The organism is Ancylobacter rudongensis, assembly GCF_900100155.1.
GTDB classification, from domain to species: domain Bacteria; phylum Pseudomonadota; class Alphaproteobacteria; order Rhizobiales; family Xanthobacteraceae; genus Ancylobacter; species Ancylobacter rudongensis.
The window spans coordinates 621,315-676,781 of sequence record NZ_FMTP01000001.1; the positions used below are offsets into that span (position 1 = coordinate 621,315).

The 55,467-nt window shown below is 68.8% G+C and carries 55 protein-coding genes, 2 tRNA genes and 1 riboswitch (2 of these 58 running past the window's edge); of the genes, 38 read left to right on the top strand and 19 right to left on the bottom strand.

Annotated elements, in window-relative coordinates; all coding sequences use genetic code 11:
* Positions 1-133, top strand: partial view of an LLM class flavin-dependent oxidoreductase gene (locus BLO63_RS02795; RefSeq protein ID WP_091436545.1) — the end only. Its footprint begins 896 nt before the window's first position; the window shows 133 of its 1,029 coding nt (coding positions 897-1,029); the start codon falls outside the window, past its left edge; it ends in the stop codon at positions 131-133.
* 121 nt (positions 134-254) lie between these two features.
* Here BLO63_RS02795 and BLO63_RS02800 read toward each other — a convergent pair whose 3' ends face one another.
* The 3 genes from BLO63_RS02800 to BLO63_RS02810 form a co-directional block, all read right to left on the bottom strand.
* Entirely contained in the window at positions 255-1,208 is a 954-nt protein-coding gene (locus BLO63_RS02800; RefSeq protein WP_244517567.1) for a DMT family transporter, read from the bottom strand.
* 115 nt (positions 1,209-1,323) lie between these two features.
* Positions 1,324-2,502 (bottom strand): FAD-dependent monooxygenase, encoded by a 1,179-nt coding sequence (locus BLO63_RS02805; RefSeq protein WP_091436547.1) that lies wholly within the window; start codon positions 2,500-2,502, stop codon positions 1,324-1,326.
* Between the two features lie 8 nt (positions 2,503-2,510).
* Positions 2,511-2,759, bottom strand: coding sequence for a zinc-finger domain-containing protein (locus BLO63_RS02810; RefSeq protein ID WP_018391307.1), 249 nt, complete (start codon positions 2,757-2,759; stop codon positions 2,511-2,513).
* Positions 2,760-2,925: 166 nt separating this feature from the next.
* Here BLO63_RS02810 and BLO63_RS02815 point away from each other — a divergent pair, with 166 nt between their 5' ends.
* The 7 genes from BLO63_RS02815 to BLO63_RS02845 all read left to right on the top strand — a co-directional run bounded on the left by BLO63_RS02815 (position 2,926) and on the right by BLO63_RS02845 (position 7,766).
* Positions 2,926-3,912: a hypothetical protein gene (locus tag BLO63_RS02815; protein WP_091436548.1), complete on the top strand. Its 987-nt coding sequence runs from the start codon at positions 2,926-2,928 to the stop codon at positions 3,910-3,912.
* 15 nt (positions 3,913-3,927) lie between these two features.
* The gene (locus tag BLO63_RS02820) at positions 3,928-4,299 is read left to right on the top strand and encodes a DUF4087 domain-containing protein (protein ID WP_091436550.1); all 372 of its coding nucleotides are present in this window, start codon (positions 3,928-3,930) and stop codon (positions 4,297-4,299) included.
* A gap of 68 nt (positions 4,300-4,367) precedes the next feature.
* Positions 4,368-5,120 carry an alpha/beta fold hydrolase gene (locus BLO63_RS02825; RefSeq protein WP_091436552.1) on the top strand — a complete coding sequence of 251 codons (753 nt, stop codon included), beginning with the start codon at positions 4,368-4,370 and terminating at the stop codon, positions 5,118-5,120.
* 284 nt (positions 5,121-5,404) lie between these two features.
* Positions 5,405-6,265, top strand: a complete 861-nt coding sequence (gene cysE / locus BLO63_RS02830; RefSeq protein ID WP_018391303.1) for a serine O-acetyltransferase — start codon at positions 5,405-5,407, stop codon at positions 6,263-6,265.
* A gap of 99 nt (positions 6,266-6,364) precedes the next feature.
* Positions 6,365-6,577 (top strand): DUF3126 family protein, encoded by a 213-nt coding sequence (locus tag BLO63_RS02835; protein ID WP_018391302.1) that lies wholly within the window; start codon positions 6,365-6,367, stop codon positions 6,575-6,577.
* 5 nt (positions 6,578-6,582) lie between these two features.
* Complete coding sequence (locus tag BLO63_RS02840; RefSeq protein ID WP_091436554.1) at positions 6,583-7,113, top strand: gamma carbonic anhydrase family protein; 531 nt, start codon at positions 6,583-6,585, stop codon at positions 7,111-7,113.
* An 86-nt stretch (positions 7,114-7,199) separates the two neighbouring features.
* Positions 7,200-7,766, top strand: a complete 567-nt coding sequence (locus BLO63_RS02845; protein ID WP_091436556.1) for a GNAT family N-acetyltransferase — start codon at positions 7,200-7,202, stop codon at positions 7,764-7,766.
* On the opposite strand, the gene BLO63_RS02850 is transcribed toward BLO63_RS02845, so the two are convergent.
* Positions 7,763-8,419, bottom strand: a complete 657-nt coding sequence (locus BLO63_RS02850; protein ID WP_091436557.1) for a transglutaminase-like cysteine peptidase — start codon at positions 8,417-8,419, stop codon at positions 7,763-7,765. The genes BLO63_RS02845 and BLO63_RS02850 overlap by 4 nt on opposite strands.
* Before the next feature lie 252 nt (positions 8,420-8,671).
* Between BLO63_RS02850 and BLO63_RS02855 the strand changes: the two genes are divergently transcribed.
* Both BLO63_RS02855 and BLO63_RS02860 read left to right on the top strand, forming a co-directional pair.
* Complete coding sequence (locus BLO63_RS02855) at positions 8,672-9,445, top strand: rhomboid family intramembrane serine protease (protein WP_244517568.1); 774 nt, start codon at positions 8,672-8,674, stop codon at positions 9,443-9,445.
* A 157-nt stretch (positions 9,446-9,602) separates the two neighbouring features.
* Positions 9,603-10,034 (top strand): CBS domain-containing protein, encoded by a 432-nt coding sequence (locus tag BLO63_RS02860; protein ID WP_091436560.1) that lies wholly within the window; start codon positions 9,603-9,605, stop codon positions 10,032-10,034.
* A 176-nt stretch (positions 10,035-10,210) separates the two neighbouring features.
* Here BLO63_RS02860 and hisI read toward each other — a convergent pair whose 3' ends face one another.
* Positions 10,211-10,711: a phosphoribosyl-AMP cyclohydrolase gene (gene hisI / locus BLO63_RS02865; protein WP_091436562.1), complete on the bottom strand. Its 501-nt coding sequence runs from the start codon at positions 10,709-10,711 to the stop codon at positions 10,211-10,213.
* A gap of 22 nt (positions 10,712-10,733) precedes the next feature.
* Positions 10,734-11,372, bottom strand: a complete 639-nt coding sequence (folE, locus tag BLO63_RS02870; protein ID WP_091436563.1) for a GTP cyclohydrolase I FolE — start codon at positions 11,370-11,372, stop codon at positions 10,734-10,736.
* 254 nt (positions 11,373-11,626) lie between these two features.
* On the opposite strand from folE, the gene BLO63_RS02875 reads away from it, so the two are divergent.
* Complete coding sequence (locus BLO63_RS02875; RefSeq protein ID WP_091436565.1) at positions 11,627-12,079, top strand: iron-sulfur cluster assembly scaffold protein; 453 nt, start codon at positions 11,627-11,629, stop codon at positions 12,077-12,079.
* Between the two features lie 129 nt (positions 12,080-12,208).
* Here BLO63_RS02875 and BLO63_RS02880 read toward each other — a convergent pair whose 3' ends face one another.
* Positions 12,209-12,682 (bottom strand): hypothetical protein, encoded by a 474-nt coding sequence (locus BLO63_RS02880; protein WP_091436566.1) that lies wholly within the window; start codon positions 12,680-12,682, stop codon positions 12,209-12,211.
* Between the two features lie 89 nt (positions 12,683-12,771).
* Here BLO63_RS02880 and yidD point away from each other — a divergent pair, with 89 nt between their 5' ends.
* Positions 12,772-13,113, top strand: coding sequence for a membrane protein insertion efficiency factor YidD (gene yidD / locus BLO63_RS02885; RefSeq protein WP_091436568.1), 342 nt, complete (start codon positions 12,772-12,774; stop codon positions 13,111-13,113).
* Between the two features lie 51 nt (positions 13,114-13,164).
* Positions 13,165-15,126 (top strand): threonine--tRNA ligase, encoded by a 1,962-nt coding sequence (gene thrS / locus BLO63_RS02890; protein WP_091436569.1) that lies wholly within the window; start codon positions 13,165-13,167, stop codon positions 15,124-15,126.
* Positions 15,127-15,398: 272 nt separating this feature from the next.
* On the opposite strand, the gene BLO63_RS02895 is transcribed toward thrS, so the two are convergent.
* Positions 15,399-15,593, bottom strand: coding sequence for a hypothetical protein (locus BLO63_RS02895; RefSeq protein ID WP_244517570.1), 195 nt, complete (start codon positions 15,591-15,593; stop codon positions 15,399-15,401).
* Between the two features lie 337 nt (positions 15,594-15,930).
* On the opposite strand from BLO63_RS02895, the gene BLO63_RS02900 reads away from it, so the two are divergent.
* The 4 genes from BLO63_RS02900 to BLO63_RS02915 all read left to right on the top strand — a co-directional run bounded on the left by BLO63_RS02900 (position 15,931) and on the right by BLO63_RS02915 (position 21,529).
* Positions 15,931-17,109 (top strand): PP2C family protein-serine/threonine phosphatase, encoded by a 1,179-nt coding sequence (locus BLO63_RS02900; RefSeq protein ID WP_091436573.1) that lies wholly within the window; start codon positions 15,931-15,933, stop codon positions 17,107-17,109.
* Between the two features lie 18 nt (positions 17,110-17,127).
* Positions 17,128-19,419 carry a response regulator gene (locus tag BLO63_RS02905; protein WP_091436575.1) on the top strand — a complete coding sequence of 764 codons (2,292 nt, stop codon included), beginning with the start codon at positions 17,128-17,130 and terminating at the stop codon, positions 19,417-19,419.
* A gap of 9 nt (positions 19,420-19,428) precedes the next feature.
* Positions 19,429-19,800 carry a response regulator gene (locus BLO63_RS02910; RefSeq protein WP_091436576.1) on the top strand — a complete coding sequence of 124 codons (372 nt, stop codon included), beginning with the start codon at positions 19,429-19,431 and terminating at the stop codon, positions 19,798-19,800.
* A 133-nt stretch (positions 19,801-19,933) separates the two neighbouring features.
* Positions 19,934-21,529 carry a Na/Pi cotransporter family protein gene (locus BLO63_RS02915; protein ID WP_091436578.1) on the top strand — a complete coding sequence of 532 codons (1,596 nt, stop codon included), beginning with the start codon at positions 19,934-19,936 and terminating at the stop codon, positions 21,527-21,529.
* Between the two features lie 18 nt (positions 21,530-21,547).
* On the opposite strand, the gene BLO63_RS02920 is transcribed toward BLO63_RS02915, so the two are convergent.
* The 3 genes from BLO63_RS02920 to BLO63_RS02930 all read right to left on the bottom strand — a co-directional run bounded on the left by BLO63_RS02920 (position 21,548) and on the right by BLO63_RS02930 (position 24,239).
* Positions 21,548-21,970, bottom strand: coding sequence for an ATP-binding protein (locus tag BLO63_RS02920; protein ID WP_091436579.1), 423 nt, complete (start codon positions 21,968-21,970; stop codon positions 21,548-21,550).
* A gap of 29 nt (positions 21,971-21,999) precedes the next feature.
* Entirely contained in the window at positions 22,000-22,332 is a 333-nt protein-coding gene (locus BLO63_RS02925; RefSeq protein ID WP_091436581.1) for an STAS domain-containing protein, read from the bottom strand.
* A gap of 200 nt (positions 22,333-22,532) precedes the next feature.
* Complete coding sequence (locus tag BLO63_RS02930; protein WP_091437252.1) at positions 22,533-24,239, bottom strand: uracil-xanthine permease family protein; 1,707 nt, start codon at positions 24,237-24,239, stop codon at positions 22,533-22,535.
* Positions 24,240-24,788: 549 nt separating this feature from the next.
* Positions 24,789-25,008: riboswitch (cobalamin riboswitch) on the top strand.
* Positions 25,009-25,114: 106 nt separating this feature from the next.
* Here BLO63_RS02930 and BLO63_RS02935 point away from each other — a divergent pair.
* The 4 genes from BLO63_RS02935 to BLO63_RS02950 all read left to right on the top strand — a co-directional run bounded on the left by BLO63_RS02935 (position 25,115) and on the right by BLO63_RS02950 (position 28,657).
* Complete coding sequence (locus tag BLO63_RS02935; protein WP_091436583.1) at positions 25,115-26,158, top strand: ABC transporter substrate-binding protein; 1,044 nt, start codon at positions 25,115-25,117, stop codon at positions 26,156-26,158.
* Positions 26,155-27,192 (top strand): FecCD family ABC transporter permease, encoded by a 1,038-nt coding sequence (locus BLO63_RS02940; RefSeq protein ID WP_091436585.1) that lies wholly within the window; start codon positions 26,155-26,157, stop codon positions 27,190-27,192. Before BLO63_RS02935 ends, BLO63_RS02940 begins: the two co-directional genes overlap by 4 nt.
* Positions 27,189-27,971 carry an ABC transporter ATP-binding protein gene (locus tag BLO63_RS02945; protein WP_091436587.1) on the top strand — a complete coding sequence of 261 codons (783 nt, stop codon included), beginning with the start codon at positions 27,189-27,191 and terminating at the stop codon, positions 27,969-27,971. The genes BLO63_RS02940 and BLO63_RS02945 overlap by 4 nt, the downstream gene beginning before the upstream one ends.
* A 137-nt stretch (positions 27,972-28,108) precedes the next feature.
* Positions 28,109-28,657 carry a class I SAM-dependent methyltransferase gene (locus BLO63_RS02950; protein WP_244517572.1) on the top strand — a complete coding sequence of 183 codons (549 nt, stop codon included), beginning with the start codon at positions 28,109-28,111 and terminating at the stop codon, positions 28,655-28,657.
* A gap of 34 nt (positions 28,658-28,691) precedes the next feature.
* Here BLO63_RS02950 and BLO63_RS20895 read toward each other — a convergent pair whose 3' ends face one another.
* The 4 genes from BLO63_RS20895 to BLO63_RS02965 form a co-directional block, all read right to left on the bottom strand.
* Positions 28,692-28,970, bottom strand: a complete 279-nt coding sequence (locus BLO63_RS20895) for a hypothetical protein (protein WP_143007048.1) — start codon at positions 28,968-28,970, stop codon at positions 28,692-28,694.
* 59 nt (positions 28,971-29,029) lie between these two features.
* A tRNA-Asn gene (locus BLO63_RS02955) sits at positions 29,030-29,105 on the bottom strand.
* A gap of 87 nt (positions 29,106-29,192) precedes the next feature.
* Positions 29,193-30,992, bottom strand: a complete 1,800-nt coding sequence (locus BLO63_RS02960; RefSeq protein WP_091436588.1) for an ABC transporter ATP-binding protein — start codon at positions 30,990-30,992, stop codon at positions 29,193-29,195.
* Between the two features lie 200 nt (positions 30,993-31,192).
* Positions 31,193-31,266, bottom strand: a tRNA-Cys gene (locus BLO63_RS02965).
* A 481-nt stretch (positions 31,267-31,747) separates the two neighbouring features.
* Here BLO63_RS02965 and BLO63_RS02970 point away from each other — a divergent pair.
* The 5 genes from BLO63_RS02970 to BLO63_RS02990 all read left to right on the top strand — a co-directional run bounded on the left by BLO63_RS02970 (position 31,748) and on the right by BLO63_RS02990 (position 39,660).
* On the top strand, positions 31,748-32,410 hold the full coding sequence (locus BLO63_RS02970) for a protein-L-isoaspartate O-methyltransferase family protein (RefSeq protein WP_091436590.1): 663 nt from the start codon (positions 31,748-31,750) through the stop codon (positions 32,408-32,410).
* A gap of 181 nt (positions 32,411-32,591) precedes the next feature.
* Complete coding sequence (locus tag BLO63_RS02975) at positions 32,592-34,001, top strand: TolC family outer membrane protein (RefSeq protein ID WP_091436591.1); 1,410 nt, start codon at positions 32,592-32,594, stop codon at positions 33,999-34,001.
* Positions 34,002-34,270: 269 nt separating this feature from the next.
* The gene (locus tag BLO63_RS02980; RefSeq protein WP_091436593.1) at positions 34,271-35,869 is read left to right on the top strand and encodes a DUF2497 domain-containing protein; all 1,599 of its coding nucleotides are present in this window, start codon (positions 34,271-34,273) and stop codon (positions 35,867-35,869) included.
* Between the two features lie 145 nt (positions 35,870-36,014).
* Complete coding sequence (locus BLO63_RS02985) at positions 36,015-38,846, top strand: valine--tRNA ligase (protein WP_091436594.1); 2,832 nt, start codon at positions 36,015-36,017, stop codon at positions 38,844-38,846.
* Between the two features lie 100 nt (positions 38,847-38,946).
* Complete coding sequence (locus BLO63_RS02990) at positions 38,947-39,660, top strand: MgtC/SapB family protein (protein WP_091437254.1); 714 nt, start codon at positions 38,947-38,949, stop codon at positions 39,658-39,660.
* Between the two features lie 46 nt (positions 39,661-39,706).
* On the opposite strand, the gene BLO63_RS02995 is transcribed toward BLO63_RS02990, so the two are convergent.
* Positions 39,707-39,898 (bottom strand): hypothetical protein, encoded by a 192-nt coding sequence (locus BLO63_RS02995; protein ID WP_091436596.1) that lies wholly within the window; start codon positions 39,896-39,898, stop codon positions 39,707-39,709.
* Positions 39,899-40,144: 246 nt separating this feature from the next.
* Here BLO63_RS02995 and ilvD point away from each other — a divergent pair, with 246 nt between their 5' ends.
* Both ilvD and BLO63_RS03005 read left to right on the top strand, forming a co-directional pair.
* Positions 40,145-41,872, top strand: coding sequence for a dihydroxy-acid dehydratase (gene ilvD, locus BLO63_RS03000; protein WP_091436597.1), 1,728 nt, complete (start codon positions 40,145-40,147; stop codon positions 41,870-41,872).
* The gene (locus BLO63_RS03005) at positions 41,865-42,701 is read left to right on the top strand and encodes a tetratricopeptide repeat protein (protein ID WP_091436599.1); all 837 of its coding nucleotides are present in this window, start codon (positions 41,865-41,867) and stop codon (positions 42,699-42,701) included. The genes ilvD and BLO63_RS03005 overlap by 8 nt, the downstream gene beginning before the upstream one ends.
* 140 nt (positions 42,702-42,841) lie before the next feature.
* Here BLO63_RS03005 and xth read toward each other — a convergent pair whose 3' ends face one another.
* From xth to BLO63_RS03020, 3 genes are all read right to left on the bottom strand, one after another.
* Positions 42,842-43,624: an exodeoxyribonuclease III gene (gene xth, locus BLO63_RS03010; protein ID WP_091436601.1), complete on the bottom strand. Its 783-nt coding sequence runs from the start codon at positions 43,622-43,624 to the stop codon at positions 42,842-42,844.
* A 90-nt stretch (positions 43,625-43,714) separates the two neighbouring features.
* Positions 43,715-44,467, bottom strand: a complete 753-nt coding sequence (locus BLO63_RS03015) for a 5'-methylthioadenosine/adenosylhomocysteine nucleosidase (RefSeq protein WP_091436603.1) — start codon at positions 44,465-44,467, stop codon at positions 43,715-43,717.
* On the bottom strand, positions 44,467-44,826 hold the full coding sequence (locus BLO63_RS03020; protein ID WP_091436604.1) for a HesB/IscA family protein: 360 nt from the start codon (positions 44,824-44,826) through the stop codon (positions 44,467-44,469). The genes BLO63_RS03015 and BLO63_RS03020 overlap by 1 nt, the downstream gene beginning before the upstream one ends.
* A 98-nt stretch (positions 44,827-44,924) precedes the next feature.
* Between BLO63_RS03020 and BLO63_RS03025 the strand changes: the two genes are divergently transcribed.
* The 10 genes from BLO63_RS03025 to tatC form a co-directional block, all read left to right on the top strand.
* A complete protein-coding gene (locus BLO63_RS03025) occupies positions 44,925-46,097 on the top strand; it encodes a deoxyguanosinetriphosphate triphosphohydrolase (RefSeq protein ID WP_091436606.1) in 1,173 nt (390 codons plus the stop codon).
* Between the two features lie 47 nt (positions 46,098-46,144).
* A complete protein-coding gene (gene argS, locus BLO63_RS03030; protein WP_091436608.1) occupies positions 46,145-47,911 on the top strand; it encodes an arginine--tRNA ligase in 1,767 nt (588 codons plus the stop codon).
* 90 nt (positions 47,912-48,001) lie between these two features.
* A complete protein-coding gene (locus tag BLO63_RS03035; protein WP_091436610.1) occupies positions 48,002-49,993 on the top strand; it encodes an SPOR domain-containing protein in 1,992 nt (663 codons plus the stop codon).
* Between the two features lie 14 nt (positions 49,994-50,007).
* Entirely contained in the window at positions 50,008-51,036 is a 1,029-nt protein-coding gene (gene nagZ / locus BLO63_RS03040) for a beta-N-acetylhexosaminidase (protein ID WP_091436611.1), read from the top strand.
* A gap of 19 nt (positions 51,037-51,055) precedes the next feature.
* Positions 51,056-51,862, top strand: a complete 807-nt coding sequence (locus BLO63_RS03045; protein WP_091436613.1) for a segregation and condensation protein A — start codon at positions 51,056-51,058, stop codon at positions 51,860-51,862.
* Positions 51,859-52,578: an SMC-Scp complex subunit ScpB gene (gene scpB, locus BLO63_RS03050; protein ID WP_091436614.1), complete on the top strand. Its 720-nt coding sequence runs from the start codon at positions 51,859-51,861 to the stop codon at positions 52,576-52,578. The genes BLO63_RS03045 and scpB overlap by 4 nt, the downstream gene beginning before the upstream one ends.
* A 33-nt stretch (positions 52,579-52,611) precedes the next feature.
* Positions 52,612-53,691: an ABC transporter ATP-binding protein gene (locus BLO63_RS03055; RefSeq protein WP_091436615.1), complete on the top strand. Its 1,080-nt coding sequence runs from the start codon at positions 52,612-52,614 to the stop codon at positions 53,689-53,691.
* A 67-nt stretch (positions 53,692-53,758) separates the two neighbouring features.
* Positions 53,759-53,983: a twin-arginine translocase TatA/TatE family subunit gene (locus BLO63_RS03060; protein ID WP_018391241.1), complete on the top strand. Its 225-nt coding sequence runs from the start codon at positions 53,759-53,761 to the stop codon at positions 53,981-53,983.
* A gap of 60 nt (positions 53,984-54,043) precedes the next feature.
* Complete coding sequence (tatB, locus tag BLO63_RS03065) at positions 54,044-54,964, top strand: Sec-independent protein translocase protein TatB (protein WP_091436616.1); 921 nt, start codon at positions 54,044-54,046, stop codon at positions 54,962-54,964.
* Positions 54,961-55,467: the 5' portion of a twin-arginine translocase subunit TatC gene (tatC, locus tag BLO63_RS03070; protein ID WP_091436618.1), read on the top strand. It continues 285 nt past the right edge of the window; only the first 507 of its 792 coding nucleotides appear in the window; it begins with the start codon at positions 54,961-54,963; its stop codon lies beyond the right edge, outside the window. The genes tatB and tatC overlap by 4 nt, the downstream gene beginning before the upstream one ends.

Sequence of the window (55,467 nt, forward strand, 5' to 3'; positions counted from 1 at the left end):
GGGGCTGGAGCGCTTTCTCGACACCACGCTGGCGGACGAGCTGATGATCGCCACCGCGATCCCCGACATGGCGGCGAAGAAACGCTCCTACACGCTGATCAGGGCGCTGCAGGCGGTGTCGGCGGCGGCCTGAGGGTGCGTCGCTGAGACAGCGTCGTCCCGGACGACCGCAGGCCGATCCGGGATCGCGGGCCGATATCGGATGACGATCCCGGCTCTCCGCTGCGCTTCGGCCCTGATGTCGTCCGAGGGGGCTATCCCGCCGCCTTTGCCGGGCGCGTCACCAGCCAGATGCCGAGTGCGATCGGGACGATGCCGAGAATGTCGAGCGGTGGCACCACCTCGCCCAGCAGCAGCCAGCCGAAGAGCAGGCCGAGCGGCGGCATGAGGAAGTGCAGGCTGGAAGCCGCCGTCGCCGAGGCGCGGGTGAGCAGGTAGAACCACAGCCCATAGCCGCCTATGGAAACGCCGATCACCAGAAAGGCGAGGCCGCCGAAAAGATTGGCGGTGAGGTGGATGTCGCCGGTGCTCTCGGTGGCCAGCGCCACGGGAATGAGGGCGATCCCGCCCGCCAGGCACTGCACGGCATTGCCGCTCCATATGCCGCCGCGCGGCGTGAGATATTTAAAGGCCAGCGTTCCGGCGGCGAGAGCGGAGACGCCACCGGCGATGAGCAGCGTGCCGGCCAGCGTCTCATGCGCGCCGGCAAGGCGCGAACGCAGCACGATGACGACGCCGATCAGGCCAAGCGCAATGCCGGTCCATTTTCCCAGGCTCATCTTCTCGCCCAGCAGCGGCCCGGCGCCCAGCGCCACCAGCAGCGGCAGGCAGCTGGTGAGCACTGCCGTATAGGCTGAGGAAGTGAAGGTGAGCGCGGTCCAGTTCAGCCCGAGATAGACTGCGTTGTTTAGGATGCCGATGCCGATAAGCGCGACGATGTCGCGGCGGCGGATCGGCGGCAGGTCGCGGCGGCGCGCGCCGCTGTCCCACAGCGGGGCGAGGGCCAGCATGATCGAGCCCGCCAGAAGCAGGCGCACCGATAGCAGCATCAGCGGCGGGCAATCGGCCAGCGCCATCTTGGAGGCGGCAAAGGCGGACGACCACAGCACGCAGAACAGCCCCACCAGCAGCGGCAGCGGCAAAAAGGTGCGGGGCGTGGAGGCAATAGCCGCCGAAATCGCCGGGCTCGCCTTCGATGCGGGCGGCATCGCGGATCTCCATTCTCATTGATGCGCACCCTAGGCGGGCTGGCTTCGATCGGAAAACGAGATGTCTTTATGGTCTCCATGAGAAAATGCGATGCGTCTCCACCGGGACGCCGGCTCAGGGACGCCAGTCATAGATCCAGCGATAGCGCTCCAGCACCGCGCTCTCGGACTGGGCGCGCATGACGAAATCGCGGGCGAGGCGGGCCGGGCCGCCGAGATGGTAGATGCGGTCCATGCCGCGCGCCGCGCGCTGGACGCGGGCGGTGCGGGGGGCGCGCGCGGCCTCGTAGCGGCGCAGCGCGGCGGGGATGTCGGGCGCATCCGCTAGTTCGGCGGCGAGGACCACCGCGTCCTCTATCGCCTGCGCCGCGCCCTGGGCGAGGAAGGGCGGCATGGCATGGGCGGCATCGCCGAGCAGCGTCACCGCGCCGGTGCCCCAGTTGGTGAGCGGGTCGAGATCGAACAGCGCCCAGCGCAGCCAGCGCTCCGGCGCGTCGAGCAGGGCGCGGGCGTCGGGACACCAGCCACGATAATGCGCCAGAAGCTCGTCGCGGCCGCCGGCCTCGCTCCAGCCATGCACCTCGCGCTCGTCCGGGGTGACGGCGACGAGATTGATCGCCCGGCCAGCTTTCACGGGGTAGGTGACGAGATGAGCGCCGGGGCCGAGCCAGAGCCGCGTCACCGTGTCGGTGAGGCGGGCGGGCAGCGCCTCCACCGGCACGGTGGCGCGCCAGGCGGCGCGGTGGCGGAAGGAGGGGCGGGCGCCGGGATGCAGCTCGCCGCGCACCACGGAGCGCAAGCCATCGGCGCCGATCAGCGCCTCGGCCGCCAGCGCTTCCTCGCCGCCAGCGTGGCGGAGCTTCAGGCAGACGCCGGCGCCGTCCTGGGTGAAGCTCTCCAGCGCATGGCCGAGCTTAAGCTCGATGGTGGGCACATCGCGCACGGCCGCGAGCAGGGCCGATTGCAGGTCGGCGCGGTGGATGACGAGGAAGGGCCCGCCGAAGCGTGCCTCGGCGGCCGCGCCCATCGGGCCGCCGGCGAGCCGTGTGCCGCGTCGCCCGTCGAGCACGGCAAAGGCATCGGGGAACACCGCCTGTGCGGCGACGCGCTCATAGACGCCGAGTGCCTTCAGGCAGCGCGTGGCATTGGCCGCGAGTTGAACCCCGGCGCCCGCTTCCTCAAGCGCGGGGGCGCGCTCCAACAGCGTGACGGCAATGCCCGCCTTCGCCAGGGCAAGGGCGGCGGTGAGGCCGCCAATGCCGGCGCCGGCGATGGCAAGGGAGCGGGCGGGCAAGGCCGCGCTCAGGCGGCGGCCGGAATCTCGAACAGCGCGCCCGGCGGGGTCGATTCGGTGCCGTGCAGGTGGGAATCGAAGGTGTAGAGGGTCGAGCAATAGGGGCAGATGATCTCGTCATCCGAGCCCATGTCGAGGAACACATGCGGGTGGTCATAGGGCGGCAGCGCGCCCACGCACATGAATTCCCGTGCCCCGATGGCGATCTTCGCCACTCCGGCCGAATTGTGGAAGTGGGGAACGACGTGGCCCGCCATGATGTTCGCCTGTCCGCGCTGGTGTTGAAATCGGCGCGACCATAGCCGCTGGCGCGCCGCGGTCCAAGGGGGCGGATGCGCCACCCGAGCCGCGCGCGCCCCATCGCGTCGCCACAATGGCGGGGCAAAAGGGGAAATCGCGCCGCGTGATCCCCATATCAACGCCATGTACCGTTTTTTCGCCGCTGCCGGCTTTCTCCTCGCCTTCGCTGGTGCTGCCCATTGGGTGGTGCCGGCGGGGCGGCACGCCTTTGCGCTGGTGAGCGCGCAGGACGATGCGGCGCGGCTCGCCGATCTCCAGCTCGACGGGGTGCTGACGCCCGAGCGCACCGCGGTGGAGATCGACGCAGCGCTGGAGGAAAATGACGGTGAACTGGCGGCGAGCTTCATCGAACTTGCGGACGCGCGCGGCGTGCCCGTGACGGCGGAGCGCCGGGCCCGCGTCGCGCTCGCCAATGCGCCGGGCGCCAGTTTCGCGCGCGGCGCCGGCAGCTTCGGCCATGGCTTCCTGACCGGGCAGGGCGAGGACCTCGCCGGCCTCGCCGGGGCGACCGCCGGCGATCTCACCGTGTGGGGCGATGTGCGCGATCTCGGCCGCCAGGCGGCGAACTGGGCACGCGGCGAGCCGGTGGACCACTTCATGGTCAACCTCGCCGGCATCGGCATCGTGGCGACCGGAGCGACCTATGCCGCTTTCGGCGCGCCGCTGACCTTCCGCGCCGGCATTTCCGTGCTGAAGGGCGCGCGACGGGCCGGCGTGGTCGGCGGGCGCTTCGCTGGCAACATCACGGCAGCGCTGCGCGGCGGCTCGAAGGCGCAGCTCGCCGCGCTGGTCGGCGATCTCGGCACCGCCGGCAGCAAGGCGGGCACGCGCGCCACCTTCGCCGGGCTGCGCCATGTCGACGATGCGGCGGGCGCGGCGCGGCTGAGCGCGCTGGCGCAGGCCAAGGGCGGCAAGACGCTGGCGATCTTCAAGACGCTGGGGCGTGGCGCGCTGTTCGTCACCGAGGCGATGGCCAAGCTCGCCTTCTGGGTGATGGCGGGCGTGCTGAACCTGTTCGGCCTCATTGCCTCGTTCAATGCGATGGTGGTGGCGATGCTTCGCCCGATGTGGAAGATAAGGCGGCGCCGGCCGTTGCTTCTGCCGGGGTGAGCCTTTGAGGAGGCGATGATGCGCCGTGCCCTGCTGACATTGCTCTCCTTCGCCGCGCTGTTGCTCGTCGCCCTGCCGGCCGGCGCGGCGGAGAATCGCTGCGGCTGGTATGTGAACCCGACGCCGGGCAACTGGTATCTCTCCGACCGCGATGGCGACTGGTGGATGCGCTCGCAGGGCGGCATGGAGGCGGAAGGCTTCGACAACGCCCCTGACTTCGACGCCAAGCAATATGTGAAGCTGCAGCCGAACGGCTATGGCTATGGCTGCGCGTGCCTGAGCGTCGACACCGACAAGGCAGAAATGAACATCACCCGCATCTATTCCGGCAGCATCCTGCCGCTGTCGCGCTGCCGCAACGACAAGGCGTTGAAGAAGCCGGGCTGAACCGCCGGGCGCGGGTTGGCAGCGCGGCCTCGCCTGATTAGCGTGCCGCTTCCCGCAAGGAGCGCCTTATGCCGAGCTTCAGCCATGACGGAATCAACATCGCCTATCTCGACGAGGGAGAGGGCGAGCCTATCGTGCTCGTGCACGGCTTCGGCTCGACCAAGGAGATCAACTGGGTCGGGCCAGGCTGGGTCTCGACGCTGACCGGGGCGGGGCGGCGGGTGGTCGCCCTCGACAATCGCGGCCATGGCGCCTCCGCCAAGCTCTATCAGAGCGAACTCTACGACCCCTGGCTGATGGCCCGCGACGTGCTGGCGCTCATCGACCATCTTGGGCTGACGCGGGTCGATCTGATGGGCTATTCCATGGGCGGGCGGATCAGTGCCTGTGCGACGCTGACCGCGCCGGAGCGGGTGCGCACGCTTATTCTCGGCGGCATCGGCATCCATCTGATCGCCGGCGCCGGCCTGCCGATCACCATTGCCGACGCCCTGCGCGCCCCCAGCCTCGACGAGGTGACCGACCCGATGGGGCGGATGTTCCGCGCCTTCGCCGACCAGACCAAAAGCGACCGCGAGGCGCTGGCCGCCTGCATCATCGGCTCCCGCCGCACGCTGAGCCGTGAGGAGGTGGCGCGGATCAGCGTTCCGACGCTGATCGCGGTGGGCACGCGCGACGAGGTGGCCGGGGCGCCTGGGCCGCTCGCCGAACTGATCCCGGATGCGCGGGCGATCGACATTCCCGACCGCGACCATATGCGTGCCGTCGGCGACAAGGTGTTCAAGGAGGCGGTGCTGGCCTTCCTTGCCGAGCCGCGCTGAGGCGGGCAGGGGGCGAGGTGCGGGGGGGCCGGCTGGCCTTCTTGCCAGTTTGATTCAAGAAGGCCGGAAAGCTGAGTCAACGGAATCGCTTGGCGGGCGTTGTTGGCAAAGAGAATCGGCGCCGGCTCAGCTTTCGATTCAACGGCGATGGGCCGGCGGCGGGGGGGCTCGATCATGCATTCGTGCAATCCCGGCGGCGTATTCCGGCGCGGGCGCTTGTGTTAGGCTTGGGACAACTCGGGACATCTGGCCGGCGCCCACGGGCGAACGGCGAGGGTAGAAAAATGGCTGTGAATTCTCTTCAGCGCGCCGAGGTGCCGCGTGCGCTCGACAAGGTCGACCCGGTCTGGGCGCGCATCCGCGCCGAAGCGGAGACGATCACCCAGCGCGAGCCGGCGCTCGCCAGCTTCGTCTATTCGACCGTCCTCTATCACACCACGCTGGAGCGGGCGGTTGCGCATCGCATCGCCCAGCGGCTCGACCATGGCGACGTGCCGGCGGACATCATCCGCCAGGCCTTCGAGGAGGCGGTGGCCGACGATCCCGGCCTTGGTGTCGCCATCCGTGCCGATATCGTCGCCGTGCTCGACCGCGACCCGGCGACCGACCGGGCGATCCAGCCTCTGCTCTATTTCAAGGGCTTCCACGCCATCCAGACCCATCGTCTGGCGCATTGGCTGTGGAAGAACGGCCGCACCGATTTCGCGCTTTACCTGCAAAGCCGCTCCTCGGCGGTGAACCAGGTCGACATCAACCCGGCGGCGCCGTTCGGGCGCGGCATCTTCTTCGACCATGCCACCGGCATCGTCGTCGGCGAGACGGCCGTGATCGAGGACAATGTCTCCGTGCTGCAGGGCGTCACGCTCGGCGGCACCGGCAAGGAGCATGGCGACCGCCACCCGAAGATCCGCCACGGCGTGCTGCTGGGCGCCGGCGCCAAGGTGCTGGGCAATATCGAGGTCGGCCATTGCGCCCGCGTCGCCGCCGGCTCGGTAGTGCTGAAGCCCGTGCCCGCCCGCACCACCGTGGCCGGGGTGCCGGCCAAGGTGGTCGGCGAGGCCGGCTGTGCTGAGCCCTCGCGCAGCATGGACCAGATGTTCGACCAGTTCTCGGATATGCCCTCCTTCCTCGGCGAGGCGATCTGAGCCTTAGTGTGTGAACAGCCGATTGTGCCGGCGCCGGTTGCGCCGGCCGGCGCGTCGTGGCAAGCCTGCCGCCCGATCAACCCCCTTGGGAGCACGGACTTGGAAAAGAAGGACCTGGAACGCGTCCAGACCTATATGCGGCGCCTGTTCACCAACACCCAGTTGCGCGTCGTCGCGCGGCCGAAGAAGAAGGATTCGGCCGAGGTCTATCTCGGCGACGAGTTCATCGGCGTCCTGTTCGAGGATAAGGAAGACGGCGAGCTTTCCTATAATTTCCAGATGGCCATTCTCGACACCGATCTCGAGGACTGAGGGCGATGCCCGTCTACGCACTCGACGGGGTGGCGCCGGACCTGCCGGCGCTCGGCCGCTGGTGGATCGCGCCCACCGCCGAGGTGATCGGCAATGTGCTGGTCGGCGACGAGGCGAGCGTGTGGTTCGGCTCGGTCATCCGCGGCGACAATGAGCGGATCACGCTCGGCGCCCGGGTGAACATCCAGGAACTGTGCGTGCTGCACACCGATCCCGGTTTTCCCATGACCATCGGCGACGACTGCACCATCGGCCACAAGGCGATGCTGCATGGCTGCACGATCGGCGCCAACAGCCTGATCGGCATGGGCGCCACCCTGCTGAACGGCGCCAAGATCGGCCGTAACTGCCTGGTCGGCGCCGGCGCGCTGATCACCGAGGGCAAGGAATATCCCGACAACTGCCTCATCGTCGGCGCGCCGGGCAAAGTGATCCGCACCCTCGACGAGGCGATGGAAAAGCGCATCCACGGCACTGCCGCGCATTATGTGCGCAACTGGCGGCGCTTCGCCGAGGGTCTGCGCCGGATCGACTGAGGAGGGCGGCAGGCCCCCCCGTTTCGACCATCATCTCCTGTCAGATCTGGGGAGCGATCCGCGGGGACGCGCAGCTGGAGACGCTGATGGAGCCGATCCGAACCGAGCGGTTGATCCTGCGGAATTTCCGCCCCGAGGATGCGCCCGACCTGCTGGCCTATCTGCGGGAACCGGGCGCCAGCTGCTATCTCTCGCTCAGGCTGGACGATCTCGCGGCGGCGGAGGCCGAGGCGACGACGCGCGCGACCAGCGACGAGTATATCGCCGTCTGCCTCGCTGCGACCGGCCGGGTGATCGGCGACGTGTTCGCCATGCCGGAGCCACCCGATACCTATTCCGTCGGCTGGAACTTCAATGGCGATTTCGGCGGCGCGGGCTATGCCACCGAGGCGGCGCGGGCACTGTTCGACCACCTGTTCACGGTGAAGCAGGCCCGCCGCCTCTTTGCCTATGTCGAGGAAGACAACGCCGCCTCGCGGCGCCTGTGCGAAAGGTTGGGCATGCGCCAGGAGGGGCTGTTCAAGGAGTTCATCTCCTTCCGACAGGATGATAAAGGCGCGCCGGTTTTCGAGAACACGATGCAATACGCCATCCTGCGAAAGGAATGGGAGGCGCTGATGCCGCGTCGTTCCGAGGTCGGGGGCGAAACCTAGTTCCGCCCGACCGAGAGCGGCGCCAGCACGTCGCCGAGCGAGACCCAGCTGTCGGTGTCATGCTGGGCCTGGCGCTTGACGAAGCGGTAGCCGGTCTCATGCCACAGCAGGATGGCGGCTTCCTGGTTGTCGAGCACGAGGTCGCCGCGGTCGGTGACGACGGTGAGGACGGCATGGCCGTCGCCCTTGTGGTCGCGCACCACGGTGACGAGCAGCGTATCCCCCGGCCAGCCGAGCGCCACCAGCGTGCGCCGCTTGAGCAGCACATAGTCCTCGCAATCGCCGAACCCGTCGTCGGGATAGGTCCAGCGTTCGATTTCGCCATAATGTTCGACATCGGTCATCGGCTGGATGCGGCCGTTGATCGCGTCATTGACCTCGCGCAGCTGGGCGTAATTGGCCTCGGTCAGCGCCACCTTGCCGCCGCTCCCGGCGCGCGGTCCGCAATCGGCGGGGTGCTCGGCACAGAACTGGAAATAGCCCATCGGCACGGTGGTGTGCGCGCCGGCCGCCATGTTGGCGGCGAAGCTGGAGAGCATCGCCACCGTCTTTTCCGCCTGGGCGGGCGCGGCGTGCGTCAGCACCGCCGCAACGGTTGCCGCAACAATCGCCTGGCCCGCCGCGAGAAGGGCCCGTTCGAGCCTCTTTTTCATCGCGTACCTCATCCCTGTCACTGGATGAGAGCTTAGCGCAGAGGGTTTTATACCCGTCTAAGCGATGCCGAAGATTCGCAACAACGCTGGAGAGGGAATATTAATAGGTTTTTTAGTGGCGTTAACCACGGCAATAGGCAAACTGTTCATCACGCCGCTTAAGCCCCTGGCAAGGCATGGGGTGCACACGGCGCTTGGGCGCTCACGGCAAGATGCCTTGCCGCCGGGCCTGTGCCGGCCTATGTGATCGTCGTGCTCGAACCGCCCCGCCTTGCCGCCCACAGACGCGAACCCATCCTCAACGTGCCGCCGGTGATCACCGTGCTGGCGGCGGTGATGCTGCTCATCCAGCTCATCCGCGACTGGGTGGACCTGGAGACCGGGGTCGAGATCCTGGCGCTGTTCGCCTTCATTCCCGCGCGCTTCGACCCCTCGGTGCTGGCCGAGGGCGTGCTACCGGGCGGAATGGCAGCGGATATATGGACCTTCGTCACCTATGCCTTCCTGCATGGCGGCTGGGCCCATGTCGGCCTGAACCTCCTGTGGATGCTCGCTTTCGGCACGCCGGTGGCGCGCCGCTTCGGCGTGCTGCGCTTCCTGCTGTTCTTCGCCGTCACGGCGGCGGCGGGGGCGGCGCTGCATCTTGTGACCCATGAGGGCGAGCTGGTGCCGATGATCGGCGCCTCGGCGGCCGTGTCGGGCTGCATGGCGGCCGCGCTGCGCTTCATGTTCGCTCAGGAAGGCCGGGGCGCCTGGCGGCCGGGCCTGATGGAGAACGCGGTGCACGTGCCGGCGCCACCGCTGATGGAGGTGCTGCGCGACCGGCGGGTGATCGGCTTCGTCGCCGTGTGGTTCGTCATCAACCTCGCCTTCGGTCTCGGCGAGCCGGCCGGTATCGTCGATGGCAGCATCGCCTGGCAGGCGCATATGGGCGGCTTCCTCGCCGGCCTGCTGGCCTTTCCGCTGTTCGACCCAATCCGGCGCTGGCCGGGCGGCGATCCCTACTCCCGCGCCACGCGGCACTGAAGCCGCCGAACTGATTGGCGCGGCGCCCCTTGCCTGCCGCAAGGTTAAAGCGGATCATTCCCGACATGGCTCGCCCGCGCAGCGGGAAGAAGCCGAATGAACGGGTGGCGGACCGCGCAGCGCTCCGTCCGCCCGGACAGCCGGGAAGGAGGCTTGCATGACGGTTCGGACCATTCTTGAGGAAAAGGGCTTCGACGTTCAGACGATCGCCCCAGAGGCGACGCTGCGCGAAGCGACGGAGCTTCTCGCCGCCAAGCGTATCGGCGCCATCGTGGTGACGGACCCCGAGCGCCGGGTGGTCGGCATCCTATCGGAGCGCGACGTTGTGCGTGTGGTCGGGCTGGATGGGCCGGGCCGCTTCGACGACACGGTCGCCTCGGTGATGACCTCGCGGGTCGTCACCTGCGAGGGCAACGAGACCGTCCACCAGATCATGGAGCACATGACCGCCGGGCGGTTCCGCCATCTGCCTGTTGTGCAGGGCGGCAAGCTGATCGGCATCATCTCCATCGGCGACGTGGTGAAGCAGCGCCTTGCCGAAATGGAGCGGGAGAGCCACGCCATGCGGGAGTACATCCTCTCGGCGTGAGTGCGGCGGTGTCAGTGCCTCATCCCGGACGGCCGCAGGCCGCTCCGGGATCGTGGGCAGGACGGGGAACGATCCCGGCTCCACGGCTTCGCCGCCGGCCGGGATGACGGGCGGACGATGCCATCCCGGCCCGGTCAGCCGGCCGGGGAGATGGCTTGAGGGTGCCGGAGTCGGTTCTAGAAGCGGGGCGTGTCGGTCTTCTTCGGCACGCCATAGACCTTGGCGGGGTCGAACAGCCGGCCGGCATCGTTTACCGAGAGCCGCAGTTCCGGCGACGGCGCGGCGCCGAGCGGCACCGAGCGGAAGAAGCAGGAGCGGTGCCCGGTGTGGCAGGCGGCGCCCGGCACGTCGGGGCCGAGCGGCGGCATCCGCACCCGCAGCACCACCGCGTCCTGGTCGCAATCGACCCGCAGTTCGACCAGAGTCTGCAGATGGCCGCTTTCCTCGCCCTTCTTCCACAGACGGCGGCGCGAGCGGCTGTAGTAATGGGCGATGCCGGTCTCGATCGTCAGCGCCAGCGCCTGCGCGTCCATATGCGCGACCATCAGCACGGTGCCGTCATCGGCGTCGACGGTCACGGCGGTGACGAGGCCATCGGCGTCGAATTTCGGGGAGAGGCGCTCGCCCTCCTCGATCTCCGCCTTGCTGCCGCGGGGGGCGAAGGAAATGTCGGTCACTTGAGCCTGCGCAGACGCGCGCTCACGGACGCATGCCGCGCAGCAGGCTCATGAAGCGAACCTGCTCCTGCGGGTCGTCGCGGAACACGCCGGTGAACTGGGTGGTGACGGTGGACGCGCCCTGCTTGCGCACGCCGCGCATGGCCATGCACATGTGCTCGGCCTCGATCAATATGGCGACGCCGCGCGGCTTCAGGATCTCGTCCATCGCGGTGATGATCTGCGAGGTGAGGTGCTCCTGCGTCTGCAGGCGGCGGGCGAAGATGTCGACGATGCGGGCGATCTTCGACAGGCCCACCACGCGCTCGACCGGGAAATAGGCGATGTGCGCCTTGCCGACGAAGGGCACCATGTGGTGCTCGCAATGGGAATGGAACTCGATGTCGCGCACCATCACCATGTCGTCGAAATTGCCGATCTCGCCGAAGGTGCGGTCGAGAATCGATTCCGGCGCCGCGCGGTAGCCGCTGTACAGTTCCTCATAGGCGCGCACGACCCGCTTGGGCGTATCGAGCAGGCCCTCGCGCTCGGGATCGTCGCCGGCCCAGGCGATCAGCGTGCGAACGGCGGCCTCCGCCTCCTCGCGGCTGGGGCGGCGCGCGGCGGACGCCTCCATCTCGCTCTGGGCGCTGCGCATCAGCGATTTAAGCACGGCATCCATGACGAACTCCGTTCGACGCATTCACTGCCGGGCGCCGATGCGTTCCGGTCAAACTCGTCCTACGTGCCAATACCTGCCACGGATCAGCATCATACCAACCATAACCGCCACACGTGCCTGCTGGAAGGCAGATCGCGCTCGTTGCTTTCGCCCGGCGGCCACCACACCTATATAAGCCAGTGCGGGCAGGCCGCAATCGGGCGAAAGCCGCCCGTGCGGGGATCAACGCCGCCTTTTGGACGGATCGAACCGGCATGCTGAACGACGTCTATAATCGCCGCATCCTCGAACTGGCGGCCGACATACCACGGCTTGGCCGACTGGCCGCGCCGGATGCTTCGGCAACGGCGCATTCCCGGCTTTGCGGTTCGACCGTGACCATCGATCTCGCGGTTCGCGACGGCGTGGTGACGGATTTCGCCCATGAGGTGCGCGCCTGCGCGCTCGGGCAGGCCTCGTCCTCGGTGATGGGCGCGCTCATTGTCGGCTCGACCGCCGAGGAACTGCGCGCGGTACGCGAGGCGATGCGCCTGATGCTGAAGGAGAACGGTCCGCCGCCGCAGGGGCGCTGGGCCGAACTTGCGGTGCTGGAGCCGGTGCGCGACTACAAGGCGCGCCACGCCTCGACGCTGCTGACTTTCGACGCCGTCGTCGATGCGCTCGGCCAGATCGAGGCGCGGAACGCCGCGAGCGAGGCGGCGGAGTAGGCCCATTCGCTAACCGTCATCCCGGCCGAAGCGAAGCGGAGCGGAGCCGGGACCGCTCCCCGTTCGGTCAGTGACCCCGGATCGGCCTGCGGCCATCCGGGATGACGACGGGTGTTAGACTGATATGGCTCAGCGTTCGGTGAAGAAGGTGAACAGCACCTCGTCCTTCTCGCCGGTCAGGCAGAGAAAGCGGTTGGCGGTGTCGGAGCGGTCGCGTTGAATATAGGCCTCACCCATGATGATGCCCTTGACCGCCGTGTCGCCGAGCTTGTTCTCGGCCTGCGCGATGGTGAGGCCGTCGACGTCGATATAGATGTCCTCGATCGAGGGCGACGCCTTCTTGAGCTTGGCCAGCGCATCGGCCTTGCAGGCGGCGACGCGCTGCATGTCCGGGTCGACCTCGGGCGAGGTGGCGGCAGAAGGCTCGGGCTGGGTGCCACCGGCCGGGCCGGGAGAAACATGCCCCGCTGCCGGGGGTGGTTCCTGATCGGGCGTCTGCTGCGCGGGCGTCTGCGGTGCGGGCGGCTGCTGGGAGAGCGCGGGGCTCGCCGCGAAGAAAGTGCCGGCCAGCGCCGCCATCGTCCAGATCCTGATTGCCGTCATCGCGCTCTCCCCTGGCGGCCGGCAGCCGTGCCGGTCCTCCACAGGGGAAACGCCGCCGAGTCCGGGCGGTTCCGGGTTAGGGGCGCGGAATGAATGAGCCGCGTCCTGAAATTAGCGCCGCCGCGCTCATAGCCCGGCTGCCGCGGCTGATGCTGCGGGCGCCGATCCTCGTTTACCGCTACAGCTTCTCCGCCTTCATGGGCCGGCAGTGCCGCTATCTCCCCACATGTTCGGAATTCGCCGAGGAGGCGATCGAGACGCATGGCGCCTGGGCGGGCGGCTGGATGGCGGCGGGGCGCATCTGCCGCTGCCATCCCTGGGGCGGGTCCGGCTTTGAGCCGGTGCCGGCCGAATTGCCGCCCAAAGCCGTGTGGTATATGCCGTGGCGCTACGCGCGGGCCCCGAAGGCGGAGGGCGCGCGCGACACGTGACCTTGCGAGGCCTACCTGCGTGGTTCGCAGGAGTGGGCAGGAGAAAACGACATGTCCGATATCAATCTCACCTTCCCCGATGGCGCCGTCCGAGCCTATGCCTCCGGCACCACCGGCACCGAGGTCGCCGCCTCCATCGCCAAGTCGCTGGCCAAGAAGTCGCTGGCGATGAAGCTGGACGGGGTGCTGAGCGACCTTTCCGATCCGATCACAGCAGATGCCGCCTTCGAACTCGTCACCCGCGAGAGCCCGGAGGCGCTCGAACTCATCCGCCACGACGCCGCCCATGTGCTGGCGGAAGCCGTGCAGGCGCTGTGGCCGGGCACCCAGGTGACGATCGGCCCGGTGATCGAGAACGGCTTCTATTACGACTTCTTCCGCAACGAGCCGTTTACCCCGGACGATTTCGCCGCCATCGAGAAGAAGATGCGCGAGATCATCGCCCGCGACGCGCCCTTCACCAAGGAAGTGTGGGACCGCGAGGAGACCAAGCGCGTCTTCAAGGAGAAGGGCGAGGCGTTCAAGGTCGAACTGGTGGACGCCATTCCCGCCGACCAGGCGCTGAAGATCTACCGTCAGGGCGAGTGGTTCGACCTGTGCCGCGGCCCGCACATGCCGAGCGTCGGCAAGGTGGGCGACGCCTTCAAGCTGATGAAGGTTGCCGGCGCCTATTGGCGCGGCGACAGCAACAACCAGATGCTGACCCGCATCTACGGCACGGCGTGGCGCACCCGCGAGGAACTCGACGCCTATATCCTCCAGCTGGAGGAGGCCGAGAAGCGCGACCACCGCCGCCTCGGCCGGGAGATGGACCTGTTCCACTTCCAGGAGGAGGGGCCGGGCGTCGTGTTCTGGCACCCGAAGGGCTGGAACCTGTTCCAGAACCTCGTTTCCTACATGCGCCGGCGCCTCGCCGCCGACTATGCGGAGGTGAACGCCCCGCAGGTGCTCGACAAGTCGCTATGGGAAACCTCGGGCCATTGGGGCTGGTACAAGGACAACATGTTCAAGGTGCAGCCGGCCGGCGATACCGAGGACAATGACCGTGTCTACGCTCTCAAGCCGATGAACTGCCCCGGCCATGTGCAGATCTTCAAGCACGGGCTGAAGAGCTATCGCGACCTGCCCATGCGCCTCGCCGAGTTCGGCGCGGTGCACCGCTACGAGCCCTCAGGCGCGTTGCATGGGCTGATGCGGGTGCGCGGCTTTACCCAGGACGACGCCCACATCTTCTGCACCGAGGAGCAGATGGCGGCGGAGTGCCTGAAGATCAACGAGCTGATCCTCTCCACCTATGCCGATTTCGGCTTCGAGGAGATCGTGGTCAAGCTCTCCACCCGCCCGGAAAAGCGCGTCGGCTCGGACGCGGTGTGGGATCACGCCGAGGACGTGATGGGCCGCGTGCTGACCCAGATCGAGGCGGAGTCGGGCGGCAAGATCAAGACCGGCATATTGCCGGGCGAGGGGGCCTTCTATGGCCCGAAGTTCGAATACACGCTGCGCGACGCGATCGGCCGCGAATGGCAGTGCGGCACGACGCAGGTCGACTTCAACCTGCCGGAGCGCTTCGGCGCCTTCTATGTCGACGCGGACGGGCAGAAGAAGACCCCGGTGATGATCCACCGTGCCATTTGCGGGTCGATGGAGCGCTTCACCGGCATTTTGATCGAGCACCATGCCGGCCATTTCCCGCTCTGGCTGGCGCCGGTGCAGGCGGTGGTGGCGACCATCACCTCCGAGGGCGACGACTACGCGCAGGAAATCGTCGCACTGGCGAAGAAGCGCGGCCTGCGGGTCGAGCTCGACGTGCGCAACGAGAAGATCAACTACAAGGTGCGCGAGCACTCTCTCGCCAAGGTGCCGGCGCTGATCGTGGTCGGGCGCAAGGAAGCGGCCGAGCGCACCGTCTCGATCCGACGCCTGGGCTCGCCCAACCAGACCGCGATGACGCTGGACGAGGCGCTGGCGTCGCTGGTGGCGGAAGCGAGCCCGCCGGACACGCTGCGGGACTGAGGGCTTCACCCCAAGGAGCCGTCATCCCGGATCGGCCTGAGGCCGTCCGGGATCGCACGACATCTACCCGCGCTCCCGGCTCTCGCGGGGCTCGGCCGGGATAACGTCGCATTGGGGAGGGGCGCCCGCCCGGCCCGTCATCTTGAGGAGCCCGGCGCAGCCGGGCCTCGAAGGCGTAGACGCTTGCCGCGTCACACCGCCTGCGTGCTTCGAGCCGGCCGCCGGCCGGCACCTCAGCATGACGGCTCGTGGCAGGCGCAACGGTCGCCTGGCTACTTCTCCGGCGTTTCCGCCGGGCGCACCGGGGTCGGGATCGGCGGCGGCGGGTAGGGCTCGGTCTCGCGACGCAGGCTGGGATTACTGGTGGCGCCGGGCACGTTCAGCCGGCGCTGCTGGGGCGTCCAGTAGGAGGGGCCCTGCATCAGGTTCTGGCTGTTCGGACGAACCGAATCACGGCGTTGAGGCATGTACGGGCTCGGCTTTGTCGTGACCTGGGCCAAGGCGGGCACGGCCACAAGGACCGCTGCCGCCGCGAGAAGGCTCGCTCGAAACATCTTCATCGTTGAACGTCGCGCCTCCCTTGCACCCCTATGTAGGGCGGCGCGGGTCGAACCGCCATGCCTTGCGCGCGCATCGCGCCACCCTCTCCCTACCCCAATAGGGGCGCGGCGCGGGAATGGCGGAACAGGCAGATTTTGTCGTTGCTTGGCGCCGCTGGCGACGTTGCTAAGGGCGGGCATTGTGTGGATAGTCCGGCCTTGCCCGCGTCCGGGCAGGGGTTGAGAAGACGGTGGAAGCGCGCTCATGACGGACCAGAACGCGTCGATTCTGGTGGTCGACGATGTCGCGGAAAACCGGGACCTCTTGATGCGCCGGCTGAAGCGGCTCGGCTTCACCCATATTGACGAGGCCGCCAACGGCATCGAGGCGCTCGCCGCCATCGACCAGAAGCCCTACGACCTCGTGCTGCTCGATATCATGATGCCGGAGCTGGATGGCTTCGGCGTGCTCGACCGGCTGCGGGCCGATGGCCGGATCAACGATCTGCCGGTCATCGTCGTCTCGGCGCTCAACGAGATCGAGCCGGTGGTGCGTTGCATCGAGCTGGGCGCCGACGATTTCATCTTCAAGCCGTTCAATCCGACGCTGCTGCGTGCCCGCGTGCTGGCCACGCTGGAGAAGAAGGGCCTGCGCGACCGCACCCGCGACGAACTCAAGCGCAAGCAGGCCGAGCTCACCGAGGCCCGCACCCTGCAGCTGGCGCTGGTGCCGCCGCCCTTCGCCGGCGCCTTCGGCGGGCGGAGCCTTGCCATCGACGTGCTGCTGGAGCCGGCGAAGGAAGTGGGCGGCGACCTCGTAGACTATTTCCCCGTCGGTGATTCAAAGATGGTGGGGGTGATCGGCGACGTCTCCGACAAGGGGGCGGGCGCCGCGCTGATGATGGCGCGCACCCATTCCATGTTCCGCTCGCTGGGCACCCGGCCGGATGCGGCCGAGCTCTTCGCCGATCCGGCGCGGGCGGCGGGGCTGGTGAACGACGCGCTGGCGCGCGGCAACGCCTCCTGCATGTTCGTTACGCTGCTGCTGGCGGTGCTCGACGTGCCCACCGGAAGGCTCGCCTATGTCCGCGCCGGCCATGTGCCGCCCTATCTGCGCGCCGTCGACGGCACGGTGTCGCGGCTCACCGCCGCCGGCGGGCCCGCGCTCGGCGTGGTGGAGGACTTCGTCTTCCGCACCGCTTCCGTTTCCCTCGCTCCGGGCGAGCGCCTGCTGGTGGTGACGGACGGGCTGACCGAGGCGCATGACCATTCCGGTGTGCTCTATGGCGAGGAGCGGGTGGGCGATTTTCTCGCCGCGCTGGGCGATGAAAAGGCGCCGCTGCCGCGCCTGGCGGCGGGGGTGCGCGCCTTCGAGGCCGGGCTGCCCGCCTTCGATGACATGGCGGCGCTGCTGCTGTCGCTGGACCCGCCCGGCGCGGCGTGACGATCAGGGGATGATGGGATGACGGAAGACGAGTGGGTGAGCGAGGCGACGCTGCTGCGCGCGACGCTGGAGAACATGTCGCAGGGCGTCGCCATGTACGACGCGAAGCACCGTCTCGTCACCTGGAACCAGCTGTTTCGCGACTACCTCGCGATGCCGGAGGAGTTCCTCGGCACCGAGCACACCTTCTCCGACTATATCCGCTACCTCGGCGCCCGCGGTGAATTCGGCGACGTCGACATCGAGACCGCGCTTGCCCAGCGCCTCGCCCAGCTGGAAAAGCCGCACCGTTTCGAGCGCACACGGCCGGACGGCACCGTGCTGGAAGTCCGGCGCGACCCGGTGCCGGGCGGCGGCTTCATCGCGATCTATACCGACATCACCGAGCGCAAGCTCGCCGAGATGAAGCTGCGCGAGGACGAGGAGCAGCTGCGCGCCATCGACGCGGCGGCCCCGATCGGCCTGCTGATCATGGACATGGCGGGCAAGGTCGTGCGCCACTCCAATGGCTGTTTCGGCCGGCTGATCGGCCGCGACGCCGGCACGCTCATCGGCTGTCCGCTGCGCGAGCTGTTCGCCGACCCCGCGCGCGGCCAGGAACTGGCGGATATTCTGGCCACGCCCTCAGGCGAACGGCGTGAGTTCAACCTGCCGCATGCCGACGGCTCGACCATCTGCACCATGGTCTCGCATGAGCCGCTGGAATTCCGCGGCGCGCCGGCCGTCATCGCCACCTTTGTCGACATCAGCGACCGCGTCCGCATGGAGCAGCAGCTGCGCGAGGCCAAGGAGGCGGCGGAATCGGCCAGCCGGGTGAAATCGGCCTTCCTGGCCAATATGAGCCATGAACTGCGCACCCCGCTCAACGCCATTATCGGCTACAGCGAAATCCTCTCCGAGGACGCGGCCGATGCCGGCGACAGTGCCATGGTCGCCGACCTCGACAAGATCCAGGCGGCGGGCAAGCACCTTCTGGGGCTGATCAACGACATTCTCGACCTCTCCAAGATCGAGGCGGGGCGGATGGATGTCTATCTGGAACAGGTGTTCCTCACCCGTATGGTCGAGGAGGTGAAGACCATTGTCGGGCCGATGATGCAGAAGAACGGCAATCGGTTCGTCATCGACTGCCCGGTCGAGATCGGCACGCTGCGCACCGACGTCACCAAGCTGAAGCAGAGCCTGATCAACCTGCTGAGCAACGCCGCCAAATTCACCAAGGACGGCACGGTGACCCTGCGTATCGCCCGCGAGACGCTGGCCGACGGGGCGGGCGCGGTGCGCTTCGATGTGAGCGACAGCGGCATCGGCATGAGCGAAGAGCAGATGGGCCGCCTGTTCCAGGCCTTTACACAGGCGGATTCCTCCACCACCCGCAATTTCGGCGGCACCGGGCTGGGCCTCACCATCACCAAACACTTCGCTGCCATGCTCGGTGGCACCATCTCGGTGGCGAGCGAAGCCGGCAAGGGCTCCACCTTCACCATCGAGCTGCCGGTGGAGGCACGGGTGATCGGCGCCGAGGCGGAGGAGGACGACATTGTCGATCCCGGCGCGCCTTCCGAGCCCGGCGCGATCACTGTTCTGGTGGTGGACGACGACCCGGCGGTGCATGACGTGCTCACCGCCACGCTCGGCAAGGAAGGCTATGTGCTGCGCCATGCCCGCGACGGCGTCGAGGCGCTGAACATCATGCGCAAGGAGCCGCCCGATATCGTCACGCTCGACGTGATGATGCCGAAGATCGACGGCTGGTCGGTGCTCGGCATCATGAAGTCCGAGCCGGCGCTGGCGCATATCCCGGTGATCATGCTCACCATCGTCGACGACCGGAATCTCGGCTATTCGCTCGGCGCCTCTGAATACATGACCAAGCCGATCGACCGGCAGCGGCTGATCGCGCTGATCCACAAATTCGCCCCCGGCAATGAGGATGGCGTGGTGCTCGTTGTCGATGATGACGAGCAGGTGCGCGCCATCATGCGCTCGACCATCGAGGGCGTCGGCCTGCCCGTCGCCGAGGTGGCGAACGGGGAGGAGGCGCTGGAATGGCTCGGCGCCCATCCGCTGCCCGCCCTCGTGCTGCTCGACCTGATGATGCCCAAGATGGACGGCTTCGCCTTCCTGACGCGGGTGCGGGCGGAGCCGGCCTATGCCGAACTGCCCATCGTCGTGCTCACCGCCAAGGAACTGACCGAGGACGAGCGCGAGTTTCTCGCCCGCAACACGCTGCTGATCCTGAACAAGGGCGCGCAGCCGATCGGCTCGCTGGGCGCGGCGCTCGGCACGATCGCCAGCCACGGCCATTGAGAGGGCGCGATGACGAAGATTCTCCTCGTCGAAGACAATGAGATGAACCGCGACATGCTCTCGCGGCGCCTCACCCGCAACGGGTTCGAGGTGGTGATCGCGGTCAACGGGCAGGAGGGGGTGGACCTCGCCCTTTCCGAGAAGCCGGCGCTGATTCTGATGGATATGAGCCTGCCGGTGCTGGATGGCTGGGAGGCGACGCGGCGGGTGAAGGCGCATCCTGAGACCGCCGCCATTCCGGTCATCGCGCTCACCGCCCATGCCATGGCCTCGGACCGCGAGCAGGCGATGGCGGCGGGCTGCGACGATTTCGACACCAAGCCGGTGGAACTGCCGCGCCTGCTGGAGAAGATCAAAACACGGCTCGGCCTGCCCGGATGAGGGCCGCCCCGTCACCGTTCTGTCATGTGACGCTTCCATAAGGGCCCGCGCCCTGCAGCCGTGCCGCATTCCGGCGGCGCTGGAAACGATCGTCGCGCGCTCATTCGATAGTCAACCGGACGACAGGTAGGCCATGGCGACCATCGCGCTCATGTTCAGCGGGCTGGGCTTGTTCTTCATCGGCGTGCGCGGGCTCTCCGCCAATCTGGTGCCTCTGGTCGGGCGACGGGCCCGCGCCGCCTTTGCGCGGGCGTTGCGGGGCAATGTCAGCGCCGCCCTCAGCGGTACGCTGGCGGGGATGATCACCCAGAGCTCCACCGCGGTCTCATGGATCGTCGTCTCCTTCGTGCGCGGCAACGTGCTGACCGACGGGCCGGCGCTGCTGGCGCCGAGCTGGTCCAATGTCGGCACCTCGCTGCTGCCGCTGATCGTCGCCGTCGATACCTCGACCGCCGCCGGCCTGGTCATCGGCGTCGTCGGCTTCATGACCTATTTCCGCCTGGCGCGCGGCGACCGCATGCGCAACGTGCTGGAAGCGGCGCTCGGCGCCGGGCTTCTGCTGTTTGGCATGCACCTGGTTTCCGTCGCCGTCGGTCCGATGCGCGAGGCGCTGCTGGGGCATCCCTGGTGGGAGCAGGCGGTGGAAAATCCCTGGCTGCTGGCGCTGATCGGCGCCGGCTTCTCGGTGGCCGCCCAGTCCTCTTCGGTCGCGGCGGCGCTGGCGGTGGCGGCGGTGGGCGGCGGATTGCTCGATTTCAGCACGGCGCTGCCGCTGATTGCGGGGGCCAATGCGGCCGGCGTGATCAACAATGCGGTGCTGATCCCCGGCGAGACGCGGCCGGGCCGGGTCGTGTTCGCGCTGCAGGTGGTGCAGAAGGGCGCCGGCTCGCTGCTGCTCGTGGCCCTCGCCCTCGTCCTGGCCTGGCGTCCCGATCTCGCCGCCGCTCTGTTCGACCCGGGGCAGGGCGATGTCGGCGCGGCGCTGGCGCTGATCTTTCTTGGCGCGCAGATTGGCGGCGCGCTGATTTCGGCCCTGCTGGAGCCGCCGACCCGCCGCATTGTGGCGCGACTGCTGCCGATGAACGCCGTCGAGACGCTCTCCCAGCCCGCCTTCCTCTTGCGCGAGGCGCTCGGCGACACCGAGGCCGCGCTCGACCTTTCGATGCGCGAGGTGGCGCGCCTCAGTGGCCGGCTGCCGCAGATGATCGAGCATGTGCGCGAGGAGGGCGACCCCGCCGCGCCCTCGGCCGCCGTGCTGCGCGCCGCCGGGGCGACCTTGACCGAGACCACCCGGGCCTATCTCGCCTCGCTGCTCGACGCGCCGCTGGCCCGCGACCAGGTGGCGGTGGCGCTGCTGCTGGACGACGCGGCCAACAATGCCGGCGCGCTGCACGAGGCGCTGGCCGATTATGCCCAGGAAGCCGCCCATGTGCGCGCCGTGCCGACCGCGCAGCGGCTGAACGAGGCGCTGCACCTGCTGCTGAGCGCGGTGGCCGACCATGCCGACAGCCTGGGGGCGGAGGAGCCGGAGCTGGTGCTCGCCTTGCTCGGCCATCGCGACCGGCTGATGGAGGATCTGCGTCAGCGCCTCTCCTCGCAGAGCGAGCTGACCGCCGAGGAGCAGAACGCGCTGTTCCGCATGACGGTGCTGTTCGAGCGCATCGTCTGGCTGGCGCGGCGGCTGGTGAACGGACTGACCCAGGTGCAGCGCGCCCAGCGCGCCGCGTGAAGAAGCCCGGCCCGAGGCTTAGCCGGCCAGCGCGAAGGTAAGGCGCTTCACATTGCGGTCCTTCTCCCGCGCATAGGCGAAGCTGTCGCACAGGGTGCGGACGAGATGCACGCCGAGCCCGCCGACGTGGCGCTCCTCAAGCGCACCCTCAAGGTCGGGCGCGGGGGCGGCAAAGGGGTCGAACGGGTCGCCATCGTCGCTGAAGACCAGATGGAGCTTGTCGCCCTCCCGCCGCACTTCGATGACGATCTCGCCGGCCCGACCGTCGGGGTAGCCGTAGTCGACGGCGTTGTTGAAGAACTCGTCCACCGCCAGCTGCAGCCGGTAGGCCGGGGTCGGGCCGATGCCGGCCGCCTCCATGAAGGCCTCGATCCGCGAACTGAGCCCGTCGAGCTCGGCCAGATCGTTGGGCAGGCGCAGATCGAGCTCGGTGTCGGTCATCGCCCGCTCCGCCGGGTTTGCCGGTACTGTCAGGTCATGGTGGCGAGGGCAGCCTCGCGGCTGGGATGGATGGGGATCAGCGAGGAGAAGCCGCTGACGTCGAACACCTCATGCACCTGCGGGATGAGGCCGCACACCGCCAGCGTGCCGCCGGCACCACGGACCATCTTGGTCGCCTTCAGCACGACGCGCAGGCCGGCCGAGCTGATATAGGTGAGTTCGGCGAAATCGAGCAGCAGGGTGCCCTCACTGGGGGCGCCGGCGAGGAATTCCTCCAGCTTCGGCGAGGAGGAGCTGTCGAGCCGCCCCTTGACGGCGGTGACGACGATGGTACCCGCGACTATGCGGTCGATATGTATCAAGGCCTGGCTCCCGAATTCGGCTTGGCGGCGAAAATCTCGGCGGCGGAGTCGTGGCGGCGGCATCGTCGGGATGGCGGTGCTGCCGAGAGCCCGCCAGCCCGCCCGCGCGAAGACGGCCAAGGAGTATCGGCAAAGCCAAAACCGCGCAAGCGCAGGGCCCGGCGGGGGCAGGGCCCGTCCGCGTGGCCGGGCCGGCGTTGTCAGTGCTCGAAGCGCAGGGTCAGCTTCTGGCGGGTGCCGTCCGTGCCGACATTGAGCTTGTCGGCACGCTTGCTCAGCATATAGCCGACGAAGCGCGCCACCGCCTGCGCGTCGCCCAGCAGGTCTTCCGGGGAGGGGCGATGGGTGGGGATGGCGATCGGCTCGCCTTCATAGATCAGCGCGACGTCGAAGTTCTCCTCGTCGAAATGCGCCCGCATTTCCAGCTTGCCCGGCGCGACGCCGGTGTCGAGCAGCATCTCCACGCCCTCCGCCACCACCGGGATGGCGGCCGCGATCACGTCGCGGCGCGCGCCCCAGAGGTCGCCTTGATGTTCGAGGAACTCGGTGGCGACGGTGAACGGGTTCTCCTCCGCCGTGACGGCGCGCGTGGCTTCCTGGCGGATGCCGATGCGGAAGATGAGGTTGAGCACGATGGCGACGGCGGTGGCGATGGAGAGCGGCGATTCGAGGATCGGCTGCGCCCAGTCCGGGGTAAGGCGGACGAGATCCGGCAGGATCGCCACGGCGATGCCGGTGAGGATGGCCAGGCCCACGGTGAAGATGCGCCGGTCGCTGAGCCGGCGGGACAGGATCAGCTCCATGCCCGCGACGGTGAGGAAGGCGGCGGCATAGATCAGGATCGCGCCGATAACAGGCGCGGGGATGATGGTGAGCACGCCGATGAGGCGTGGCGAGAAGGCGGCCAGAATAATCAGGAGTCCGGAGACGGCGCCCACCCGCCACGCCGTGGTGCCGGTGGCGAAGGCGACGCCGACCGCCGCCGAGGACGAGGCGCTGGCAAAGCCGCCTGTCACGGCGGTGCCCATGTCGGCGAGCGTGTTGGCCTGGATCGCCCGGCCCGCCTGGTCGAGATCGGCGCGGCGCCAGTCGGCGTCGTCCATGCGCTGCATCGACACCACGGTTCCCACCATGTCGACGGCGGAGAGCACGCCGGTGATGATGGCGGCCGGGATAAGCGCCCAGGAGAAGAAGCTGATGCCGGGCCAGCCGAGGCGTGGCAGGTCGACATAGGGCAGGGTGGCGAAGCTCGGGCTCGGCTCCGGGGCGACGCCGAGCTGCGCCGCCATGACCCAGCCGACGGCCGCGCCGATGGCCACCGCGAACAGCCGCAGCATGCCGCGCGAGAAGATGGCCAGCGCGATGATGATGACGAGCGTGACCGTGCTGACAAGGGCGTAGCGCAGGTCGAGGTCGGGCGTGATTTCCCCCGAAATGCCGAAGGCCCGCCGTAGCGCCGGGTCAGCCAGCGCCACGCCCAGCATGGTGACGGCGACGCCGCACACCTCCGGCGGGAACACCGACCGCAGCGCGCCCATGAAGCGCGACAGCGTCAGCTGCGACACCGCCGCAATGAGGCTCATGCCGGCATAGAGCGCGGGCCCGCCCGCCGCGAGCGACTGCACCGCCAGCGGCATGTGCGCCATGTTGGGAATCTGCACCAGCAGCATGCCCGCCCCGCGTTTGGGCAGGCATTCCAGCAGGGTGGCCAGCCCCATGAAGATGATGCAGCTGGTGATGAAGACCTGGGTATCGTCAAAGGAAAGCCCGGCCTCCACCGCCGCCACCAGCGGGTAGACGATGAACAGCAGGGCGAGCGTCGCGTGCTGCACGCCGAGAATGAGCAGCGTGCTGAGCGGCGGCTTCTCGTCGGCCGAATAGATGATGTTCGTCGGCTTGCGCGGCATGGGCGGGCCCTTGAGGAACATGACGGAGGCCGGCGTCGCCGCGCCCGTCTGGAACTGGAACGAGGCTCGCCGTTCCGACGTGGCCGACGGACGGAGAATCTGTTCGTGCGACTATGGGATTTCGCTCGGGGCCGGGCAAGCTCGCTGCCGCCCGAGTTTCGGCCACCGCCTCACCGGGGCGCTCCTCACCTCACGCCTTCGCCGTCTGCACCGCCGGCGCGCCTTGCACGGGCGAAGAGCCCGGCCCTGTCTATCGCGTCGACGGCCGCCTGCGCCGTCCCCGTTGCGACGATCACGGCCCGGTCGAGATCGTCCGCGGCTGAGCCTGCCTCTGCGGCTTCCCACTTCTCTCAGCGGTCCTTGCGATCGTAATTGATATATTGTATCAGTTCAGCCGATGTGGATGGGCGGGCAGGTCGCGATGATCATTCAGGTGCCGGTTCAGGGGCGCGAACCCCGGCCGGTATGCGCGACCGTGAAGGTTGCCTTCGGGCGGTTGTTCGCGCACCGCCTGTGCTTGGCTCCCTTGACGCCGGGGCGCGAGCGGTTAGGGTCGCCGCCGATCTAGGTTCTCCGGGCTCCACGCCCGGAGCTAAGAGGGAATTCGGTGAGGCGCCCGGCGCCAAAGCCGAGGCTGCCCCCGCAACTGTAAGCGGCGAGCCCTCTGCCCATCGTCCACTGACGCCACGGCTTGCCGTGCGTTGGGAAGGCCGGGCAGAGCCAGCATTGACCCGCGAGCCAGGAGACCTGCCCGGATCGCGAACAATCTTTCGGGCGGGGTGCTCCGGAGGTTGCCGGCCGTGCAAGGGCTTGATGGGCCTTGCCGGTGCCGGTTCCCTTTGCGCTCCCGTCTTCCTTTTCAGGAAGCGGTGATCATGACCAAGACGAATTTTTCCCTCATCGGCCGGCGCGCCGTCGCGCTGGCGCTCGGCCTTCTTGCCGGCGCCGCCCTGGCGACGGATGCGTCCGCCGGCACGACCTATCCGCTGACGCTGGAGAATTGCGGCCACCCCGTAGTGATCGACCACGCGCCAAAGCGCGTCGTCAGCGTCGGCCAGGCGCAGACCGAGATCCTCTACGCGCTCGGCCTCGGCGACCGGGTGGTCGCCAGCGCGCTCTGGTTCGGCCCGGTCGCCGCGCCGTATGAGACGGTGAATGCCGGGGTAAAGCGGCTCGCCGACAATGATCCGAGCTTCGAGGCGGTGGTCGGGCAGGAGCCTGATCTCGTGGTCGCCATGTATGAGTGGCACATCGGCCCGAACGGCATCATCGGCAAGCGCGACCGTTTCGACGCGGTGAAGGTGCCGGTCTATGTCTCGCCCACCGATTGTGTAGGCAAGGACAATACCGGCGCTGGCGACGGTGTCCGCACGCAGATGTACTCGACCGAGCTGCTCTACCGGAACATCCTGGAATATGGCGCGATCTTCGACGTGTCGGAGCGCGCCGAGGCGCTGGTCGCCGGCCTTAAGGCGCGCGAGGAAGCCGCTGCCCGCACCGTCGCGACGCTGAAGGGCAGGGACGTGTCCATGGCGCTTTGGTTCTCCAGCAAAGACATCAAGGGCGACGCCTTCCTCGCCGGTAAGAACGGCGTGCCGGCCTATGTCATGGCCCAGCTCGGCGCCCGCAACATCATCACCACGGAAGAGGAATGGCCGCTGGTCGGCTGGGAGACCATCGCCGCCAACGACCCCGACGTGCTGGTGCTGGTGAAGATGGACCGCCGCCGCTTCCCCGCCGACGACATCGAGGCCAAGCTCGACTTCCTCAAGACCGACCCCGTGGCCAGCCAGCTTTCCGCCGTGAAGAACAACCGCATCGTCATCGTCGATGTCGGCGCCACCCGGCCGGGCATGGACACGGTGGACGGCCTCGAGGCCATCGCCGAGGCGGTGCAGGGCTTCGGTCTGGTCAATTGAGCCATCTCGTCATCGGGCCGAACTGGCCGGCGCGGATCGCCCTCGCCGGCCTCTCCCTCGTCGCGCTGGTGGTCGCCATCGCGCTGGCGGTGACGGTGGGCGAGATGCCGATCCCGCTATCCGTCGCCTTCCGGGCGCTGGGCAATGGCGTGTTCGATCTTGGCTACCCCGTTAGCGCCATCCAGCAGGGCGTGATCTTCGAGTACCGGCTGAGCCGGGCCTTGATGGCGGCGCTGTGCGGGGGCGCGCTCGCCCTTTCCGGCGCCATCCTGCAGGCGCTGCTGCGCAACCCGCTGGCCGAGCCCTATATTCTCGGCGTCTCGGCCGGAGCTTCCACCGGCGCCGTGTGCGTGATGATCCTCGGCTTTGGCGGGGCGACGCTCGGCCTGTCCGGCGGGGCGTTTCTCGGCTCGGTGGCGGCGCTCGTCATGGTCGGGCTGCTCGCCGCCGGGGCGGGAGGGGCCAGCGACCGGGTGATCCTCGCCGGTGTCGCCGGCTCGCAGCTGTTCAACGCCGCGACCGCGACCATCGTCACCACAATGGCCAGCGCCGAGCAGGCGCGCGGGGTGATGTTCTGGCTGCTGGGCAATTTCGGCGGCGTGCGCTGGTCGGACCTGTGGGTGGCGGCGCCGGTGGCGCTGCTCGGTTTCCTCGTCTGCATGGTCCACGCCAAGGCCCTCGATGCCTTTGCCTTCGGCGCGGATGCCGCCGCCTCGCTGGGCATCAACGTCACGCGGGTGCGGCTGGTGCTGCTGGCGACAACCGCGCTGCTCACTGCCACCATGGTGGCGATCGTCGGCACGGTCGGCTTTGTCGGGCTGGTCATCCCCCATGCCGCGCGATTCCTGGTCGGGCCCGGCCATGCCCGGCTGCTGCCGGCCTGCCTCGTCATCGGCGCGGTGTTCATGATTCTCGCCGACGTGCTCTCGCGCATTCTCGTGCCGCAGCAGATCCTGCCGATCGGTATCGTCACCGCCTTGGTCGGCGCGCCGGCCTTCGCGTTCATCCTCTACCGCGCGAGGCGGCCCGCATGACGCTTGCCACCCATGATGTGCGCTGGGGCGCCGGCGGAAAGCTCTTTGTCGACGGCGTCAGCCTCAACGTCGAGCCGAACCGCGTGCTCGGGCTGATCGGTCCCAATGGCTCGGGCAAGTCGAGCCTGCTGCGCCTGCTCTGCCGCCTGCGGAAGGTGGCGAGCGGCGTGGTGACGCTGGACGGGCAGGATATCGCCGCTGTGGGCCGCCGCGACCTCGCCCGGCGCCTCGCCTTTGTCGAGCAGCAGGCGACCACCGAGATCCAGCTCACCGTGTGTGACGTGGTCCGGCTCGGGCGCACGCCGCACCGTGCCGCCTTCGCCTCCTGGAGCACGGAGGACGAGCGGGCGGTCGACGCGGCTCTGGCGCGGGTGGGCCTCACTGAGCGGCACGACCAGCCCTGGCACACGCTGTCAGGCGGCGAGCGCCAGCGCGTCCATATCGCCCGGGCGCTGGCGCAGGCGCCGCGCGAGCTCATTCTCGACGAGCCGACCAACCATCTCGACATCCAGCACCAGCTCTCCATCCTCGGGCTGGTGCGGCGCCTCGGCGTGACCTGCATCGTGGCGCTGCACGACCTCAACCTGGCCTCGCTGTTCTGCGATCGCATCGGCGTGCTGTCCGCCGGCCGGCTGGTGGCGGCCGGCCTGCCCGAGGAGGTGCTCACCCCCGCCCTCATCCGCGAAGTGTTCGGGGTCGAGGTGACGATCCGGCTCGGTGCCAACGGCCATCGCCACATCGACTACCTCGTCGATCACGAGCCGGGAGAGCGCCCGTGACGACGCCGGCCGTCAGGAGCGTCCGATGAGCCACGCCGACCCCCAGGCCGCCGTCACCGCCTATTTATTGGAGCGCCCGCGCGCCGCTGTTCGACGGTGTCGCCTCGCATGTCGCGCAGGGTGGGCTCTGGCGCGCGGTGCTGCAGGCCGCCTTCGAGGCCGACGGCCCGCGCGATGTGGTCGATCTCGGCAGCGGCACCGGCGCCTGCGCCCTCATCGCCGCCGGGCTCGGCCACCGGGTGCGGGGTTACGACGCCGCGCCCGGCATGGTCGCGGCGGCCCGCGCCGCCGCACGCGCGGCGGGGGTCGAGGCGGCGTTCGAGACGGCGCTGATCGCCGACATCCCGGCCGAGGACGGCTGCGCCGATATCGTCACCCTTCGCAACGTGCTCTGGACGCTCGAACAGCCGATGCAGGCGCTGCGCACCGCCCATCGCTTGCTGCGCCCGGGCGGGCGGCTTGTCGTGTCCGACGGGCTCTGGTCGGTCGCCCCGCGCTATCGCTCAACCTATGCCGCCGAGCTGGCCGCCCGCCTGCCGCTGCATGAGGGGCTCACCGAGCCGCAGATGCGTCTCATGCTGGAGGAGGCGGGATTTTCCGCCCTCCGCGCCTGGCAGCAGCTCTTTCCCGCCTCGCCCTATGCCGGTGATGTCCCGTTCTTCGTGCTGAGCGCCGGCAAAGGCTGAACCTGGAGCGCACCGACGGTTCGTGACGTGGCCGCTAGTGCTCGTCGTTGCGCTTTTCCAGGCGGGCGAGGAACTGGCCCACGCGCAGGCCCTGCCCGAGGGCATGGCGCAGCAGATGCGCGCGGCGGCTTGGCCGCTTCTTCCGCCGAGGCGGGCCGTCCTCGAACACCCGCCGCATCCGCGCGACATCCAGCGCGTCACAGGCCCGTGGGGATTTCTCGATCCGCCCCCGGCCGAAAAATTCGCGGGATGGGAGGCTGACTGGCCCGGACTGGGGCGGCGATCGGAGGCTGGAGAAGAGTTCATCCAGCACGCGCGTCGAGTACGGGGAGTGATCTGGGTAAACCCTGAGCCGCCCCGGAAAAAGGGGGGTGGCTCCCTGAGCAGGACTCGAACCTGCGACCATTCGATTAACAGTCGAACGCTCTACCAACTGAGCTATCAGGGACCGGGGACGCCGTGGCGTCTCGGAGGCGGCGATATAGCAATGCGGGATCGGTTTGTGAACCCCTGATCCCGCACCATGTGGATATCCTCAGGCGCTGAGGCGTTCCTGCTGCCCGGCGAACTGCAGCTGATGGAAGGTGAAGTAGCGCCCACGCTTGGCCACAAGCTCTTCGTGGCGGCCACTTTCGACCACGCGGCCCTTCTCGATGACGCAGATCTTGTCGGCGTTGATGACGGTCTGCAGGCGGTGGGCGATGACCAGCGTGGTGCGGTTGGTCTGCAGCGATTGCAGCGCCTTCTGCACCTCGGCCTCGGATTCGCTGTCCAGCGCGGCTGTGGCCTCGTCGAGCAGCAGAATCGGCGCGTCCTTCAGGAAGGCGCGGGCAATGGCGATGCGCTGGCGCTGGCCGCCGGAGAGTTGGGTGCCGCGCTCGCCGACGCGGCTGTCATAGCCGCCCTCGAAGCCCATGATGAAATCATGCGCGTGGGCCGACCGCGCCGCGGCGATGATCTGCTCCTCGGTCGCCCCCGGCAGGCCGGCGGCGATGTTCTCGCGCACCGTGCCGGTGAACAGGAACACATCCTGGCTGACAAAGCCGATCGCCTGGCGCAGCGAGCGGCGCGTGACGGTGTCGATCCGCTGGCCGTCAATAGTGATGACGCCCGATTCGACGTCGTAGAAGCGCTCAAGCAGGTTCATCACCGTGCTCTTGCCTCCGCCCGAGGGGCCGACCAGCGCCGTGGTCTGGCCGGGCTCGGCAATGAAGCTGAGGCCGCGCAGCACCGGCTCGCTCTCGCGATAGCTGAACACCACCTCATCGAAGGCGACCGCACCGCCGCGAACGACGAGTTCCGGCGTGCCCGGCGCGTCCGCCTCGGTCGCCGGCCGGTCGAGAATCTCGAACAGCATGCGCGCGCCCAGCAGATGGGTGGTGAGGTCGATATTGAGGCGGGCGAGGCGCTTGGCCGGCTCATAGCAGAGCAGCAGCGCGGTGATGACGGAGAAGAACTCGCCCGGCGTGCGGCCGCCATGCAGCACGCTCCAGCCGGCATACATGACCACCAGGCCGATGGCGACGCCGCCCAGCGCCTCCATAAGCGGGCCGGACTGCGACTGCGCCCGCATCATCCGGTTGGAGGCCTTCTCCATCTTGTCGATGCGCCCGTAGATCTTGGCCCGCTGGCTATCCTCCAGGGTGAAGGACTTGATGGTGCGGATGCCCTGGAACGCATCGATCGATTCGGTCATGATCTGGATCGCGCTGTGGAACTCGCGACTGAAGATCTTCTGCACCTTGCGGATCAGCGAGCGCACGCCACCGACCGCGATCGGCATAACGATGAAGCCGATCAGCGCCATGAACGGGTCCTGGATGATCATCACGGCGGTGAGGCCGATGACCGAGAGCAGGTCGCGCCCGAGACTGGTGATGATGAGGTTCAGCACGTTGCGCGCCGCCTGCGCGCCCGTGTTGAAGCGCATCATGATCTCGGCGGTGTGGCTGCCCGAGAAGAAGGTGACATCCTGCGTCAGCAGCCGGTCGAGGACGCGCTTCTGGTTGTCGGCGACGATGCGGTTGCCGACCTTGGCCAGCGTGACCGCCTGGCCATAGGCGGCGAAGCCCTTGGTCACGGAAAGCGCGACCACCGCCCCGGACAGGATCCAGATCGCCGACGTGCTCTGCTCGACGAAGATGCGGTTGATGACCGTGCCCATCAGATAGGCGAGGCCCGAAGTCGTCCCGGCCATGAAGGCCATGAAGACGAAGGACAGCGCGTAGCCTTTCCAGTGGCGGCGCCCGTCCTGAACGAACAGCCGGCGGACCGTGTCACGGGTCTCGGGGCTGACCATGTTGCGGAGCGCGTTGGCCATCTTCGGAGGCAACATCAGCGAAAATCCTTTTCACGGGCCCGGCCGGATCGGGCATCGCCCCGTCGCTCCGCGTCGCAGATGCCGGAGGGCGGGGTCATCAACGACGATCACGGCTTGTTGTCAAACCCGTGACGGCGGGTGCGCCGGCAGCCAAGAAAGGCGGCGACGACACCCGCCGCCGGCATTTTTGCAAGGCCGGCGGCGGGTGCGTGAACTGGAGGCCACGCCCGGAATCGAACCGGGGTGCACGGATTTGCAGTCCGCTGCGTAACCACTCCGCCACGTGGCCCGACCGAGGTTGCCGCAAAGCGCCTCATGGGCCGGAGCGGCTCATAACAGAGGTAGGGGCGATGAGCAACGCGCCCGGCGCGAGAAGGTGGGGACCGCGCGGCGCCGGGTCGATCCGGGCCGGGCGATCGCGGGGCCATAGCGGGGCGTATCGACAACAGGGGAGGGCGCACACAGCGGCGACGGACCGTCCCCGGTGGGCGCCGGCGGCGATGCGGCATTGTACCGCTGTGGTGCGCGGCGGGAGCGCCGTGGCGGCGCGTTCCGTTGGCGAGAGGGGCCAAAGCCCCGGCCGGATCATCGGCCGGCGGCGGCGGCGACACGCCAGGCTGGAAATCTTCAAGACCGCCTGCCGAGAACGCTTGCAATGGACGCGCGGCTGCCGCAATTCTGGCGCCGTTCGCTCGCGCCACCTGTGCGCGCTCGTCTCCGCGCGGCCCCCGCGCGCGGGCTTTGCCGTCTGCTTTCGAGGTTGTCGCCGAATGATCGATTTCGCCGAACTGCGCCGCGCCATGGTGGACGCCCAGGTGCGTGCCAACGACGTCACCGACCTGCGCATCGTCGCCGCCATGCTGGAGACGCCGCGCGAGCGCTATGTTCCCGCCAGCCTGCGCAACTTCGCCTATATCGACGACGACGTGCTGGTGAAGGAGGGGGCGCCGGCGCGCTACCTGATGGAGCCGATGGTGCTGGCCAAGCTGCTGCAGGCGGCCGAGATCGGCCCCGACGCGCTCGTGCTCGATGTCGGCGCGGCGAGCGGCTATTCCACCGCCGTGCTGGCCAAGCTGGCCGGGCAGGTGGTGGCGCTTGAGGAAGATGCCGCGCTGGCGGCGCAGGGCTCGGCCCTGCTGCTCGACCTTGGCCTGCTCAACGCCGCCTTTGTGCAGGGGCCGATGACCGCTGGCTGGCCGGGCGAGGCGCCCTACGACGTGATCCTGCTCAATGGCGGGATCGACGCGGCGCCGGACGCGCTGCTCGCCCAGCTCAAGCCCGGCGGGCGGCTGGTTGCAGTGGTCGGGCGCGGGCGCGCCGGTCGTGCGACGGTGTTCACCCACACGACGGGCGGCATGGGCTCGCGGGTGGTCTTCGACGCGGCCGTGCCGACGCTGCCGGGCTTCGAGGCGCGGCCGGGCTTTGTATTCTAGAGCTTTCATTCCGACCCTGTGGCTGATCTGCCGCGTGTGCGCCTAAATCGTCCACAGGACCAAACCGAGCGGTTCACAGCCCCTCTCCAAGCACCTATCTTGCGTTCGCGTCATACAGAGATTGAGAGAGTCGCCCGGGGGCAGGCGATTCCCATCAGATTAGCGTTCGCAGAGGTTGGACATGTGGGTGTCGACTACCGGGGGTAAGGTCGTCGCGTGGGCGGCGGTCGCTTTTTTTGTCGGCATTGCGGTGCCGGCAAAAGCCCAGACCCTCGATCAGGCGCTTTCAGCCGCCTATCGCAACAATCCCACTTTGAATTCGCAGCGCGCTGCCACCCGCGCTACGGACGAGTATGTGCCGATCGCGCTGGCGGGCTATCGCCCGCAGGTGTTCGGCAGCGCCTATGTTGGCGCGCAATGGGCGGAGACCCGGCTCGATTCGGGCTATGCCGCGCTGCAGGGGTCAAGCTCGCTCAGCGTAGCCAAGACCTACCCTACCGGTGTCGGCATCACCATCAGCCAGACCATCTATGATGGCCTGCGGACTGCAAACTCGGTGCGCAGCGCCGAATCGCAGGTGCGCGGGCAGCGCGAATTGCTGCGCAACACCGAGCAGCTGGTGCTTCTCGATGCCGCCACCGCCTATATGAACGTGCTGCAGAACGCGGCGCTGGTGGAACTGCAGAAGCAGAACCTCGAAGCGCTGCGCGAAGAGCTGCGCGCGGCGCGCGACCGCTTCTCGGTCGGCGAGATCACCCGCACCGACGTCGCCCAGGCGGAAGCCTCGGTCGCCAACGCCCAGAGCGAGCTGGCGCTGGCCGAATCGAACCTCAACACCGCCAATGCGGTGTTCTACCAGGTCATCGGCCTGCGCCCGGCCAAGCTGAGCCCGGGCCGGCCGATCGACCGCCTGCTGCCGAAGAGCGAGAAGCTCGCCGTCGAGTCCGGCCTTACCCGGCATCCGGCGGTGAAGTCGGCGGAGTTCGCCGTCGATGCCGGCCTGTCCAATGTGAAGGTGGCCGAGGCGGCGCTGTCGCCGACGCTGACCCTGAACGGCTCGGCCTCCTCAGACTACAATAGCAGCCTTTCCGTGAGCCGGCAGACCTCCGCCGCCGCGACGCTCAACCTGTCGGTGCCGATCTACCAGGGCGGCAGCGAATACGCGACCATCCGCCAGGCCAAGGAAACGCTCGGCCAGCTGCGGATCGAGGTCGACGTGAACCGCGAGCAGGTGCGGGCCAATGTCGTCCAGTATTGGGGTTCGCTCGAAGCGGCGAAGGCGGCCATCGAATCGGCGCAGGCCGCCGTGGCGGCGAACGAGATCGCCCTGCGCGGTGTGCGCGAGGAATGGCGCGTCGGCCAGCGCACCACGCTCGACGTGCTGAACGCGCAGACGGCGCTGTTCGACGCCCGCGCCAGCCTCGTCATCGCCCAGCGCGACCGGGTCGTCGCCTCCTATGCGGTTCTTTCCGCTAGCGGCAATCTGAGCGCGGTCAAGCTCGGGCTCAAGGTTCCGGTCTACAACCCGCAGGTCCACTACAATCAGGTGCGCGACGCCTGGATCGGCGTGCGCACGCCCGGCGGGCAGTGAGGCTTGTCCCGCCCGCCGGCCGCCGAGAGGGTCGGCACCGGCGGTAGCGGGAAGACGGGAGCGCCAGCCACACGCGAAAATGCGGGCGGCGTTAACCTTAGCTGTCGAACGTTGTTGGTCCGGTTGGGTTACATCTTGGCGTTCCGCCGTGGGCGGTTCACACTTTACGAAGTGTTAACGGGTTGAGTCGTGTGCCTCGGCCGGGCGCCGTCAACCCTGGGATCGGAAAGCAGCGCATGCCGGTGAATGCGAGAGGCAGTGAGCCGTCGATGGAGGAAATCCTGGCCTCCATCCGTCGCATCATTTCCGACGAGGTCGCCGCCGATCCGGCGGCGGCACGCAGCGACGCCGCGCGCCCGGCGCGCGACAACCGTGAAGCGTCAGGCCGCGAAGCCCCGGCCAGCCGGGCGGCCGCTCCGGCCCGTGAGCCGGCGGTCCGTCCCGCCGCGCCGCAGCGGCCCGCCGCGAGCACGGAATCCGCCGAGGCGCTGTCCTATGCGCCGTCACCCTACCGCGAGCGGGTTGAGAGCCCGGTGGACTACGCCCCGCGTGGCCGCGCCCCGGCGGCCGACCCGTTCACGCCGCGCCCGGTGACGGTCGCTGCCCCGGCACTTGCCGCTCCCGCGTTCGCCCCCTCGGCGATGGCAGCGCGTGCGCCGTCGTCCGGCGTCTATTCCGGTGGTTCCGCCGCCCGCGCTCTCGACGTGCCGCTGCCGGCCCGCCCGGCGAGCGAGAGCCGCGCGCCCGAACCGCGCCGCGTCGAGCCGCGCCTGTTTCCCGACTCCCGCCCTCTGCCCGATCTGCGCCCGCTGACCGAGTCGCGGCCGCGACCTGAGCCCCGGCTTGTCGAGCCGCGGAGCCCGGCGCCGGCCTTCACGCCCGAGGCGCGCGCGCCGGCAAGCGCCGTTCCGGCCCGGCCGGCGCTGGGTTCCTCACTGAACACCCCGCTCGGCGGGCCCGGCATGGCCGCGCTGCCGCCGGTGCGGCCGTCTTTCGCCCGGCCGTCGGTGGTCAAGCCGCTGGCGCCGCTCGACAGCGATCTCGACAAGCCGCTGGCGGCGGCGCTGCTCGATCTCGCTCTGGTGGAGCAGGCCGTGCAGGCCGAACTGGCCAATGTGGCGCTGACCGAGCCGGCCGCTTCCGGGGCTGCGTCGGTTGAGCCGCCGGCCGAGCCTCTGCGGGCCGCTGCCGCGCCGGCATCCGCCACGCCGGCCCTCACCCCCGATTCCGGACCGGCGACGGTGGAGCCGGTGTCGCCGGAACCCGCCCGGACCGCCGCTGACACGGCGTCCGCGCCGGAAGCCGTGGCCCACCCGGTTGCCGAACCCATCGAGATGCCGGCGCCGGCCGCGCGTTCCTCCCTTGCCGATCCGGCCCGCGAGGGCGCCGCCCTTGCCGCACCGGTGAAGGACGAGGCCGCGCCGGCAATGCCGATCGCGCCCGCGCCGCGCCCTGAGGCGCGTACGGCGGAGCCGCGTCCCGTGGAGGTCCGCCCGGCCGAGCCGCGCGGACATGAGGCCAATCTCGCCGACTCCCGACTCGCCGATGCCCGCCTTGCCGACGCCCGCCTTGCGGAATCGCGCCTGTCGGAATCGCGGCTGGTCGCCAGCAACCGTCCGAGTGCCGCCCCGGAGACGGCCGAGCCGGTGCGCGAGCGGCTGGTGTCGGCGCCGGCCAGCAGCGCCGTGTCGGCCGCCTTCGGCTCGCTGCAGCGGACGATGAGCGCCGCGCCCCCTCGTTCGGTCGACGATCTCGTCATTGAGGCGCTGAAGCCCATGCTCAAGGCCTGGCTGGACGAGAATCTTCCGGCCATGGTCGAGCGGCTGGTGCGGGCGGAAATCGAGCGCGTCGCTCGTCACGGGCAGTAGGCGACGCGGGCGCCCGGCCACCCCTGCGTGGTGCAAAGCCGGGGCCGATCCGGCGCTTTAGGTGGGGCTTCACCTCTGGCGAGTTGACTTGAGGCATCCGCTCCGCTTTCTCTCGCACCCATTCCATTCAGGTGCCGGAGCCAAAATGCTCGACAACAGGTTCGATCCCGCCGCCGTCGAAGACCGCATCTACCAGAGCTGGGTGGAGGCGGGTGCCTTCAAGGCCGGACGTCCGGAGCGGGCAGGGGCCGAGCCCTATTGCATCGTCATCCCGCCGCCCAACGTCACCGGCTCGCTCCATATGGGGCACGCGCTCAACAACACGCTGCAGGACATTCTCTGCCGCTTCGAGCGCATGCGCGGCAAGGACGTGCTCTGGCAGGTCGGCACCGACCATGCCGGCATCGCCACCCAGATGGTGGTGGAACGCCAGCTCGCCGAGCGCCAGCTGCCCGGCCGCCGCGACATGGGCCGAACCGCCTTCGTCGAGCGCATCTGGGCGTGGAAGGAAGAATCCGGCGGCACCATCATCAACCAGCTGAAGAAGCTGGGCGCTTCCTGCGACTGGTCGCGCGAGCGCTTCACCATGGATGAGGGCCTGTCCCGCGCCGTCCTCAAGGTGTTCGTCCGGCTCTACAAGGAAGGGCTGATCTACAAGGACAAGCGGCTGGTCAACTGGGACCCGAAGTTCCAGTCCGCCATTTCCGATCTGGAAGTGCTGCAGGTCGAGGTGAAGGGCCATCTCTGGCACCTGCGCTACCCCTTGGCCGACGGCGTGACCTATGAGCACCCGATCGCTTTTGATGAGAACGACCAGCCCTACGAGTTCGAGACCCGCGACTATATCGTCGTCGCCACCACCCGCCCCGAGACCATGCTCGGCGACACGGCGGTCGCCGTCCATCCGGAAGACCCGCGCTATCAGGGCCTCGTGGCCGCGGGGGCTAAGGTGCGGCTGCCGCTGGTCGGCCGGCTGATCCCGATCGTGCCGGACGAGTATTCCGACCCGACCAAGGGCACCGGCGCGGTGAAGATCACCCCGGCACACGACTTCAACGATTTCGAGGTCGGTCGCCGGCACGACCTGCCGATGATCAACGTGCTCGACGCCGAGGCGCGGATCACGTTGGCCGGCAATGAAGATTTCCTCGCGGGCGCCCAGCCCGGCGCCGAACTCGACGCCGCGCTGGCGCTCGACGGCCTCTCGCGCGAGGCGGCGCGCAAGGCCATCGTCGCGCTGCTGGAGGAGCGCGGCGTGCTCGACCGGATCGAGCCGCACACCCACATGGTGCCGCACGGCGACCGCTCCAATGTCGTCATCGAGCCCTGGCTGACCGACCAGTGGTATGTCGACGCCCACACCCTCGCCCAGCCGGCGCTCGCCGCCGTGCGCGAGGGGCGGACCAACTTCGTGCCGAAGAACTGGGAGAAGACCTATTTCGAGTGGCTGGAGAACATCCAGCCTTGGTGCGTCTCGCGCCAGCTCTGGTGGGGCCACCAGATCCCGGCCTGGTACGGGCCGGACGGCACGGTGTTCGTCGAGGAGACGGAAGAGGCAGCGGTCGCCGCCGCGCTCGCCCACTGCGTGCAGAACGGCATCATCACCGACGCCGAGGCGCAGGAGCTTGCCGCCGACCCGGAAAAGCGGGCGGCGCTGATCACCCGCGACGAGGACGTGCTCGACACCTGGTTCTCCTCCGCCCTGTGGCCGTTCTCGACGCTCGGCTGGCCGGACGAGAGCGCGGAAGTCGCGCGCTTCTATCCCACCACCGTGCTGATCACCGGCTTCGACATCATCTTCTTCTGGGTCGCCCGGATGATGATGATGGGCCTGCACTTCATGCCCGACGTGCCGTTCAAGGATGTCTACATCCACGCCCTCGTCCGCGACGAGAAGGGCGCCAAGATGTCGAAGTCCAAGGGCAACGTCATCGACCCGCTCGACCTGGTGTCGAAATACGGCGCCGACGCGCTGCGCTTCACCCTGGCGGCGATGGCGGCGCAGGGCCGCGACATCAAGCTCGCCCCGGCCCGCGTCGAGGGCTACCGCAACTTCTCCACCAAGCTGTGGAACGCCGCCCGCTTCGCCGAGATGAATGGCTGCGGCCGCGATCCCGCCTTCGTGCCGCGCAACGCCGAATCCCGGCTCAACCGCTGGATCCTCTCGGAGACGCAGAAGGCCGGCACCGAGATCACCCAGGCGCTGGAAGCCTACAGGTTCAACGAGGCGGCCGGCGCGGCCTATCGCTTCGTGTGGAACATCTTCTGCGACTGGTATCTCGAACTTGCCAAGCCGGTTTTCAACGGCAATGGCGGCTGGAAGGACGAGACGCGGGCGACCACCGCCTTCGTGCTCGACGAAATCCTCAAGATGCTGCACCCTTTCATGCCCTTCCTCACGGAAGAGCTGTGGGCGCGCACCGCCGAGACCGGCGCGCCGCGCGCCAGCCTGCTGGCGCTGGCGGAGTGGCCGGCACTGGAAGGGCTGGAGGCGCCGGACGCGGAAGCCGAGATCGGCTGGCTGCTCGACCTCATCACCGAAATCCGCTCGGTCCGTGCCGAGATGAACGTGCCGGCCGGCGCGCAGCTCCCGCTCGTGCTGGTGGGCGTACCGGAAGAGGTGCGCGAGCGGGTGGTGGTGTGGCTCGACACGCTGACGCGCCTGGCCCGCCTCTCCTCGATCGCCTTCGAGGCGGAAGCCCCGGCAGGTTCGGTGCAGATCGTGGTGCGCGGCGAGACGGCGGCGCTGCCGCTGGCGGGCGTCATCGACATGGAGGCGGAAGGCGCGCGCCTCGCCAAGGAACTGGCCAAGGCGCGGGACGACATCGCCAAGGTCGATGCCAAGCTCGGCAATGCCGATTTCATCAAACGTGCACCTGAGGAAGTTATCGAGGAGCAGCGCGAGCGCCGCGAATCGGCGTCCGAGCGTGCCGCCAAGATCGGCGAGGCGCTGGCCCGGCTCGGCCGGGCGGGCTGACGCAGGCCGGGCTGGCTAGGCAGCTGGCGCGCCACCCCGCGTGGTATAGGGGTGGCGCCCGCGCCGTGACGTGCGCTATCCCCAGCTCGCCGAGGACGTCATGCAGTTCCTTCAGACCTTTCACGCCAGCGACTTCTTCGACACGCTGGCGAGCCTCCTCGCGGCTTTCGCCTTTGCAACCCTGATCGGGGCGGAGCGGCAGTGGCGTCAGCGTACGGCAGGTCTTCGGACAAATGTTCTGGTGGCGGTTGGCGCTTGCCAGTTCGTCGATATGGCGATGCACCTCGCGGGCCCCGACGGTGCGGTTCGGGTGATCGCCTATGTGGTGTCGGGGATCGGCTTCCTCGGCGCCGGCGTCATCATGAAGGAGGGCGCCAACATCCGTGGCCTGAACACGGCGGCGACGCTGTGGTGCGCGGCGGCGGTCGGTGCGTGCGCGGGGGCCGACCTCATCGCGCAGGCCGGTCTGCTGACGGTCTTCGTCCTTGTCGGGAACATCTCGCTACGCCCGCTGGCGCTGTGGCTGGAACGGCTGCCGACGGACGTGCGCACTGGCGAGGCGATCTTCGAAGTCGTCATCGTGGTGGATACGGCGCGGGCGGCCGATATGAGGATGCGTCTGGTGGCGGAACTGCAGGCCGCCAAATATCCGGTCGCCGACGTGACGGCCAACCGCCGCGGCGACGAGTTGGAGGAACTGACGGCCCGGCTGGTCGCCACCTCGGCGCGAAGCGAGGAGCTGGATGCCGTAGTCCAGACCCTGCGTGACACGCGCGGCGTCACCAGCGCCGGCTGGCTGAGCCGCAATCTGTAGCCGTCAAGATTCAGCGTTGCTGGAGCCGCACAGGGCTAGTGCGCGTTTAGTTTTCGCCGCTTGTCGCGGACGCCTGACGCGCCGCCTCCAGCAGCTTGTCCATCCGGTCGAGTTCCGCCCGCAGGCGCTCGATGACGTCGGCGGCTTCCGACAGCTCGTCCTCGACCTTGTCGCGGCGAAACTGGTCCAGATCCGCCGCCATCGCCCGCAGGCGCTCCACGATATTGCCGCTCGCCACGTTGCTCTCCCTGGTTTCTCGACCTCCCCACGGACACGTTAGGGGGCTGTTTTTCCCATCATTTCGCTATCGCGTTTTTGTGACTGGCTGGCAACAGTGTCACGCATTCGCAACCATAACCCAAGACCACGGCGCGCACGCCGCGAAGCCGCCACAAACCGGCACGAAATCCGACGGATAGACGGGGGATAAAGGTGTCGGATGCGGCGCCGACAAGAAGCCCCCGCACCGGGATGCGTGAAGAAAATGGACGTCAGGACAATCATCGACAAGCGGAACCTGCCGAGCCGCCATGTGACGGAAGGCCCGTCGCGCGCGCCGCACCGTTCCTATCTCTACGCGATGGGTCTGACCCGCGAGCAGATCCACCAGCCGCTGGTCGGCGTCGCCTCGTGCTGGAACGAGGCCGCGCCCTGCAACATCTCGCTGATGCGCCAGGCGCAGGCGGTGAAGAAGGGCGTCGCCAGCGCCAATGGCACGCCGCGCGAATTCTGCACCATCACCGTCACCGACGGCATCGCCATGGGCCATGACGGCATGAAGGCCTCGCTCGCCTCGCGCGAGGTCATCGCCGATTCGGTCGAGCTCACCATTCGCGGCCATGCCTATGACGCGCTGGTCGGCCTGGCGGGCTGCGACAAGTCGCTGCCGGGCATGATGATGGCGATGCTGCGCCTCAACGTGCCGTCGATCTTCATCTATGGCGGCTCGATCCTGCCGGGCTCCTTCCGTGGCCAGCCGGTGACGGTGCAGGACATGTTCGAGGCGGTCGGCAAACACTCGGTCGGCCTCATGTCCGACGAGGATCTCGACGAGCTGGAGCAGGTCGCCTGCCCCTCCGCCGGCGCCTGCGGCGCGCAGTTCACCGCCAACACCATGGCCACCGTTTCCGAGGCGATCGGCCTCGCTCTGCCTTATTCGGCCGGCGCGCCGGCGCCTTACGAGATCCGCGACCGCTTCTGCATGGCGGCCGGCGAGCAGATCATGGACCTCGTCGCCCGCAATATCCGCCCGCGCGACATCGTCACGCTGAAGGCGCTGGAGAACGCGGCCACCGTGGTCGCCGCCTCGGGCGGCTCGACCAATGCGGCGCTGCATTTGCCGGCGATGGCGCATGAGGCCGGCATCAAGTTCGACCTGTTCGACGTCGCCGAGATCTTCAAGCGCACGCCCTATATCGCCGATCTCAAGCCCGGCGGGCGCTATGTCGCCAAGGACATGTTCGAGGCCGGCGGCATTCCGCTGCTGATGAAGACGCTGCTGGATCACGGCTTCCTGCATGGCGACTGCCTCACCGTGACCGGCCGCACCATCGCCGAGAACCTCGCCTCGGTGAAATGGAACCCGCACCAGGACGTGGTGCGCCCGGCCAATGACCCGATCTCCGTCACCGGCGGCGTGGTCGGCCTGCAGGGCAATCTCGCCCCCGAAGGCGCGATCGTGAAGGTGGCGGGCCTGAAGAACCAGAAATTCACCGGCCCGGCCCGCTGCTTCGATGGCGAGGAAGCCTGCTTCGAGGCCGTGACCCACCGCGCCTATGAAGAAGGCGACGTGCTGGTCATCCGCTATGAGGGCCCCAAGGGCGGCCCCGGCATGCGGGAAATGCTGTCCACCACCGCTGCCCTGTACGGGCAGGGGGCGGGCGACAAGGTGGCGCTGATCACCGATGGGCGCTTTTCGGGCGCCACGCGCGGCTTCTGCATCGGCCATGTCGGGCCGGAGGCGGCGGTCGGCGGCCCGATCGGGCTCATCCGCGACGGCGACATCATCACCATCGACGCGATCGAGGGCACGCTTGACGTGGCGCTTTCGGACGAGGAGCTCGCCGCCCGCCGGGCGGAGTGGAAACCGCGTCCTTCGCCCGTCGGCTCGGGGGCCATCTGGAAGTTCGCGCAGGCCGTGGGACCCGCCCGTGATGGCGCGGTCACCCACCCCGGCGGCGCGGCCGAGACGGCGTGCTATGCGGATGTATGATCTCTCGGGCTTCAAGCCCCTTATCCTCCTTTGCGCGCTGGTGCTGGCGCCGTCGGTGGCCTCCGCCTTCGACGGCACGCCCGGCGCCGACGCGCCGCCCGGTGCGGCCGTGCCGGCGGGCAAGCCCCGCACCATCGAAGAATCGGTGCGCTTCGGCGCGCAGGCGCTGCGTTCGGGCCAGACCGAGCAGGGCATCGATTCGCTGCGCTACGCGGCCGAAAAGGGCCATGCCGGCGCGCAGTGGAAGCTGGGCCGCATGTATGCGGAAGGCGAGGGCGTCGAGCGCAACGACATCAAGGCGTTCGAATATTTCAGCCAGATCGCCAACATGCACGCCGACGACAACCCGGCGACGCCGGAGGCGCGCTTCGCGGCGGATGCCTTCGTGGCGCTCGGCGCCTATTATCTGGTCGGCATTCCCAATACCAAGGTGCGCCGCGACGCCACCCGCGCGCGCGACATGTTCGCCTATGCCGCCTCCTATTTCGGCGATCCGGGCGCGCAGTATCACCTGGCCCGGCTCTATATCGACGGCGATGGCGTCGATCGTGACCCGCGCTTTGCCGCGCGCTGGCTGGGGCTGGCGGCGCAGAAGGGCCAGTATCAGGCGCAGGCGGCGCTGGGCGGGCTGCTGTTCAAGGGCGATGACGGCATTCCCCGCCAGGCCGCGCGCGGCCTGATGTGGCTCACCCTCGCCCGCGACGCCGCCGCCGGCCCGCAGGACAAGTGGGTGGTGGACCTCTATGAGGACGCCTTCTCGAACGCCAGCCCGGATGAGCGGGCCATGGCGCTGGTCTATCTCGAACAGCACATGCAGGCGGTGCGCTGAAGCGCGCACCTGCGGCGCGGCGTGTCGGCCAACGTATCCCGGACGGCCGCAGGCCGAACCGGGATCGGCGCTGTGTCGGAGAGCGATCCCGGCTCTCCCGACGCTCGGTCAGATTGACGGGCTCCTGAACCTGCCCGCGCCTAAAGCGCCAATTCCGCCCACACCGGCACATGGTCGGAAGGTTTTTCCCAGCCGCGCACATGCTTGTCGACGCCCACCGCCGTCAGCCGGTCGGTGGCCTGCGGCGAGAGCAGCAGATGGTCAATGCGGATGCCGTTGTTCCGCTGCCAGGCGCCGGCCTGATAGTCCCAGAAACTGTAGATGCCGGCCTCCTGGGTGGTGGCGCGCAGCGCATCGGTCATGCCGAGATTGAGGATTTCGCGGAACGCCGCCCGCGTCTGCGGCAGGAACAGCGCGTCTTCGGTCCAGGCCTCGGGGTGGGCGGCATCTTCCGGCTCGGGAATGACATTGTAGTCGCCGCAGACGATGAACGGCTCCTCGAAGGCGAGGCGCCCGGCGATATGGGCTTTCAGCCGCTGCATCCAGCCGAGCTTGTAGGGGTATTTATCCGTGCCCACTGGGTTGCCGTTGGGCAGGTAGATGCCACACACGCGCAGCGAGCCTTCCGGGGTGGAGACCACCACCTCGATGAAGCGCGACTGCACATCGGCCTCATCGCCGGGCAGGCCGGATGTCACCTCGTCGAAGGGCAGGCGGGAGAGCACGGCGACGCCGTTGAAGCCCTTCTGGCCATGCACGGCGACATTGTAGCCCAGCGCCTCGAACGCCTCGCGCGGAAAGGCCTCGTCGGCGCATTTCAGTTCCTGCAGGCACACCACGTCCGGTTTGGTTTCGGTGAGCCAGGCCACCGCATGTTCCTGGCGTTGCCGGATCGAATTGACGTTCCAGGTGGCGATGCGCATCGGGCTCTCACGGGCAGGCGGGATAAACGGGGCGGCGGGCGAGGGGCGCGACGTCGAGACGGCACTCGGGTCGCGACTCGCGGGGCCAGTCTACAGCACTGGCAGCAGCCGGCGCACGATGAGGGCGGAAGACAGCGCCACCTCGTCGACGAAGAGGCGGAAGTCGAAGTGTGAGTCGCGTCCGGCGAGGTCGGACAGGGTGCGGACCACCAGCCAGGGCACGTCGAAGGCGGCGGCGGCCTGGGCCATCGCCGCGCCTTCCATCTCCACCGCCGCGCCGCCGAGTTCCCGGAACAGCCGCTCGCGCAGCGTCTCGGAATTGATGAACTGGTCGCCGGTGAGGATGCGGCCATAATGCAGCTTCGGCGCCCTCTCGCCACCGGCCGCCGACAGCGGCGCCAGCGAAAGCGCGCTCAGGGCCGCCTGCACGCGCGCCAGTAGGGGGCCGTCCGCGCTATGGCCGAGCTCTTCCTTCGGGCTGAAGAAGGGCAGGTGCCCCGCCTGGTAGACGATGAACGCCTCGTCCGCGTCGTAATAGCCGGCATCGTGCTGCACGACATGATCGGCGATCACCACATCGCCGACGGACAGCGCCGGGTCGAGGCCGCCGGCTATGCCGGAGAACAGCAGCAGGCGGCAGTCGAAACGCTCCAGCAGCAGCGTCGCGGCGATGCCGGCATTCACCTTGCCCATGCCGGCGCGGCCCAGCACGACCTGATGACCATCAAGCCGGCCGGAATGGAAGACCATGCCGGCGCGCTCGGTGATCTCGGTGCCGGTGAGATTGTCGGCGAGAAAGGCGAATTCCTGCGGAATGGCGCAGAGCACGCCGACCGGGCGCATCAGAGGGCGAAGCTGGTGCCGCAGCCGCAGGAGGCGGTGGCCTGCGGGTTGGCGATACGGAACGAGGCGCCGATCAGGTCGTCGACATAATCGATATGCGAGCCGGACATGTATTCCAGCGAGACCGGATCGATCACCACGCTCGCCTCGCCCTCGGCGATGACGATGTCGTCCGCCTCGCGGGAGCGGGTGATGTCGAACTTGTACTGGAAGCCGGAGCAGCCGCCGCCTTCCACGCTGACCCGCAGCATGCTCTCGGGCGGCTCGCCACGGAGAATTTCGGCGATCCGGCGCGCCGCGCTGGCGGTAACACCGACGGAGGTGGCCGCTACGATGTCGGGCGAAGAAGCTGCGCTCATGTTGCACTCTACCCGTTGAATATGACCTATACCGATAGTTAAGTGCTGCCGCCCGCGAGTCAAAGGGGCTGCGCGCGCGACTGGCAGGAGAATTGCGCATGGCGGTGGCCGAGGCAGCGCCGCGTGCGCCCTGGGCGTCGAGGGCCGAGGACAGCCGCGGGCGGCTCCATCCCGAGCCTGGCGGGGACGCGCGCAGCGCCTTCCGCCGCGACGCCGACCGCATCATCCATTCCAGCGCCTTCCGCCGGCTGGCCTACAAGACGCAGGTCTTTTCCTATCACGAGGGCGACCATTACCGCACGCGGCTCACCCACACGCTGGAAGTGGTGCAGGTGGCGCGCTCGGTTGCCCGCGCGCTGGGCCTCGACGAGGATCTGAGCGAGGCGCTGGCGCTGGCGCATGATCTCGGCCACCCGCCCTTCGCCCATGCCGGCGAGCGGGTGCTCGACGCCTGCATGGCGGCCTATGGCGGCTTCGACCACAATGCGCAGTCGCTGCGCGTGGTGACGCGACTGGAAAACCGCTACCCCGATTTCGACGGGTTGAACCTCTCCTGGGAGACCCATGAGGGGATCGTCAAGCATAATGGCCCGGTGCAGGGCCCGCTGCCGCACGCCATCGCCGTGCATGCCGAGCGGCAGGATCTGTGGCTGTGGAGCTGGCCGTCGGCCGAGGCGCAGGTCGCCGCGATCGCCGACGATATCGCCTATGACGTGCACGATCTCGACGACGGGCTGAGGGCCGGCCTGTTCGATCTGACCGAACTGACCGGCCTCCCACTCGTCCACACCGTCCTCGCCGACATCCGCGCCCGCTGGCCCGATCTCGACCGGGCGCGGGTGTTCCACGAGCTCGGCCGGCGGATGATCACGGCGCTGATCGGCGACGTCGTGGCGGAGAGCCGCCGGCGGATCGAGGAGGCGCAGCCGGCGGATGCCGACGCGATCCGCCGGCTCGGCCATGCGGTGGTCGGCTTCTCGGCCGAGACGGCAGCGGCCGAGAAGGCGATCAAGGCGTTTCTTTTCCCCCGCATGTATCGCCATCCGCGCGTCATGGAGACGATGGAAGCCGCTGGCGACGTGGTGCGCGACCTGTTCGCCCGCTACATGGCCGACACAAAGGCGTTGCCGGAGGAGTGGCGCGCCAGCGTCGAAGGTCGGAGCGAGGCCGCACGCGCGCGGCGCATCGCCGATTTCCTCGCCGGCCAGACCGACCGCTATGCCTTGGCCGAGCACGCCCGGCTCTTTGACAGGGCACCGGAACTGCGGTAGCGGCAGCGGCCCCTTTCTGGGTCTGGCCGTGCCGGGAGCTGATCCTCATGAACCTCTTCGCCCTCTTCGTCGATCACGTCCGCGACGCCCTCACCCAGCTCGCGAGCGAAGGGGTGGTGCCCCCGGGCGTTGATACGGCACGGGTGGTGGTGGAGCCGCCGCGCGACGCCAGCCATGGCGACCTCGCCACCAATGCGGCGATGGTGCTGGCCAAGGAGGCCGGCCTCAAGCCGCGCGATCTCGCCGAGAAGCTGGCCGCCAAGCTCGCGGCAGTGTCGGGCGTGGCGAAGGTGGATGTCGCCGGCCCCGGCTTCATCAATCTCACCCTTGACGGCTCATACTGGCCACAGGTGATCGCCGCCGTGCTGCGGCAGGGCCGCGACTTCGGCCGCTCGGATTCCGGCGGCGGCCAGCCGATCAATGTCGAATATGTCTCCGCCAACCCCACCGGCCCGATGCATGTCGGCCATTGCCGGGGCGCGGTGTTCGGCGACGCGCTGGCCAATCTGCTGGCATTCGCCGGCTGGAAGGTGACGCGCGAATATTACATCAACGATGCCGGGGCGCAGGTCGACGTGCTCGCCCGCTCCGCCTTCCTGCGCTATCGCGAGGCGCTGGGCGTGACGATCACCATTCCCGAGGGGCTGTATCCCGGCGACTATCTCATCCCTGTCGGCAAGGCGCTGGTGACGAAATATGGCCGCACGCTCCTCGACAAGCCGGAGGCGGAGTGGCTGCCGGCGGTGCGCGATGTCGCCATCGACGCGATGATGGCGATGATCCGTACTGATCTGGCGGCCCTGAACATCCATCACGAAGCGTTCTTCTCCGAGCGGACCCTGCACGCCCGCCCCGACGGAGCGCCGAGCACCATCGACCGCCTGCTCGACACGCTCCGGGCGCGCGACCTCGTCTATGAGGGGCGCCTCGCCCCGCCCAAGGGGCAGCCGGTGGAGGATTGGGAGGACCGCGAGCAGACCCTGTTCCGCGCCACCCAGTTCGGCGACGACGTCGACCGGCCGCTGATGAAATCGGACGGCGCCTATACCTATTTCGCCGCCGACATCGCCTATCACAAGGACAAGTTCGACCGCGGCTTCAAGCGGATGATCGACATCTGGGGCGCCGACCATGGCGGCTATGTCAAGCGCATGCAGGCGGCGGTGAAGGCCGCCTCGGACGGCGAGGCGAGCCTGGATGTCGAGCTGTGCCAGCTGGTGCGCCTGCTGCGCAATGGCGAGCCGGTGAAGATGTCCAAGCGCTCCGGCGATTTCGTCACCCTGCGCGACGTGGTCGACGAAGTCGGCCGCGACGCGGTGCGGTTCATGATGATCAACCGCAAGAACGACGCCGTGCTCGACTTTGATCTCGCCAAGGTGATCGAGCAGTCGCGCGAGAATCCGGTGTTCTATGTGCAGTACGCGCATGCAAGGGCCAGCTCGATCCTGCGCAATGCGCGGCAGGCGTTTCCGGACCTGCCAGAGGCAACGGTTGAGTTCGCCGGCGCGGCGCTGTCGCGGCTGGACGACGAAGGGGAACTCGGCCTTGCCCGGCTGATCGCCAACTATCCGCGCATGGTCGAGCAGGCGGCTTCGGCGCGTGAGCCTCATCGGGTGACATTCTATCTGTACGATCTCGCCAGTGCCTTGCACGGACAGTGGAGTCGCGGGAAGGATTCGCCTCATTTACGCTTCATTATCGAAGATGATCGAGAATTGACTTATGCGCGGCTGGCTTTGGTGCACGCCGTCGCGCTGATCATCGCTTCAGGACTTTCCATTCTTGGAGTCGATGCTCCCGAAGAAATGCGGTGAGCGCGTCGCGACGGTTCTTTCGACCTGCCGCTCCCGTGATGCCGCCCGGTGGGCGGTCCTCGTTTTGATCGTGGCGAACAGGTTCTGAAGATGGGCAATGAAAACATGCGTGATCGGCCGGAAAACACCGCCGAAGACCCGCTTGCCGAACTTGCGCGCCTGATGGCCCAGGAAGACGATTTCGCCGAGCTGCTTCGGCAGTCGCCACCTGCCCGCCAGCCCGCTACCCCGCCCATGGCGCCGCCGCCGACGCGCCCGCCGCTGACAGCCCGCCGTCCGGCGGAGGAGGGGCGCCCGGCGCCCGGCTCCTTCGCTGCGCTGGCGGCGGAAGTTTATGGCGAAGGCGTGCCCCGCACGGCGCCGATGTCGCGCACCGGTGCGGAGGACGCGGCCCGCGACACGCATCGCGAACCAGCCCGCGGCGAGCGCCCCGATCCCCGCGCCCCCTATGTTCCGCCGCGCCCGCAGGCCACCGATGCGGCACGCCGCATGCCGACGCCCCGCTCGGACGCCCCGCAGGGTGCCGCCCCGTCGCGCCCGCTGCCGCCCCGCACCGAGCCTCTTCGCACAGACGCCCCGCGCGCTGATTCCGTTCGTGCCGACGCGCCGCGCGCACCGGCGCCGCGGCCGCCGATGGCGCCGGCCGAACTGGCCCGCCAGGAAGCGCTGCGGCAGGAGGCAATGCGGCAGGAGGCTGTCCGGCTGGATTCCGCCCGGCAGGATCTGGCTCGTCAGGACCTCGCCCGCCAGGAAGCGGCGCGTCAGGAAGCGGCACGCCACGAGGCGATGCGCCGCGAAACGCTACGCCAGGACGCGGTACGTCAGGAGGCCGCCCGCCGTGAGGCGGCGGCCCGCGAGGCCGCGCGCGCCCCCGCCGCGCCAGTTGCCGCGCCGCCGGCCGTCGGCGACGAGGCGTCCGCCGATTCCCGCATCCCTGCCTGGATGACCCGGGCGACGGCCGCCGCGCGCGCCGTTGATGCCGATGTGCCGCCGGCTCCCGCCATGGCGCCGACAGCTGCTCCCGCCCCGAGCAGCCGGCCGGCGAGCGCGCCGGCCCCGCAGCCGGTCGATCTGGACGAGGACGCCTATGATTACGGTCGCTCGGCCGGCGACTACCCGCCGGACGAAGAGGGCTATGAGGATTACGCTGCCGAGGAAGAGGCGCCGAGGGGGTCCAACCGCAAACGCCTGCTGATGATCGGCGGGGCGGTGCTGGTGTTCATCGGCGCGGCGGCGCTCGGCTATGTCTTCGTCTCCGGCCCGTCGGGCTCCGGCGTGTCGGGCGCTCCGCCCGTCATTCGCGCCGATCAGGGGCCGAACAAGGTGGTTCCCAACCAGCCGGCAGCGGCGGAGCAGACCGCCGATGGCCAGAAGCTGATCTATGACCGCGTCGGCGGCGCCACCACCGGCAACGAGCAGGTTGTGTCGAGCGAGGAGCAGCCGGTCGACGTGTCGCAGGCGGCGCAGCCGCAGCCGCGCGTGATCCAGACGACGCCTTCGGGCGGCAGCGCCTCCTCGCAGGCCGGCGCCGCCGAGCCCAAGCGTGTGCGCACGCTCACCGTCCGCGCCGATGGGACCGTGGTGGAAATGCCGGCGCCGGCCGCGCCCTTGCCGCCCGGCGCGTCGGCGGGCAATCCTGTTGCGCTGAACCTCGGCACGGGCGGTGCGGTGCCGACCGCACCGACGCCGCTCTCGGCGACGCCCTCCATCGTCGAGAACATGCCCGCCGACCCGGCGCCGGCTCCTGTCGCGGCGGCCACGCCTGCGCCTGCCACCCCTCCCGTCGCGCCGGCGCCTGCTGCGTCCTCGGCCAGCACGGCGTCCGTGCCGGCGGGCGCCTATGTCGTGCAGATCGCCTCGGTCCGCTCCGAGGCGGAAGCGCAGGCGACGTGGCGCAGCGCCCAGGCCCGTTACGCGGACCTGCTGCGCAACCAGCCCTTCAGCGTGAAGCGGGCCGATCTCGGCGATCGCGGCATCTATTACCGCGCCCAGGTAGGCTCGTTCAGCTCGCGCGATGGCGCGGTCAGCCTGTGCGAGGCCCTGCGCGCCCAAGGCACGACCTGCATGGTCGCGCGGAACTGATACGCCGGACCGTCATGAACGCCTTCACCGCGCCGCGCGCCTTCATCACCGGCTGCGCTGCCACCTCGCTCACCCCCGACGAGACCGCCTTCCTGAAAGAGGCGGCCCCGTGGGGGCTGATCCTGTTCCGCCGCAACATCGAAAGCCCGGCGCAGGTGGCCGCGCTGGTCGCTGCCTTTCGGCAGGCGGTCGGCCGCGCCGATGCGCCGGTTCTGGTCGACCAGGAGGGCGGACGGGTGCAGCGGCTCGGCCCCCCACACTGGCCCGTCTATCCCCCCGCGGAGGTGTTCGCCCGCCGGGCTGAGGCCGGCGACTTGGACGGCGCGGCACAGGCCGCCCGGCTCGGCGCCCGGTTGATGGCGGCCGATCTCGCCGCGCTTGGCATCACGGTGGACTGCGTGCCCTGCGCCGACCTGCGCCTGCCGGAAGGCCACGGCATCATCGGCGACCGCGCCTATGGGGCGACGCCTTCGCAGGTCGCCCATCTTGCCCGCGCGGCGGCCGAAGGGCTGATGAGCGGCGGCGTGCTGCCGGTGCTCAAGCACATTCCCGGCCATGGCCGCGCCCGTGCCGACAGCCATGAAAGCCTGCCGATCGTGGAGACGTCGCGGGCCGAGCTCGAGGCCACCGATTTCGCCCCGTTCCGCCTTCTGGCCGACCTGCCGCTCGGCATGACCGCGCATGTCGTCTACGCCGCCATCGACCCCGACCGGCCGGCGACGACCTCGCTGAAGGTGATCGAGGAGATCATTCGCGGCCATATCGGCTTCGACGGCGCGCTAATGAGCGACGATCTGTCGATGGGCGCGCTCGCGGGTTCGCTCGCCCACCGCACCGAGGCGTCCTTCGCCGCCGGCTGCGACCTGGCGCTTCACTGCAATGGGCGGCTGGACGAGATGACGGAGGTCGCTTCCCGCAGCCCGGTACTGGCGGGCGAGGCGGCACGGCGCTGCGCGGCGGCGCTGGCACGGATCAAGCCACCGGAAGAAATTGCCCTTGGCGAGGCGCGGGCGCGTTTTTCGGCTATGATCGCGGCGTCCTGAACGTCGATCCCGGTCCCGCATGGTTCAAAGCCAGTTCACCTTCGATGCCGATGCCGCACGCCGGGCGGACGAACCTGCCTTGGTGGTGGATGTCGACGGCTTCGAGGGGCCGCTCGACCTGTTGCTGGCGCTGGCGCGCACGCAGAAGGTGGACCTGCACCGCATTTCCATCCTCCAGCTCGCCGAGCAATATCTGCTGTTCGTCGAGGAAGCGCGGCGCATCCGGCTGGAGCTGGCGGCCGATTATCTGGTGATGGCGGCGTGGCTGGCCTATCTGAAATCACGCCTGCTGCTGCCCGACCCGCCGAAGGAAGAGGGGCCGAGCGCCTCCGATCTCGCCGCCGATCTCGCCGAGCGCCTGCGCCGGCTGGAGCAGATCCGCGCCGCCGCCGCCCATCTCGCCACCCGCGACCGTATTGGCCACGAAGTGTTCCTGCGCGGCGCGCCGGAGCCGCTGCAGGCGGCAGGGCCGATCGTCTATGAGGCGACGCTGTACGACCTGCTCGCCGCCTATGGCGCGCAGCGCCAGAAGATGGCGCTTTCGCAGTTGCGCTTTCCCCCGCGCAACGTGATCTCGCTCGCCGAAGCGCGCGAGCGGCTGGAGCGCTTGATGGGCCGGCTGGCGCTGCACGGCGAATGGGCCCGGCTCGACGGCTTCCTGCTCAACTGGATCGCCGACCCGAAGATGCGGGCGACGGCGCTGGCCTCGGGCTTCTCGGCGACGCTGGAAATGGTGCGCGAGGGGCTGATCGACGTGCAGCAGGAAGAGAGCTTCGCGCCGATCTGGATCCGCAGCCGGCGTGACGTGCCGGGGGAGGGCGCATGAGCGCCGATGCCGCTCGCGTCGCGGGCCCCGGCCCGGAGATGGAAGAGGCCGCGCCTTCGCCCGGGCGCCACCCGGACTTGCGCCTGCTGGAGGCGATGCTGTTTGCCGCCGGCGAGCCGCTGGACGAGGCGACCATTGCCGCCCGGCTGCCGGAAGGCGCGGATGTGCGCGCGCTGCTCGCGGCGCTGTCGGCCGACTACGCTGATCGTGGGTTCAACCTGGTGCGGGCGGCCGGCAAATGGATGCTGCGCACCGCGCCCGATCTCGGATTCCTGCTCGCCCGCGACAAGCCCGAGCCTCGCCGGCTCTCGCGCGCCGCGCTGGAGACGCTCGCCATCATCGCCTATCACCAGCCGGTCACGCGCGCCGAGATTGAGGAAATCCGCGGCGTGTCGACCAATAAGGGCACGCTCGACGTGCTGCTGGCCGCCGGCTGGGTGCGGCTGCGCGGGCGCCGGCGCAGCCCCGGGCGGCCGGTCACCTACGGCACCACCGAAACCTTCCTTGTCCATTATGGGCTGGAGGCGATCCAGGACCTGCCGGGCCTCGACGAATTGCGCGGCACCGGGTTGATCGATTCGCGGGTCGCCGCCGGCCTGACCGTTCCGCTGCCGAGCGACGACCCGGACCTGAAGGACGACGAAGACCCGCTGGAGCCGGAATTCGAGCTGTCCTTCGCGTCCGAGCCGGACGGTGACGACGATCAGGACGGCTGAGAACCTCGCATGCTGACACAGACAGGAACCGACATGGCGTCCCAGCCCTCCCGCACGCCGGTCTCGCTCGCCAGCCGGCTGGTGATCGAGGATGTGCGCCACGGCTATGGCGAGGTGGAAGCGGTGCGGGGCGTCAGCCTCACCGTCGAGCCGGGCGAGATCATCTGCCTGCTCGGCCAGTCGGGTTGCGGCAAGACCACGCTGCTGCGGCTGATCGCCGGAATCGAGCGGCCGACGAGTGGGCGAATCCTGCTCGACACGCAGGTGGTGGCCGGCCCCGGCGCCTTCGTGCCGCCGGAAAAACGCGCCATCGGGCTGGTGTTCCAGGACTATGCGCTGTTCCCACACCTCACCAATGTCGAGAATGTCGCCTTCGGCCTGCGCCGTCTGGGACCGGCGGGGGCGCATGACGAGGCGATGCGGGCGCTTGAGCGGGTGCGTCTGGAGGCGTATGCGGAAAACTATCCACATGCTTTGTCGGGCGGTGAGCAGCAGCGTGTCGCGCTCGCCCGCGCGCTCGTGCCGCGCCCCGGCATTCTCCTTATGGACGAGCCGTTCTCCGGGCTCGACAGTCGACTGCGGGGCAGTGTGCGCAGCGAGACGCTGAAGGTGCTGCGCGATGCCCGCGCCACCTGCATCATCGTCACCCACGACCCGGAAGAAGCGCTGCGACTGGGCGACCGGATCGCGCTGATGCGCAAGGGAAAGCTCGTCCAGGTCGGGGCGCCGGAAGAACTCTACCGCCATCCCGCCGACATTGAAGTGGCGCGTTTCTTCTGCGAAATCAATGAGGTGGAAGGGGTGGTGAGCGGCGGCCGGGTGGACACGGCGCTCGGTCGCTTCAAGGCGCCCGGCCTTGCCGAGGGCACCCGGGCGATCGCCGCCATCCGCCCGCAGGGGATCGAGCTAAAGGCCCCCGGCTCGGGCGTGCCGGGACGAATCATCAACCACCGCTTCCTCGGCGAACTCGACCTCTATGAGGTCGCGGTGGAGGGGCTGGACCGGCCATTGGTCGCACGTCGCCGCACCACGGCCGGCCTATTGCGTGGGCATGACGTCGGAGTGAACATCGAGCCGGCGGAGGTTCTTGTCTTCGCCACGGGCCGGCCCTAGTGTCCGGTTTCAATTGCGATGCGCGGCCGCGAGGGGCCGGCGGCGCTTCGGACAAGGGAGTTTTGTGATGGGTTCGTTGAGCATCTGGCACTGGATCATCGTGCTGGTGGTCGTGCTCCTCCTCTTCGGTCGCGGCAAGCTGTCCGAGCTGATGGGCGATGCCGCCAAGGGCATCAAGGCGTTCAAGAAGGGCATGGCCGACGACGAGGATACGGCGGCGAAGCCGGGCGAGCCGGCGCGTTCGCTCGATCACCAGCCGAAGGTGGAAGCCGAGCAGACCAAGGTCAGCTGATTTCCGGCCTCACGGCTTTTCGATCGGGGAGGGTCGCGCCTCAGCGACCCCGCGTAATGTATGCTTGATATCGGCTGGACGGAATTTCTCGTCATCGGCGTGGTCGCCCTCGTGGTGATCGGCCCGAAGGAGCTGCCGCGCGTGCTGCGCTCGATGGGGCAGGGCGTGCGCAAGCTGCGCCATATGGCGGGCGAGTTTCAGGGGCAGTTCAACGAGGCGCTGCGCGAGGCCGAGCTGTCCGACCTCAAGGACAGCGTGAGCGGGCTGCGCAGCGACCTGTCCGGCCTGGCGAGCAATGCCCGCGAGACCATCTCCAAGGCGCTGCCGACCAACCCGCTGCCGACCAACCCGCTGCAGGATATCGAAGCCGATCTGAAGGCCCCGACCGGCAGCGTCGAGGCGGGCACCGGCCTGCCGCCGGCCGAGACGGCGGAGGCCGCGCTGCCGCCGCCTGGCGATCTGGAGCCGCACCCGTTCGAGACGGTGGAGGACGAGGTTCGCAGCGCCACTGCCGGGCTTGAAGCGACGGCCCCGGCTACTGCCGCGACGCCCTCGCCCGCCGCGCCCGACTCTGCCGCCCCCCGGCCGCAGACGGCAGCCGCCCCTGCGGAGGCTGCCAAGCCCGCCGACACTCCCAAGCCCGCCGACGCGATCAAGCCCGTCGACGCGATCAAGCCCGTCGAAACGATCAAGCCGGGCGCGCCCGATGCCGCCGTCACGCCGGCCGCGAAGCCGAAGCGGGTGCGGGCCGTCGCTGCGGCCGACACGCCGTCGGCCGAGGCGCCAAAGCCCGCTCCCCGCCGCGCGGCGCGCAAGCCTGCGGCGGCAGCGGAAGCGGCCGAGCCGGAACTGTTCGAGGCGGTCGCCTCGCTGGATCAGGGCGCGCCTGCCGAGCGCGCCGCCAAGCCAGCCGCTAAACGGGCCACCAAGCCGCGCGTCAAGGCCAAGCCGGCCTCCGGCAATGAAGGGCCGGCCACATGAGCCAGGATGAAATCGACGCCTCGAAGGCGCCGCTGATCGAGCACCTGATCGAGCTGCGCTCGCGGCTCATCAAGTCGCTGATCGCGTTCTTCATCGCCTTCTTCGCCTGCTTCATGCTGGGCAAGTTCATCTACAACATCCTGCTCTGGCCCTATGAGTTCGCGGCCGGCGGCACCGAGCATGTGAAGCTCATCTACACCGCGCCGCAGGAATTCCTGTTCACCCAGATCAAGCTCGGCATGTTCGGGGCGGCGTTCATCTCCTTCCCGATCGTGGCGACGCAGATCTATATGTTCGTCGCGCCGGGGCTCTACAGCCACGAGAAGAACGCCTTCCGCCCCTATCTGGTGGCGACGCCGGTGTGCTTCCTGATCGGGGCGGCCTTCGTCTATTTCGTCGCCATGCCGCTGGCGATGACCTATTTCCTCTCCATGCAGCAGCTGGCCGGGCCGGGTACGCCCGAGATTTCCATGCTGCCGCAGGTCAGCGAGTATCTGTCGCTG

Excerpts from the sequence above, each read along its gene's own strand:
- BLO63_RS02800 (WP_244517567.1), bottom strand. The coding sequence starts at position 1,208 with ATGCCGCCCGCATCGAAGGCGAGCCCGGCGATTTCGGCGGCTATTGCC.
- BLO63_RS02810 (WP_018391307.1), bottom strand. The coding sequence starts at position 2,759 with ATGGCGGGCCACGTCGTTCCCCACTTCCACAATTCGGCCGGAGTGGCG.
- BLO63_RS02815 (WP_091436548.1), top strand. The coding sequence starts at position 2,926 with ATGTACCGTTTTTTCGCCGCTGCCGGCTTTCTCCTCGCCTTCGCTGGT.
- BLO63_RS02820 (WP_091436550.1), top strand. The coding sequence starts at position 3,928 with ATGATGCGCCGTGCCCTGCTGACATTGCTCTCCTTCGCCGCGCTGTTG.
- BLO63_RS02825 (WP_091436552.1), top strand. The coding sequence starts at position 4,368 with ATGCCGAGCTTCAGCCATGACGGAATCAACATCGCCTATCTCGACGAG.
- cysE (WP_018391303.1), top strand. The coding sequence starts at position 5,405 with ATGGCTGTGAATTCTCTTCAGCGCGCCGAGGTGCCGCGTGCGCTCGAC.
- BLO63_RS02840 (WP_091436554.1), top strand. The coding sequence starts at position 6,583 with ATGCCCGTCTACGCACTCGACGGGGTGGCGCCGGACCTGCCGGCGCTC.
- BLO63_RS02845 (WP_091436556.1), top strand. The coding sequence starts at position 7,200 with ATGGAGCCGATCCGAACCGAGCGGTTGATCCTGCGGAATTTCCGCCCC.
- BLO63_RS02850 (WP_091436557.1), bottom strand. The coding sequence starts at position 8,419 with ATGAAAAAGAGGCTCGAACGGGCCCTTCTCGCGGCGGGCCAGGCGATT.
- BLO63_RS02860 (WP_091436560.1), top strand. The coding sequence starts at position 9,603 with ATGACGGTTCGGACCATTCTTGAGGAAAAGGGCTTCGACGTTCAGACG.
- folE (WP_091436563.1), bottom strand. The coding sequence starts at position 11,372 with ATGGATGCCGTGCTTAAATCGCTGATGCGCAGCGCCCAGAGCGAGATG.
- BLO63_RS02875 (WP_091436565.1), top strand. The coding sequence starts at position 11,627 with ATGCTGAACGACGTCTATAATCGCCGCATCCTCGAACTGGCGGCCGAC.
- BLO63_RS02880 (WP_091436566.1), bottom strand. The coding sequence starts at position 12,682 with ATGACGGCAATCAGGATCTGGACGATGGCGGCGCTGGCCGGCACTTTC.
- yidD (WP_091436568.1), top strand. The coding sequence starts at position 12,772 with ATGAATGAGCCGCGTCCTGAAATTAGCGCCGCCGCGCTCATAGCCCGG.
- thrS (WP_091436569.1), top strand. The coding sequence starts at position 13,165 with ATGTCCGATATCAATCTCACCTTCCCCGATGGCGCCGTCCGAGCCTAT.
- BLO63_RS02895 (WP_244517570.1), bottom strand. The coding sequence starts at position 15,593 with ATGCCTCAACGCCGTGATTCGGTTCGTCCGAACAGCCAGAACCTGATG.
- BLO63_RS02900 (WP_091436573.1), top strand. The coding sequence starts at position 15,931 with ATGACGGACCAGAACGCGTCGATTCTGGTGGTCGACGATGTCGCGGAA.
- BLO63_RS02905 (WP_091436575.1), top strand. The coding sequence starts at position 17,128 with ATGACGGAAGACGAGTGGGTGAGCGAGGCGACGCTGCTGCGCGCGACG.
- BLO63_RS02910 (WP_091436576.1), top strand. The coding sequence starts at position 19,429 with ATGACGAAGATTCTCCTCGTCGAAGACAATGAGATGAACCGCGACATG.
- BLO63_RS02915 (WP_091436578.1), top strand. The coding sequence starts at position 19,934 with ATGGCGACCATCGCGCTCATGTTCAGCGGGCTGGGCTTGTTCTTCATC.
- BLO63_RS02920 (WP_091436579.1), bottom strand. The coding sequence starts at position 21,970 with ATGACCGACACCGAGCTCGATCTGCGCCTGCCCAACGATCTGGCCGAG.
- BLO63_RS02930 (WP_091437252.1), bottom strand. The coding sequence starts at position 24,239 with ATGCCGCGCAAGCCGACGAACATCATCTATTCGGCCGACGAGAAGCCG.
- BLO63_RS02935 (WP_091436583.1), top strand. The coding sequence starts at position 25,115 with ATGACCAAGACGAATTTTTCCCTCATCGGCCGGCGCGCCGTCGCGCTG.
- BLO63_RS02945 (WP_091436587.1), top strand. The coding sequence starts at position 27,189 with ATGACGCTTGCCACCCATGATGTGCGCTGGGGCGCCGGCGGAAAGCTC.
- BLO63_RS02960 (WP_091436588.1), bottom strand. The coding sequence starts at position 30,992 with ATGTTGCCTCCGAAGATGGCCAACGCGCTCCGCAACATGGTCAGCCCC.
- BLO63_RS02970 (WP_091436590.1), top strand. The coding sequence starts at position 31,748 with ATGATCGATTTCGCCGAACTGCGCCGCGCCATGGTGGACGCCCAGGTG.
- BLO63_RS02975 (WP_091436591.1), top strand. The coding sequence starts at position 32,592 with ATGTGGGTGTCGACTACCGGGGGTAAGGTCGTCGCGTGGGCGGCGGTC.
- BLO63_RS02980 (WP_091436593.1), top strand. The coding sequence starts at position 34,271 with ATGGAGGAAATCCTGGCCTCCATCCGTCGCATCATTTCCGACGAGGTC.
- BLO63_RS02985 (WP_091436594.1), top strand. The coding sequence starts at position 36,015 with ATGCTCGACAACAGGTTCGATCCCGCCGCCGTCGAAGACCGCATCTAC.
- BLO63_RS02990 (WP_091437254.1), top strand. The coding sequence starts at position 38,947 with ATGCAGTTCCTTCAGACCTTTCACGCCAGCGACTTCTTCGACACGCTG.
- ilvD (WP_091436597.1), top strand. The coding sequence starts at position 40,145 with ATGGACGTCAGGACAATCATCGACAAGCGGAACCTGCCGAGCCGCCAT.
- BLO63_RS03005 (WP_091436599.1), top strand. The coding sequence starts at position 41,865 with ATGTATGATCTCTCGGGCTTCAAGCCCCTTATCCTCCTTTGCGCGCTG.
- xth (WP_091436601.1), bottom strand. The coding sequence starts at position 43,624 with ATGCGCATCGCCACCTGGAACGTCAATTCGATCCGGCAACGCCAGGAA.
- BLO63_RS03015 (WP_091436603.1), bottom strand. The coding sequence starts at position 44,467 with ATGCGCCCGGTCGGCGTGCTCTGCGCCATTCCGCAGGAATTCGCCTTT.
- BLO63_RS03020 (WP_091436604.1), bottom strand. The coding sequence starts at position 44,826 with ATGAGCGCAGCTTCTTCGCCCGACATCGTAGCGGCCACCTCCGTCGGT.
- BLO63_RS03025 (WP_091436606.1), top strand. The coding sequence starts at position 44,925 with ATGGCGGTGGCCGAGGCAGCGCCGCGTGCGCCCTGGGCGTCGAGGGCC.
- argS (WP_091436608.1), top strand. The coding sequence starts at position 46,145 with ATGAACCTCTTCGCCCTCTTCGTCGATCACGTCCGCGACGCCCTCACC.
- BLO63_RS03035 (WP_091436610.1), top strand. The coding sequence starts at position 48,002 with ATGGGCAATGAAAACATGCGTGATCGGCCGGAAAACACCGCCGAAGAC.
- nagZ (WP_091436611.1), top strand. The coding sequence starts at position 50,008 with ATGAACGCCTTCACCGCGCCGCGCGCCTTCATCACCGGCTGCGCTGCC.
- BLO63_RS03045 (WP_091436613.1), top strand. The coding sequence starts at position 51,056 with ATGGTTCAAAGCCAGTTCACCTTCGATGCCGATGCCGCACGCCGGGCG.
- scpB (WP_091436614.1), top strand. The coding sequence starts at position 51,859 with ATGAGCGCCGATGCCGCTCGCGTCGCGGGCCCCGGCCCGGAGATGGAA.
- BLO63_RS03055 (WP_091436615.1), top strand. The coding sequence starts at position 52,612 with ATGGCGTCCCAGCCCTCCCGCACGCCGGTCTCGCTCGCCAGCCGGCTG.
- BLO63_RS03060 (WP_018391241.1), top strand. The coding sequence starts at position 53,759 with ATGGGTTCGTTGAGCATCTGGCACTGGATCATCGTGCTGGTGGTCGTG.
- tatB (WP_091436616.1), top strand. The coding sequence starts at position 54,044 with ATGCTTGATATCGGCTGGACGGAATTTCTCGTCATCGGCGTGGTCGCC.